At 63.5% G+C, this 48,104-nt stretch carries 44 protein-coding genes, 6 tRNA genes and 1 riboswitch (1 of these 51 only partly in view); of the genes, 30 read left to right on the top strand and 20 right to left on the bottom strand.

Annotation, left to right across the window (positions count from 1 at the left end; translation table 11 throughout):
* On the top strand, positions 1-144 hold a 144-nt coding region (locus AC5RTB_RS15025), incomplete at its 5' end, for an FG-GAP repeat domain-containing protein (RefSeq protein WP_494061860.1).
* 289 nt (positions 145-433) lie between these two features.
* On the opposite strand, the gene AC5RTB_RS15020 is transcribed toward AC5RTB_RS15025, so the two are convergent.
* Positions 434-2,029 (bottom strand): multicopper oxidase family protein, encoded by a 1,596-nt coding sequence (locus AC5RTB_RS15020; RefSeq protein WP_494061852.1) that lies wholly within the window; start codon positions 2,027-2,029, stop codon positions 434-436.
* A gap of 178 nt (positions 2,030-2,207) precedes the next feature.
* Here AC5RTB_RS15020 and AC5RTB_RS15015 point away from each other — a divergent pair, with 178 nt between their 5' ends.
* Together AC5RTB_RS15015 and AC5RTB_RS15010 are read left to right on the top strand one after the other, a co-directional pair.
* On the top strand, positions 2,208-2,681 hold the full coding sequence (locus tag AC5RTB_RS15015; RefSeq protein ID WP_494061851.1) for a ribose-5-phosphate isomerase: 474 nt from the start codon (positions 2,208-2,210) through the stop codon (positions 2,679-2,681).
* Positions 2,681-3,577 carry an Fpg/Nei family DNA glycosylase gene (locus AC5RTB_RS15010; RefSeq protein ID WP_494061850.1) on the top strand — a complete coding sequence of 299 codons (897 nt, stop codon included), beginning with the start codon at positions 2,681-2,683 and terminating at the stop codon, positions 3,575-3,577. Before AC5RTB_RS15015 ends, AC5RTB_RS15010 begins: the two co-directional genes overlap by 1 nt.
* Positions 3,578-3,658: 81 nt before the next feature.
* On the opposite strand, the gene AC5RTB_RS15005 is transcribed toward AC5RTB_RS15010, so the two are convergent.
* Positions 3,659-3,732, bottom strand: a tRNA-Gly gene (locus tag AC5RTB_RS15005).
* 115 nt (positions 3,733-3,847) lie between these two features.
* Between AC5RTB_RS15005 and AC5RTB_RS15000 the strand changes: the two genes are divergently transcribed.
* The 6 genes from AC5RTB_RS15000 to AC5RTB_RS14975 all read left to right on the top strand — a co-directional run bounded on the left by AC5RTB_RS15000 (position 3,848) and on the right by AC5RTB_RS14975 (position 9,184).
* Positions 3,848-3,921, top strand: a tRNA-Pro gene (locus AC5RTB_RS15000).
* Between the two features lie 109 nt (positions 3,922-4,030).
* Complete coding sequence (gene tig, locus AC5RTB_RS14995; protein ID WP_494061849.1) at positions 4,031-5,461, top strand: trigger factor; 1,431 nt, start codon at positions 4,031-4,033, stop codon at positions 5,459-5,461.
* 195 nt (positions 5,462-5,656) lie between these two features.
* A complete protein-coding gene (locus AC5RTB_RS14990; protein WP_494061859.1) occupies positions 5,657-6,253 on the top strand; it encodes an ATP-dependent Clp protease proteolytic subunit in 597 nt (198 codons plus the stop codon).
* Positions 6,254-6,299: 46 nt separating this feature from the next.
* The gene (locus AC5RTB_RS14985) at positions 6,300-6,974 is read left to right on the top strand and encodes an ATP-dependent Clp protease proteolytic subunit (RefSeq protein ID WP_494061848.1); all 675 of its coding nucleotides are present in this window, start codon (positions 6,300-6,302) and stop codon (positions 6,972-6,974) included.
* 184 nt (positions 6,975-7,158) lie between these two features.
* On the top strand, positions 7,159-8,451 hold the full coding sequence (clpX, locus tag AC5RTB_RS14980; RefSeq protein ID WP_490891718.1) for an ATP-dependent Clp protease ATP-binding subunit ClpX: 1,293 nt from the start codon (positions 7,159-7,161) through the stop codon (positions 8,449-8,451).
* Between the two features lie 112 nt (positions 8,452-8,563).
* Positions 8,564-9,184: a mycothiol-dependent nitroreductase Rv2466c family protein gene (locus AC5RTB_RS14975; protein ID WP_494061847.1), complete on the top strand. Its 621-nt coding sequence runs from the start codon at positions 8,564-8,566 to the stop codon at positions 9,182-9,184.
* An 82-nt stretch (positions 9,185-9,266) separates the two neighbouring features.
* On the opposite strand, the gene valS is transcribed toward AC5RTB_RS14975, so the two are convergent.
* Complete coding sequence (gene valS / locus AC5RTB_RS14970) at positions 9,267-11,903, bottom strand: valine--tRNA ligase (protein ID WP_494061846.1); 2,637 nt, start codon at positions 11,901-11,903, stop codon at positions 9,267-9,269.
* A gap of 66 nt (positions 11,904-11,969) precedes the next feature.
* Here valS and AC5RTB_RS14965 point away from each other — a divergent pair, with 66 nt between their 5' ends.
* The 6 genes from AC5RTB_RS14965 to AC5RTB_RS14940 all read left to right on the top strand — a co-directional run bounded on the left by AC5RTB_RS14965 (position 11,970) and on the right by AC5RTB_RS14940 (position 19,737).
* Positions 11,970-12,725 (top strand): SDR family oxidoreductase, encoded by a 756-nt coding sequence (locus AC5RTB_RS14965; protein WP_494061845.1) that lies wholly within the window; start codon positions 11,970-11,972, stop codon positions 12,723-12,725.
* A 338-nt stretch (positions 12,726-13,063) separates the two neighbouring features.
* Complete coding sequence (gene ileS / locus AC5RTB_RS14960) at positions 13,064-16,360, top strand: isoleucine--tRNA ligase (protein ID WP_494061844.1); 3,297 nt, start codon at positions 13,064-13,066, stop codon at positions 16,358-16,360.
* Positions 16,361-16,368: 8 nt separating this feature from the next.
* Entirely contained in the window at positions 16,369-17,769 is a 1,401-nt protein-coding gene (locus AC5RTB_RS14955; RefSeq protein WP_494061858.1) for a bifunctional folylpolyglutamate synthase/dihydrofolate synthase, read from the top strand.
* Positions 17,770-17,779: 10 nt separating this feature from the next.
* A complete protein-coding gene (locus AC5RTB_RS14950; RefSeq protein WP_494061843.1) occupies positions 17,780-18,238 on the top strand; it encodes a DUF4233 domain-containing protein in 459 nt (152 codons plus the stop codon).
* Between the two features lie 63 nt (positions 18,239-18,301).
* Entirely contained in the window at positions 18,302-18,718 is a 417-nt protein-coding gene (ndk, locus tag AC5RTB_RS14945) for a nucleoside-diphosphate kinase (RefSeq protein WP_494061842.1), read from the top strand.
* Positions 18,719-18,774: 56 nt separating this feature from the next.
* Complete coding sequence (locus AC5RTB_RS14940) at positions 18,775-19,737, top strand: aldo/keto reductase (RefSeq protein WP_494061841.1); 963 nt, start codon at positions 18,775-18,777, stop codon at positions 19,735-19,737.
* A gap of 93 nt (positions 19,738-19,830) precedes the next feature.
* Here the strand turns inward: AC5RTB_RS14940 and AC5RTB_RS14935 are convergent, their stop codons facing one another.
* The 9 genes from AC5RTB_RS14935 to AC5RTB_RS14895 all read right to left on the bottom strand — a co-directional run bounded on the left by AC5RTB_RS14935 (position 19,831) and on the right by AC5RTB_RS14895 (position 29,708).
* Positions 19,831-21,942: a 3-hydroxyacyl-CoA dehydrogenase NAD-binding domain-containing protein gene (locus AC5RTB_RS14935; RefSeq protein ID WP_494061840.1), complete on the bottom strand. Its 2,112-nt coding sequence runs from the start codon at positions 21,940-21,942 to the stop codon at positions 19,831-19,833.
* Positions 21,939-23,186, bottom strand: a complete 1,248-nt coding sequence (locus AC5RTB_RS14930) for a thiolase family protein (protein WP_494061839.1) — start codon at positions 23,184-23,186, stop codon at positions 21,939-21,941. The genes AC5RTB_RS14935 and AC5RTB_RS14930 overlap by 4 nt, the downstream gene beginning before the upstream one ends.
* Positions 23,187-23,260: 74 nt before the next feature.
* A complete protein-coding gene (locus tag AC5RTB_RS14925; protein WP_494061838.1) occupies positions 23,261-24,565 on the bottom strand; it encodes an HRDC domain-containing protein in 1,305 nt (434 codons plus the stop codon).
* Between the two features lie 87 nt (positions 24,566-24,652).
* The gene (locus tag AC5RTB_RS14920) at positions 24,653-25,282 is read right to left on the bottom strand and encodes a DUF3000 domain-containing protein (RefSeq protein ID WP_494061857.1); all 630 of its coding nucleotides are present in this window, start codon (positions 25,280-25,282) and stop codon (positions 24,653-24,655) included.
* Between the two features lie 100 nt (positions 25,283-25,382).
* On the bottom strand, positions 25,383-26,456 hold the full coding sequence (locus tag AC5RTB_RS14915; protein WP_494061837.1) for a threonine aldolase family protein: 1,074 nt from the start codon (positions 26,454-26,456) through the stop codon (positions 25,383-25,385).
* A 41-nt stretch (positions 26,457-26,497) separates the two neighbouring features.
* Positions 26,498-27,214 (bottom strand): SDR family NAD(P)-dependent oxidoreductase, encoded by a 717-nt coding sequence (locus AC5RTB_RS14910; protein ID WP_494061836.1) that lies wholly within the window; start codon positions 27,212-27,214, stop codon positions 26,498-26,500.
* Complete coding sequence (locus AC5RTB_RS14905; RefSeq protein WP_494061856.1) at positions 27,211-28,545, bottom strand: DUF6421 family protein; 1,335 nt, start codon at positions 28,543-28,545, stop codon at positions 27,211-27,213. Before AC5RTB_RS14905 ends, AC5RTB_RS14910 begins: the two co-directional genes overlap by 4 nt.
* Before the next feature lie 226 nt (positions 28,546-28,771).
* Complete coding sequence (gene msrB / locus AC5RTB_RS14900; protein WP_494061835.1) at positions 28,772-29,206, bottom strand: peptide-methionine (R)-S-oxide reductase MsrB; 435 nt, start codon at positions 29,204-29,206, stop codon at positions 28,772-28,774.
* 13 nt (positions 29,207-29,219) lie between these two features.
* Entirely contained in the window at positions 29,220-29,708 is a 489-nt protein-coding gene (locus AC5RTB_RS14895; RefSeq protein WP_494061834.1) for a hypothetical protein, read from the bottom strand.
* Positions 29,709-29,808: 100 nt separating this feature from the next.
* Between AC5RTB_RS14895 and AC5RTB_RS14890 the strand changes: the two genes are divergently transcribed.
* Positions 29,809-31,050, top strand: a complete 1,242-nt coding sequence (locus tag AC5RTB_RS14890) for an alpha/beta hydrolase family protein (protein WP_494061833.1) — start codon at positions 29,809-29,811, stop codon at positions 31,048-31,050.
* Here AC5RTB_RS14890 and AC5RTB_RS14885 read toward each other — a convergent pair.
* Positions 31,036-31,482 carry a SufE family protein gene (locus tag AC5RTB_RS14885; RefSeq protein ID WP_494061832.1) on the bottom strand — a complete coding sequence of 149 codons (447 nt, stop codon included), beginning with the start codon at positions 31,480-31,482 and terminating at the stop codon, positions 31,036-31,038. The genes AC5RTB_RS14890 and AC5RTB_RS14885 overlap by 15 nt on opposite strands.
* A gap of 60 nt (positions 31,483-31,542) precedes the next feature.
* Entirely contained in the window at positions 31,543-32,454 is a 912-nt protein-coding gene (locus tag AC5RTB_RS14880) for a sulfurtransferase (RefSeq protein ID WP_494061831.1), read from the bottom strand.
* A gap of 227 nt (positions 32,455-32,681) precedes the next feature.
* Between AC5RTB_RS14880 and zapE the strand changes: the two genes are divergently transcribed.
* Complete coding sequence (zapE, locus tag AC5RTB_RS14875) at positions 32,682-33,716, top strand: cell division protein ZapE (RefSeq protein ID WP_494061830.1); 1,035 nt, start codon at positions 32,682-32,684, stop codon at positions 33,714-33,716.
* An 88-nt stretch (positions 33,717-33,804) separates the two neighbouring features.
* Here the strand turns inward: zapE and AC5RTB_RS14870 are convergent, their stop codons facing one another.
* Positions 33,805-34,110: an antitoxin gene (locus tag AC5RTB_RS14870; protein WP_494061829.1), complete on the bottom strand. Its 306-nt coding sequence runs from the start codon at positions 34,108-34,110 to the stop codon at positions 33,805-33,807.
* A gap of 87 nt (positions 34,111-34,197) precedes the next feature.
* A riboswitch (guanidine-III (ykkC-III) riboswitch) is annotated at positions 34,198-34,260 on the top strand.
* Between the two features lie 15 nt (positions 34,261-34,275).
* Here AC5RTB_RS14870 and AC5RTB_RS14865 point away from each other — a divergent pair.
* Positions 34,276-34,590 carry a DMT family transporter gene (locus AC5RTB_RS14865; RefSeq protein ID WP_494061828.1) on the top strand — a complete coding sequence of 105 codons (315 nt, stop codon included), beginning with the start codon at positions 34,276-34,278 and terminating at the stop codon, positions 34,588-34,590.
* 67 nt (positions 34,591-34,657) lie between these two features.
* Here the strand turns inward: AC5RTB_RS14865 and AC5RTB_RS14860 are convergent.
* From AC5RTB_RS14860 to AC5RTB_RS14845, 4 genes are all read right to left on the bottom strand, one after another.
* Positions 34,658-34,731: transfer RNA gene (locus tag AC5RTB_RS14860), tRNA-Gly, on the bottom strand.
* 31 nt (positions 34,732-34,762) lie between these two features.
* Positions 34,763-34,834: transfer RNA gene (locus tag AC5RTB_RS14855), tRNA-Val, on the bottom strand.
* A gap of 23 nt (positions 34,835-34,857) precedes the next feature.
* Positions 34,858-34,928 (bottom strand) — tRNA-Cys (locus AC5RTB_RS14850).
* A gap of 54 nt (positions 34,929-34,982) precedes the next feature.
* Positions 34,983-35,056: transfer RNA gene (locus tag AC5RTB_RS14845), tRNA-Gly, on the bottom strand.
* Positions 35,057-35,271: 215 nt separating this feature from the next.
* Here AC5RTB_RS14845 and AC5RTB_RS14840 point away from each other — a divergent pair.
* The 5 genes from AC5RTB_RS14840 to rpe all read left to right on the top strand — a co-directional run bounded on the left by AC5RTB_RS14840 (position 35,272) and on the right by rpe (position 40,045).
* Positions 35,272-36,228 (top strand): cytochrome, encoded by a 957-nt coding sequence (locus AC5RTB_RS14840; RefSeq protein WP_494061827.1) that lies wholly within the window; start codon positions 35,272-35,274, stop codon positions 36,226-36,228.
* 123 nt (positions 36,229-36,351) lie between these two features.
* Entirely contained in the window at positions 36,352-36,939 is a 588-nt protein-coding gene (gene def / locus AC5RTB_RS14835; RefSeq protein ID WP_494061826.1) for a peptide deformylase, read from the top strand.
* Complete coding sequence (fmt, locus tag AC5RTB_RS14830; RefSeq protein ID WP_494061825.1) at positions 36,936-37,853, top strand: methionyl-tRNA formyltransferase; 918 nt, start codon at positions 36,936-36,938, stop codon at positions 37,851-37,853. The genes def and fmt overlap by 4 nt, the downstream gene beginning before the upstream one ends.
* Entirely contained in the window at positions 37,850-39,349 is a 1,500-nt protein-coding gene (locus AC5RTB_RS14825; protein ID WP_494061824.1) for an RsmB/NOP family class I SAM-dependent RNA methyltransferase, read from the top strand. The genes fmt and AC5RTB_RS14825 overlap by 4 nt, the downstream gene beginning before the upstream one ends.
* Positions 39,350-39,391: 42 nt before the next feature.
* Positions 39,392-40,045 carry a ribulose-phosphate 3-epimerase gene (gene rpe, locus AC5RTB_RS14820; RefSeq protein WP_494061823.1) on the top strand — a complete coding sequence of 218 codons (654 nt, stop codon included), beginning with the start codon at positions 39,392-39,394 and terminating at the stop codon, positions 40,043-40,045.
* A gap of 37 nt (positions 40,046-40,082) precedes the next feature.
* On the opposite strand, the gene AC5RTB_RS14815 is transcribed toward rpe, so the two are convergent.
* A complete protein-coding gene (locus AC5RTB_RS14815) occupies positions 40,083-40,760 on the bottom strand; it encodes an acVLRF1 family peptidyl-tRNA hydrolase (protein ID WP_494061822.1) in 678 nt (225 codons plus the stop codon).
* A 59-nt stretch (positions 40,761-40,819) separates the two neighbouring features.
* Between AC5RTB_RS14815 and AC5RTB_RS14810 the strand changes: the two genes are divergently transcribed.
* The 7 genes from AC5RTB_RS14810 to mltG form a co-directional block, all read left to right on the top strand.
* Entirely contained in the window at positions 40,820-42,241 is a 1,422-nt protein-coding gene (locus AC5RTB_RS14810; protein WP_494061821.1) for a replication-associated recombination protein A, read from the top strand.
* Positions 42,242-42,484: 243 nt separating this feature from the next.
* On the top strand, positions 42,485-43,111 hold the full coding sequence (rpsD, locus tag AC5RTB_RS14805; protein ID WP_490891658.1) for a 30S ribosomal protein S4: 627 nt from the start codon (positions 42,485-42,487) through the stop codon (positions 43,109-43,111).
* Positions 43,112-43,262: 151 nt separating this feature from the next.
* Complete coding sequence (locus AC5RTB_RS14800; RefSeq protein ID WP_494061820.1) at positions 43,263-43,637, top strand: DUF948 domain-containing protein; 375 nt, start codon at positions 43,263-43,265, stop codon at positions 43,635-43,637.
* 45 nt (positions 43,638-43,682) lie between these two features.
* Positions 43,683-43,910 carry a DUF6167 family protein gene (locus AC5RTB_RS14795; protein ID WP_494061819.1) on the top strand — a complete coding sequence of 76 codons (228 nt, stop codon included), beginning with the start codon at positions 43,683-43,685 and terminating at the stop codon, positions 43,908-43,910.
* Between the two features lie 70 nt (positions 43,911-43,980).
* Positions 43,981-46,659: an alanine--tRNA ligase gene (alaS, locus tag AC5RTB_RS14790; RefSeq protein ID WP_494061818.1), complete on the top strand. Its 2,679-nt coding sequence runs from the start codon at positions 43,981-43,983 to the stop codon at positions 46,657-46,659.
* 14 nt (positions 46,660-46,673) lie between these two features.
* Positions 46,674-47,252, top strand: coding sequence for a Holliday junction resolvase RuvX (gene ruvX / locus AC5RTB_RS14785; RefSeq protein ID WP_494061817.1), 579 nt, complete (start codon positions 46,674-46,676; stop codon positions 47,250-47,252).
* Positions 47,249-48,104 carry the 5' portion of an endolytic transglycosylase MltG gene (gene mltG, locus AC5RTB_RS14780; RefSeq protein WP_494061816.1) on the top strand. Its footprint extends 371 nt past the window's final position, so only the first 856 of its 1,227 coding nucleotides appear in the window; its start codon is at positions 47,249-47,251; the stop codon falls past the right edge of the window. Before ruvX ends, mltG begins: the two co-directional genes overlap by 4 nt.

Here is a 48,104-nt window from a genome sequence, read left to right as displayed (position 1 = left end):
GACTTCAACGGTGACGGCAAGGTCGATGTTCTGGCTCGGGATTCTTCGGGCAGGCTGTGGCTGTATCCGGGTAACGGCGACGGCGGGTGGCTGACCAAGACCCTGATCGGCACCGGCTGGAACGGTATGACCAGCATCTTCTAACCAGGACGGGGTGATCCCTGCCCCGCAGACAGGAAGAGCCTTCCGCACCGTACAGGGTGCGGGAGGCTTTTCCTTTGCCTGCTCACCCGTTCCCGGTGGTCCCAAGCTGGTAACCGGCTCCCTGGAGCGGGTTGCAAACCAGCTCCAGGGAGCCGAGCATGGACGGGCGCTGAAGACCGTCCCTGCGCCCCCGTCCATGCGCCTGCAGCGCGTGTCTCTGCACACAAAAGAGTCCAGGCACCTTCCCGTCGGTGGGAAGATGCCTGGACTTGCCGGTGGATGGTCCGCCCTACGCGCCGTCCCAGAAGGCCGGTGCGGCCTTCATCGGGTCGTTGAGGTCAACGGAGCCGGGTTTCAGGCCCACGCTGAACTGGGTCATCATGTCGTGGTCCTCATGGGGCAGGTTGTGGCAGTGGATCATGTACTTGCCACGGTGCGGTCCGAATTTCATGAGCAGGCGAACGGTTTCGCCCTCGCCGACGTACACCACGTCCTTGGGACCCAGCTCGTAGGAGAACGGGGCGCGACCGTTGCGGCTGAGAATCTGAAAGTCGACGAGATGAATGTGGATCGGATGGAACCACCCACCCGAACTGTTCTCGAACTCCCAGATTTCCGTTGCCCCCAGCTCAGGGTCGGCACATACTCGACGGTATCCGCTGGCGATGATGTCCGCCCAGGAATCCTCCCCGATGACCCAGACGTCGTCGTTACGCTTCACCCGGAACTTGCGCACGCGGGTGTCGCGGGCTGGCTTGAGATTCATCACTTCATGGCCCACCAGCGTCTGTGGGATGGTCTTCCAGGTGCCGTCTGAAGTGTCCACGGGCTGATCCGTCACGTCGAAGGCCATGATCCGGTCTGTGAAGTCGTAGTCGACGTTGTTCTTGTTCGACAGATTTCGCAGCTCTACCCGCTGACCCGGCTGGTATCCGGAGAAGTCGATCAGTATCTCGTACCGCTCGGCGCCTGCATGCCGCCAGGAATCAACCGACTGGGTTTTCGGCATGAGTCCGCCGTCGGTCGCCACGATGTGGACGGCCTCTCCCGTGCTGAGGGTTGGGCGGAACGAACGTGAGATGGACGCGTTGAGGATGCGGAAGCGGTATACGCGGCGCTGCACTTTCATTACCGGCCAGGGCCTGCCGTTCACCAGGATCACGTCACCCCAGAGCCCCGAGTGTGAGTTGTCGTCGTAGGCGAGGCTTCCGTCGGCGGCGAACATGACATCCGACAGCGTCAGCGGAATGTCGAAGTCGTCCTGTGGCAGCAGTTCACGCTCTGCCGGATCGTGCAGACAGAACTGTGCGGACAACCCGGAGTAGGCGTTTTCCGCCGTGGTGTGCACGTTGTGGTCGTGGTACCAGAGCGTTCGTGCCGACTGGAAATTCGGGTACTCGTAATTCTTCGCGAACCCCGGAGGGATAACGTCGCTGGCATACCCATCGAACTGCGGAAGCGACGCTGAACCGTGCAGGTGGGTCGACGTGGACAGCGTGTGGCCGTGCTGGGGGTGCGTCTGCGGCAGTTGGTTGCGGATCTTGAGCACTGCCCGCGTTCCCTGCAGCAGGTCAATTGTGGGTCCGGGAAATATTCCGTTATATCCCAGGATGGGAGTGGTGAGGCGGGGGAGAATCTTCGCGGTCCCGGCCTTCTGGGTCACGCTGTAGTAGTGCACCTTTGCGCCGTCAGGTGCGCGTCCCACTGCGTATGGATCGAGGATCGGCGGAACCGTGAGCGGCACGCGGTATGGCAACGGCATGTCGCTGTCTGCCAGCTTGCTCGCTGACTTGGCGCTGATGGAGCTGAACGGGACGGACAGCGCCCCGGCTCCGATGACTCCTAGTCCCCCGAACGTGAGGACCTGACGCCGAGAAACAGACATCGGTGTTCCTTTCCTAGGATGTATGGAAAGGATGGACCCCGCTACTTGGAGAAAACTAGGACTACCGACCCCGCAAGGGCAGCCTGAGGTCGCGGGATCGTTGCCATATGCGAACCTGTGCCGCGGCAGGCACTAATCTTGAATCGAACCTACCCACACCTCCCCGAACGGACCTTACATGCGCGTTCACATCGCAACCGACCACGCCGGCATGGAGCTCAGTGCACACCTCGTTGCGCACCTCAGTGCCAGGGGACACGAGATGGTGGACCATGGCCCGTCCGTGTACGACGCAGAGGATGACTACCCTTCCTTCTGCATCAACGCAGCACTGGCGGTAGTCGACGACCAGCTTTCGGGACGTGAGGCCCTCGGGATCGTTCTGGGCGGTTCGGGCAACGGCGAGCAGATCGCGGCGAACAAGGTCCGTGGCATACGTGCGGCGTTGGCGTGGAACCTCGACACGGCACGGCTCGCCCGCCAGCATAACGACGCAAACGTTGTAGCGCTGGGCGGACGGCAGCATTCGCCGGAAGAGGCCACAGCCATCGTGGAAGCCTTCCTTGCCGAACCGTTCAGCGGTGCCGAGCGCCATGTACGGCGAATCAGCAAGATTGCCGCCTACGAAGCCACCGGCGAAATCCTCGCGTAGTGCCTGAGGGCCACTCGATCCACCGGCTTGCCCGCCAGTTCACGTCGGTTTTTACCGGTGAGCCGCTGAGAGTAAGCAGCCCGCAGGGGCGCTTCTCGGCCGGTGCGGAGCGTCTTGACGGAGCTGTCCTTACCCGTGCCCGGGCGCATGGAAAGCAGCTCTTCCTGGAATTCGACAATGACCTGGTGATGCGCGTCCACCTCGGTCTGTACGGCGCGTGGAGCTTTGGCGGGGACAGTGAGTTCCGTGGAGCTTCCAGCATCGGTGCACCCAGAAGGGTGGGCGAGAGGGAAACAGCCGACGACGACGCCCCATCCTCCTACACCGGCCCACCGCCGCCAGTGGGAGCGGTCCGTGTCCGGCTGGTTTCCGAACATGGCTGGGCGGACCTTCGCGGTCCAACGGCGTGCGAGCTCATCACGGGCGCGGAACGCGAGGCGGTCATTGGGAAACTTGGACCTGATCCGCTGGACGCGGACTCCGACCCTGCCGAATTCATAAAGCGTGTTCGGCGTACGCGGACTGCCGTAGGTCTCTCGCTGATGAATCAGGCCGTGATCGCCGGTGTCGGCAACGTTTACCGGGCGGAGGTGCTGTTCCGGCGGCGGGTGCATCCGTGGCTTCAGGGAGTGGCGCTCGGCGACAGCGAAGCTCTGGCGCTGTGGGAGGACCTCGTTGTTCTGATGAATGACGGAGTGCGAGTGGGTCGCATTGTTACCACGACACCGAACCACCGTTCAGCGGACGGTTCGAAGAGCGGCCCTGTCCGGGCGGAAGATTCCCACTACGTCTACAAACGGACGGGGCTGGAGTGCCGAATTTGCGCTACACCGGTGGCGATGGCCGAGATGGGGGCCCGAAAGCTCTACTGGTGTCCCTACTGCCAGGCGGCGTGATTCGGGCGGCGCTTTGGCTGATCGCCCGACAGTGGGCTGGGGCTGGCCCAGCTGGAGATTATGGGTGAATCAGCGGGGAAATGGAGGGGATGACGGGAATCGAACCCGCGTAATCAGTTTGGAAGACTGAGGCTTTACCATTAAGCTACATCCCCGGGTTCCGGCGACTCTGGTGGTCGGTTGGAACGCATATAACTACACCACAAGGATATCGAATTCTCAAAATGTGCAACCGTGCGGTTTCTTTCGTAGACTTGCCTCTGCACTAACCGGGGTGTAGCTCAGCTTGGAAGAGCGCCTGCTTTGGGAGCAGGAAGTCGCAGGTTCAAATCCTGTCACCCCGACTCTGTGTTAAACGGTGCAGAAATCTGTATCAACGGTGCAGAACTGATCCCTTGCGGGATCTGATTACCCGGTGCAGAACCGATCCCTATCATTCAGGAGTACTAGGCTGTGAAGAGCGCTGTCGAAAACCTCACTCCCACGCGAGTGAAGCTCAACGTGGAGGTCCCTTTCGAGGAACTCAGGCCGAACATCGAAGCTGCCTACAAGACCATCGCCAGCCAGGTGCAGGTTCCGGGTTTCCGCAAGGGCAAGGTTCCCAACAAGCTCATTGACCAGCGCGTTGGACGCGGCTACGTCATTGAGACGGCGATCAACGATGGACTGAACGGCTTCTACCAGAACGCCGTCCAGGAGACGAAGATCCGTCCGCTGAGCCGGCCCGAGGTGGAAATCACTGAGGTTCCCGACCCCTCAGCGCAGGATGGTCAGCTTCTCTTCACCGTGGAACTCGATATTCGCCCCGAGATCGAGCTTCCCGAATACTCGGGTCTGGAGGTCACCGTTGAGGCCGCCAAGGCGTCCGAGGAGGACGTCGTGAAGGCTCTTGATGAGCTCCGCGGCCGTTTCGGAACGCTCAAGGAAGTGGACCGTCCCTCGACTGACGGTGACTTCCTCACCCTTGACCTGACGGCAAAGATCGACGGCGAGGAAGTCGACTCCGCCGCTGACATCTCCTACCAGGTTGGCTCCGGCACCATGCTTGAAGGCATGGACGAAGCAGTAACCGGTCTCAGCGCCGGCGAGTCCTCCACCTTCGAGACAACCCTCGCCGGGGGCGAGCACACCGGCAAGGCCGCCGAGGTCACGGTCGCCGTAAAGGCAGTCAAGGAGCGTGAGCTCCCCGACGCCAATGATGACTTCGCCCAGCTGGCAAGTGAGTTCGACACCATCGATGAGCTGCGCGCCGATCTGGCCAAGCGGTCAGCCGAGGAGAAGCTTGTCGAGCAGGGTGTGGAAGCCCGCGACAAGGTTCTCGAGAAGCTGCTTGAGCTCGTTGAGGTTCCGGTTCCGGAGTCCGTCATCGAAGAGCAGCTCGAGCAGCACTTCAACTCGGAGAGCAGCCACTCGGCAGGCGAGGACCACGACACCGAAGAGCACCGTGCGGAGGTTCGCAAGAACACCGAGCAGGCCTTCCGCAATGAGATCGTCCTCGATTCCGTCGCCGAAAAGGAAGAAATCGGCGTCAGCCAGAACGAGCTGATCGACTACATCGTCACTTCCGCCAGCCAGTACGGCATGGAGCCGAACCAGTTCGCGCAGATGCTCGACCAGAGCGGTCAGGTTCCGATGATCGTTGGGGAAGTGCGCCGGCGCAAGGCACTGGCCAAGGTGCTCGAGCTTGCGGTCGTCACCGACACCAACGGTGAAACAGTCGACCTCTCCGATTTCGTGCGCCCCGCAGGGGACACAGAGCAGGAGGAGGGTGAGTTGCCCGTCGAGGACGCATCCATCGAGGCAACCGACGAGGCCGCCGTCGTCGAGTCAGATGCTCCCGATGCGGGCACCGAGGACGCGGACGCAGAGTCTACGAAAGCCTAGCTTTCAACCGCTTCAGCAGATGCCGCCAGCCGCGCGCTGGCGGCATCTGCCGTTAAGGCTCCTACTTCCTAACGCCGTCAGCGAACAGTTCAAGGCGCGGGAGCAAAACAACAACCAAACAGGTTAGTGTCCAGTGAGAGAAAAACCTGAGTGAGAGGTCAATCAGCAATGGCATCCGAATCCACCACACCGACCATGGCAACTGTTGATCCTGCCAGCCGCGACGACTACATCTACAACCGACTCCTCCGGGAGCGCATCATCTGGCTCGGCTCCGAGGTACGTGACGAGAACGCGAACGCCATCTGCTCACAGCTGCTCCTGCTGTCGGCCGAGGATCCCGACAAGGACATCTTCCTCTACATCAACTCACCGGGCGGTTCGGTTACCGCGGGCATGGCGATCTACGACACCATGCAGTTCATTCCTAATGACGTCGTGACCGTCGCCACGGGTCTCGCCGCATCAATGGGGCAGTTCCTTCTGTCCTCGGGGACGAAGGGGAAGCGTTACGCCACCCCGCATGCCCGTATCCTTATGCACCAGCCTTCAGGTGGGATCGGCGGCACCGCATCGGACATCAAGATCCAGGCGGAGCTGATCCTGCACATGAAGCGGGTTATGGCCGAGCTCACCGCCGAGCAGACGGGCCAGTCGGTTGAGACCATCCTCAAGGACAATGACCGCGACAAGTGGTTCACGGCGAAGGAAGCCCTTGAATACGGGTTCTTCGATCACATCTCGGCGCACGCGGGGTCCGTCTCCGGCGGCGGCGGCACCAACCGCGACTAATCCGCTTCAAGCCCACTTCCACTGACCTGCCCACACAGGAGGCACAATGAACCACGATTTCCATGCCGCATCCGGCGGCCGGGCCCCCGAGCTGCCGAACAACCGCTATGTCCTCCCGCAGTTCGAGGAGCGCACTCCCTACGGTTTCAAGCGCCAGGATCCTTACACGAAGCTGTTCGAGGACCGCATCATTTTCCTGGGCGTCCAGGTCGACGACGCGTCCGCTGATGACGTTATGGCCCAGCTGCTCGTTCTGGAGTCCACTGACCCCGAGCGGGACATCACGCTTTACATCAACTCGCCCGGCGGATCGTTCACCGCAATGACGGCGATCTACGACACGATGCAGTTCATCCGCCCGGAAATTCAGACGGTGTGCCTCGGCCAGGCGGCCAGCGCTGCGGCGGTGCTGCTCGCAGCCGGTGCGCCCGGCAAGCGTCTCGCGCTTCCGAACGCACGCGTGCTCATCCACCAGCCGGCGCTGGGTGGTGGGCAGGGTGGCCAGGCTTCCGACCTGGAGATCCAGGCCAATGAAGTTATGCGTATGCGCGCCTGGCTTGAGGACACGCTGGCACTGCACAGCGGGAAAACCTCGGAGCAGGTCAACGTTGACATTGAGCGGGACAAGATCCTGACTGCCGAAGACGCCAAGGCTTACGGCCTTGTCGATGAGGTACTTACATCACGGAAGATCAGCCCGCCGAAGATCAACAAGCCGTAGCCGCTGCCATGCGCCCGTGGTCCCTCCCGACAGGGAAAGACCACGGGCGCCATATAGCTGATTCAGGCCGCCGAGTGGCCTAGAGTGGAACTTAGTCGACGCATGGAGACCGTCCCATCACAGCAGTTGGTAGCGGCCGAAGACTTAGGCGGAACACTACAGGACCACGTTAGGGGACTGACACATGGCTCGCATTGGTGAGAGCACCGATCTACTCAAGTGCTCTTTCTGTGGAAAAAGCCAGAAGCAGGTCCGGAAGCTCATTGCGGGCCCGGGCGTCTACATCTGTGACGAATGCATCGAACTGTGCAACGAGATCATTGAGGAAGAGCTCTCCGAAGTTGCCGACCTCGGCACGTTCGAGTTGCCTAAGCCTCGCGAGATCTTCGACTTCCTGCAGGAATACGTCATCGGACAGGAGCCCGCAAAGCGGTCGCTCGCAGTCGCTGTCTACAACCACTACAAGCGAATCCAGTCCGGCCATACCCCCCGGGCGTCGGCGAACCTCTCCGACGCGTCTCCGGCGGAAGACGTCGAGATCGCGAAGTCCAACATTCTTTTGATCGGGCCCACCGGTTGCGGCAAGACCTACCTCGCGCAGACCCTCGCCCGGCGTCTCAACGTTCCCTTTGCGGTTGCGGACGCCACCGCGCTCACCGAGGCCGGGTACGTCGGCGAGGATGTTGAGAACATCCTCCTGAAGCTCATCCAGGCAGCTGACTATGACGTCAAGAAGGCCGAGCAGGGCATTATCTACATCGACGAGATCGACAAGATCTCGCGCAAGAGCGAGAACCCCTCCATCACACGCGATGTTTCAGGTGAGGGCGTCCAGCAGGCGCTCCTGAAAATACTCGAGGGGACCGTGGCCTCGGTGCCGCCACAGGGTGGACGCAAGCACCCGCACCAGGAATTCATCCAGATCGACACCACCAACGTGCTGTTCATTGTCGCGGGCGCCTTCGCCGGCCTGGAGGAGATCATCGGATCGCGGGCCGGCCGGAAGGGCATCGGCTTCGGGGCCCCGCTGAGTTCCCTCAAGAACGAGGAGGCGAGCTACGGCGATGTCATGCCGGAGGATCTCCTCAAGTTCGGTCTGATCCCCGAGTTCATCGGGCGGCTTCCGGTGATCACCACCGTTACTCACCTCGATCGCCCTGCCCTGATGCAGATCCTCACCGAGCCGAAGAACGCACTGATGAAGCAATATCAGAAGATGTTCGCGTTGGACGGAGTGGAGCTCGTTTTCGAGCCGCAGGCGCTCGAGGCTATTGCCGATCAGGCGCTTGAGCGGGGAACAGGCGCCCGCGGCCTCCGGGCCATCATGGAGGAGGTGCTCCTCCCCGTGATGTTTGACCTGCCGAGCCGAGAGGACATCGCGACAGTGGTGATCAGTGCCGCCGTCGTAGACAAAACGGCAGAGCCGACGCTCATATCGCACGACGTCGTGGCCAAGCGCCGCAACAAGTCCGCCTGAGCCGAACGTAACGCTCGGGAATACCCGCGGCCTTGGTCGGGGTTGCACGAAAGAGAAGAGGCTGCTCATGCGGCCCCTATCTAAGTACTTTCCGTGCAACCAAGGAGTTTTCATGACTGCTGCCACCGAGACCGCGAAGAAGGCCGACTTCTGGTTTGACCCGGTCTGCCCGTTTGCCTGGATCACCTCCCGCTGGATGGGTGAGGTCGAAGAGGTCCGTGACGTTGCAGTCGACTGGCACGTGATGAGCCTGTCTGTCCTCAACGAAGGACGGGACCTGTCCGAGGACTATCTGGACATGATGAACCGTGCCTGGGGACCGGTCAGAGTGATTATCGCCGCCTCAGAACTGCATGGGCGGGAAAACATCAAGAAGCTCTACGACGCTATGGGCAGCCGCATCCATAACGGTGGCAACTCCGACTACGAGGCGGTTATCCGTGAGGCACTCGAGGAGACCGGCCTTCCGGCGTCGCTGGCTGAGTACGCGACGAGCACGGAGTACGACGCGCAGCTTCGGGCGTCGCACAAGAAGGGAATCGACCAGGTGGGCGATGAAGTCGGAACGCCGGTAGTCGCGTTCGAGGGCACTGCCTTCTTCGGCCCTGTGCTTACGAGCATTCCCCGCGGAGAAGAAGCCGGACGGGTCTTCGATGGCGCGGTGATGATGGCGGAATTCCCCCAGTTCTTTGAGCTGAAGCGCTCCCGCACCTCAAGCCCGTCCTTCAATTAAGGACAAGTCCGTATAGCTGAGCAAGAAAAGAGAAGGCCCCTCCAGCACAACGCTGGAGGGGCCTCCTCTTTTTCGGCCCGGATCAGGATGGGTTGACGGTTTGCTCCGCTGGAGCCAGGCGAATCTCGCTTACCGACAGATCGCCGTCGTGAACGCGGAGTTCGATGCCGGTTGCGTTGCCTGCCGCACTCAGGTCGGAAAGCGCGGCCTCGAGCTGCCGGACCTGTGTCTCCGAACCGCTGATGACCGCTGAGAGCACCTCGGTGCGCTGCTTGACCTTGGCCTCCGACTTCGCCTTCCGCAGACCGCCCAGCGCAGCACCGACGGTGGCGAGCATGCCGGTATCCGCGTCCAGTGCAGCAGCAGTGAGCGACCCGGCGGAGGGCCACGGCGCACGGTGGACCGATCCATGCCGCCACCAGCTCCATACCTCTTCGGTGGCGAAGGGAAGAACAGGGGCGAAGAGGCGGAGCAACCGGTCGAGGGTTGTCGCCAGAGCCGCCAGTACTGACGCTTTCTGCGCGTCTCCTGCGCTTCCATAGGCCCGGTCCTTGATGAGCTCGACATAGTCGTCGGTGAAGGACCAGAAGAACGTCTCAGTCAGCTGCAGCGCCCGCGCGTAGTCGTACTTCTCGAACGCGGCGGTGGCCTGCTGCACCACCTCGTCAAGGGAAGCCAGCAGGGAACGGTCCAGCGGATTGGTGACCGTCGTTGCATTATCCGCGACGATGTCCGCTTCCGTCGCACCGAGACCAAGCACGAACTTGGAGGCGTTCAGCAGCTTGATGGCGAGCCTGCGGCCGATCTTCATCTGTGCGATTTCGTAGGCGGTATCCGCGCCAAGCTTCGCGGATGCTGCCCAGTAGCGAACGGCGTCGGAACCGAACTGGTCCAGGGCATCTGTGGGAACCACAACGTTGCCCTTGGACTTGGACATCTTCTTGCGGTCGGGGTCCAGGATCCAGCCCGAGATCGCGGCGTGCTTCCACGGCGCGGAATCGAGGATCGAGTCTGCGCGCACCACGGAGGAGAACATCCAGGTCCGGATGATGTCGTGTCCCTGGGGGCGCAGATCGAAGGGGTACACCTTGGCGAACAGGTTCTCATCCCGGGACCAGCCACCGATGATCTGGGGCGAAAGCGACGACGTTGCCCACGTATCCAGGACATCCGGATCTCCCATGAAGCCGCCCGGCTGATCCCGCTGGGCCTCATCGAAGCCCGGCGCCGGTTCCGCTGCCGGGTCCACCGGGAGCATCTCGTCTGAAGGAAGAATCGGGTTCTCGTAGTCGGGCGTCCCGCTGTCATCAAGTGCGTACCAGACCGGGAAAGGCACGCCGAAGAACCGCTGGCGGGAGATCAACCAGTCACCGTTGAGGCCCTCGATCCAGTTCTCGTAGCGGCTGCGCATGAACGATGGATGGAAATCGATCTCGCGACCACGGGCGATCAGTCGTTCGCGGCGGTCAGCATCCCGTCCACCATTGCGGATATACCACTGGCGGCTCGTGACAACCTCCAGAGGCTTGTCACCCTTCTCGAAGAAGTTCACGGGATGGGAAATCTTCTTCGGCTCACCGTCCAGCAGATCAGCCTCCGTGAGCATCTCAGCTACGGCTTCCTTCGCCGAGAACACGGTTTTGCCGGCGATGCGGGCATAGTTGTCCCGGCCCGCCGCCGTCGTAATCCAGTCCGGTGTGTCGGCGATGATGCGGCCGTCGCGGCCGACAATCGCGCGGGTGGGCAGTTCAAGCTCGCGCCACCAGGTGACATCGGTGAGGTCACCAAACGTACAGACCATGGCGATACCGGCGCCCTTGTCAGGCTTGGCGAGCGGATGTGCCTTCACCTCAACCTCAACACCGAACAGGGGAGAGGTCACGGTCTTGCCGAAGAGGGGCTGGTAGCGCTCATCATCCGGGTGCGCCACGAGGGCCACGCAGGCAGCGAGGAGTTCGGGGCGGGTGGTCTCGATGTGGATCTGGGTGCCGTCCGCCGCCTCGAAGGGGTAGCGGTAGTAGGCGCCGGGTACCTCACGGTCCTCAAGCTCTGCCTGCGCGACGGCCGTCCGGAACGTCACGTCCCAGAGCGTGGGTGCCTCAGCGAGATAGGCGTCGCCCTGCTTGAGGTTGGCCAGGAAGGCGCGCTGCGACACCGCTCGGGAGGTTGAGTCGATCGTGCGGTACGTGAGGTTCCAGTCCACTGACAGGCCAAGGGACAGGAAGAGGTTTTCGAAGACTTTCTCGTCCTCGACGGCGAGTTCCTCGCAGAGCTCAATGAAGTTGCGGCGGGAGACGACGTCGAAGTCGCGCTGGTTCTTCGCGGGCTGCGCCGGCGGGCGGTAGTCGGAGTTGTACGGCACGGGTGGATCGCAGCGGACGCCATAGTAGTTCTGCACGCGCCGTTCGGTGGGGAGGCCGTTGTCATCCCAGCCCATCGGGTAGAAAACGTTCTTGCCGGTCATGCGCTGATAACGCGCGATGACGTCCGTCTGCGTGTAGGAGAACACATGGCCCACGTGCAGGGAACCGGAGGCGGTGGGAGGCGGGGTGTCGATCGAGTAGACGCTTTCGCGCGACGTCTCTGTGTTGAAGGTGTACGTTCCTTCGGTGCGCCAGCGCTCGTTCAGAGCGGCTTCGAGGCCCTCAAGCGCGGGCTTGTCGGGAACGTTGATGGGGGCGGGTGTGGGCGTGTCTGTACCCTCGTTGATGTGTGCCATGGACCAATTGTTTCATGCTGGCTGTCTCCACCTGCGTCGGCGCTGCTTGTGGGCTAGTTTGAGTTCATGACTTCCGGACAGGACAGGGCAGCGGTAGTAACCGGAGCGAGCTCCGGCATCGGTGAAGCCACCGTTCGCCGGCTGGCTGCGGACGGCTGGCGTGTGTGGGCGGTTGCCCGTCGCGCAGACAGGCTGGAGCGGCTCGCCGAGGAGACCGGTGCAGTGCCGGTGGCACTGGACATCACAGACGACGACGGCGTTGCCCGCCTGGTGCGGGACGTTACCGAAGCGGGCGGCATCGACACCCTGATCAATATCGCCGGCGGTGCGCGCGGCACGGATTGGGTGGCGAATGCGCGCACCGAGGACTGGGAATGGATGTACGGCGCAAACGTGCTCGGCACCATGAAGCTGATTCGTGCATTCCTGCCGATGCTTCGGAAACACGGGCAGGGCACCGTGGTGAACCTGACGTCGACGGCGGCTCTGGTCGCCTACGAGGGCGGCGGTGGCTATAACGCCGCGAAGGCGGCTCAGCGGGCCATGACCCGGGCCCTGCGGCTCGAGGAGGTCGAGCACAACGTACGGGTGGTGGAGGTCCTTCCCGGCATGGTCCATACGGAAGAGTTCTCGCTTAATCGGCTCGGCGATGAATCCGCGGCGGAGAAGGTTTACGCCGGCGTCGAGAACCCACTCACGGCAGCCGACGTCGCCGACGTCGTCGCCTATGCGGTCTCCGTTCCGCACCACGTCAACCTGGACGAGATTGTTGTCCGGCCGCTGGCGCAGGCGGCTGCGCACAAGGTGATCCGACGGGGTTAACTCGGGCCGGGCCTGGAGAGCATTGTGTGGTTCGCTCAATACAACGCCGCCAGCTAGAATTGACGCAGCAGCTATGACCCGGCCATCACCGGTGAGCTTCCGGAAGAACGCCCGTCGCCTGAGTTGGTAGACATGGATTAGTAGAACCGGACGGGTAAGCCCGTGACAGCAGACATGAAGCGGCTTGCGCCGTTCCTCCCGGATTCGGGAGGGGGGGCGCGGGCAAGCGAGGTGGTACCGCGGATCCGCGGCCGGAGCTTCGGCGCCGGGGTGAGATTCGTCCTTGCAGAATGACCGCCCCTGCCCGCCGAATTCTTGCCAGCTTCAGGACACACCACATGTCACAGATCTATCCCAAGGCCTCCGCCGCGGATCCGGCTGTCTCCGGCTCTGCCTCCCCGCGGTTCCCCGAGCTTGAGGAACGCGTCCTCACGTATTGGGAGAAAGACGCCACCTTCCAGGCGTCCATCGACCAGCGCGACGCCGGCGAAGACGGCTCAAACGAGTTTGTCTTCTACGATGGACCTCCCTTTGCGAACGGACTGCCTCACTACGGGCACCTGCTGACCGGTTACGCCAAGGACCTCGTGGGGCGTTACCAGAGTCAGCGCGGCCGCCGGGTTGAGCGCCGTTTCGGCTGGGACACCCACGGGCTTCCCGCCGAGCTCGAGGCCATGAAGCAGCTCGGAATGAGCGACAAGAAGCAGATCGAAGCCATGGGCATCGACAAGTTCAATGACGCGTGCCGTGCCTCGGTCATGAAGTACGCGGGGGAGTGGCGCGACTACGTCACCCGCCAGGCCCGCTGGGTGGACTTCGAGAACGACTACAAGACCCTGAACGTCGATTACATGGAGTCGGTGCTCTGGGCGTTCAAAACCCTGCACACCAAGGGCCTCACGTACAACGGCTACCGGGTGCTGCCGTACTGCTGGAAGGACGAGACGCCGCTCTCCAACCATGAGCTGCGCATGGATGACGATGTCTACCAGGACCGTCAGGACCAGACCGTCACCGTGACGTTCCCGATCATCGCCGGCGAGTCGGTCCTGTCTCAGGAGCTCGCCGGCGTCGAGGCGCTTGCCTGGACCACGACGCCCTGGACGCTGCCCACCAACGCGGCACTCGCCGTCGGGCCTGATATCCACTACGCGCTCGTATCGGGGGCCGGGGATCTGGAAGGGCGCCGCTTCCTCATCGCCGAGGAGCTGCTGTCCGGTTACGCGAAGGACTTCGGGTATGCCTCCGTCGAGGAGGCGCGTGCCGCCGTCGTCGGTACCCACCGCGGCACCGAGCTTGGCGGCCTGGAGTATCAGCCGCTCTGGGACTACTACACCGATCCCGAGCGGGGCGGCTACCGCAACGCCTTCCGGTTCCTGGTTGCCGACTACGTCACGACGACGGATGGTACCGGCGTCGTGCACCAGTCACCGGCATACGGCGAGGAAGACCAGAAGATCTGTGAGGACGCCGGTATCCAGGTGATCCTTTCGGTCGACGAGGGCGCGCGCTTCCTCCGGACCTTTGGGGAGGGACCACTGGCGGACATCGTCGGGGTCCAGGTCTTCGAAGCGAACAAGACCATCACCCGGGTCCTTCGCGACAGCGGCAGGCTTGTACGGCAGGCGAGCTACGTGCACAGCTACCCGCACTGCTGGCGCTGCCGCAATCCGCTTATCTACCGCGCGGTGTCGTCCTGGTTCGTTGAGGTCACGAAGATCAAGGACCGCATGGTCGAGCTGAACCAGCAGATCAACTGGATCCCGGACAACGTCAAGGACGGCCAGTTCGGCAAGTGGCTGGAGAACGCGCGCGACTGGTCGATCAGCCGCAACCGCTACTGGGGCAGCCCGATCCCTGTCTGGGTATCGGATGATCCGAACTACCCGCGCACCGACGTGTACGGCTCCCTCGCGGAAATGGAGCGCGACTTCGGTCGCCTGCCCCGCAACGCGGCCGACGAGGTGGACCTTCACCGGCCATTCATCGACGAGCTGACCCGCCCTAACCCGGACGACCCACGGAGCCCAGAGGAGGGCCAGTCGACCATGCGCCGGGTCGCGGACGTGCTGGATGTGTGGTTCGACTCAGGGTCCATGCCGTATGCGCAGGTCCATTACCCCATGCAGAATGAGGACTGGTTCGAGTCCCACAACCCTGCGGACTTCATCGTCGAGTACATCGGCCAGACACGCGGCTGGTTCTACACGCTGCACATCCTGGCGACGGCGCTGTTCGACCGGCCGACGTTCAAGAACGTCATCAGCCACGGCATCGTTCTCGGTTCGGACGGCCAGAAGATGTCCAAGAGCCTGCAGAATTACCCCGATGTGTCCGAAGTCCTGGACCGCGACGGCTCGGATGCCATGCGCTGGTTCCTCATGGCCTCACCAATCCTCCGTGGTGGAAACCTCGTCGTGACCGAGCAGGGCATCCGCGACGGCGTCCGGCAGGTCATCCTGCCGCTGTGGAATGTGTGGCACTTCTTCCGCCTGTACACGAATGCTGCAGCGGGGGGAGCAGGATACGAGGCGAAAACCGTTGACGCACAGACTGCAGAAACACTGGCCGAGCCGCTGGACCGCTACATCCTCGCGTACACCGGGAATCTGGTGGCGGACATGACGGCCTCCCTCGACGCTTTCAACATCAGCGATGCGTGTGAAGCGCTGCGCCGCTACCTGGACACGCTCACCAACTGGTACGTCCGCCGCGGCCGGCAGCGGTTCTTCGACGAGGACACCGATGCCTTCGACGTCCTCTTCACCTGTCTTGAGGCGGTCAGCCGGGTCGCAGCGCCGCTGCTTCCGCTGGTTACGGAGGAAATCTGGCGAGGCCTGACCGGCGGCCGTTCGGTTCATCTCACTGACTGGGCTTCGTCGTCGTCGTTCGCTGCTGCGCCGGAACTGGTGGAGCGGATGGAGCGGACCCGGCAGATCTGCTCGACGGGGTCGAGCCTGCGGAAGGCAGCCAATCTCCGCGTTCGCCTGCCCCTTTCCGAGCTCACGGTCGTCGCTCCGCACGCGGCGGAACTGGACGGACAGTACCGGGCAATCATCGCGGACGAACTGAACATCAAGGCAGTCCGCCTGATCGACTCCGCCGATGCGTCCCCGGAGGAATTCGGCATCTCGCAGAAGCTCGTGGTCAACGCCCGCGCCGCTGGTCCGCGGCTGGGCAAGAACGTCCAGACTGCCATCACGGCTGCCAAGGCGGGGGACTGGTTCGTGGACGAGGCCGGTGCTGTCACCGCAGGCGGGCTGGCCCTGGAGCCCAGCGAGTACACCCTGGAGACCGTCGTCGAGAGCGACGATGCCGACGGCGGCAGCACGGCCGTGACCGTGCTGCCGGGTGGTGGCTTCCTCGTGCTCAACACCGAGGTCACGCCCGAACTGGCGGCAGAGGGCACTGCCCGCGACATCATCCGGTCCATCCAGCAGGCGCGCCGCGACGCTGACCTTCACATCAGCGACCGGGTGGTCACCACAGTGGAGGCCGACGCAGAGACGCTCTCCGCCCTTGAGGCGCACGTTGAGCTGGTCAAGCAGGAAACGTTGACGAATGCACTGGAACTTGTCGTTGCGGCGTCACCGCAGGCGGACGGAGTTTCGGTAAGAGTGGAGCGGCAGGCATGAATCACGAAATGAACCAGGACAGCAACCAGGCCGAAACGGGTCAGGGGGGAACTGGCTCCATCGACCAGTTCTCGGTCGAGAGCGTCTATGCCGAACTGCTGAGCCGGGCGCCGGAGAACAAGATGGAGCCCCGCATGGCTCCGCTGTTCCGCGCGATGGAGATTCTGGGCGAGCCGAACAAGGCCGTCCCGATCATCCACATCACCGGCACCAACGGCAAAACCTCAACGGCGCGGATGATCGAGGGCCTCCTGCGGGCGCATGACCTGCGCACCGGCCGGTACACCAGTCCTCATCTCACGCGGGTGACGGAGCGGATCAGCATCGACGGCGAACCTGTCTCGGATGAGACGTTCGTCCGCGTCTGGGATGAGATCCGTCCCTACCTGCAGATCGTTGACTCGGAACTGGATGCGTCGGGTGAACCGCGGTTGACCTACTTCGAATGCGTCACCATCCTTGCGTTTGCCGTCTTCGCCGATGAGCCGGTGGACGTTGCGGTCATCGAGGTGGGGCTCGGGGGCATCACTGATGCCACGAACGTCGGTGACGGCGTCGTGTCGGTTGTGACACCGATCTCCCTCGACCACACTGAGCTTCTGGGCGATACGCCCGGCGAGATCGCCATCGAGAAGGCCGGGATCATCAAGCCGGGCGGATTCCTCATCAGCGCTGCGCAGCCCGCGGACGCGGCTCAGGTTCTGCTGGAGAAAGCACGCGATACCGGTGTCGAGTTCCGGTTCGAGGGAGTGGAATTCGGCGTAGAGGACCGGCGGATCGCCGTCGGTGGGCAGCAGGTGACGGTGGCCGGAATAGCGGGCCGTTACGAAGACCTGCTCATTCCGCTGCACGGCGAGCACCAGGCGCAGAACGCGGCCGTTGCCGTTGCCGCCGTCGAGGCGTTCCTCGGCGGGGGTTCACGGGAACTCGATATCGACGTCGTACGTGACGGACTGAGCGCCGTCACCTCACCGGGCCGCCTGGAACTGGTGCGTACCGCTCCCAGCATCCTCGTGGACGCTGCCCACAACGCAGCCGGCGCCCGCGCATCGGCCAAGGCGATCAGCGAGGCCTTCGAGTTCAGCAAACTGGTTCTCGTGTTCGGCGCCCTCGGCGATAAGGACGCCGGAGCCATCCTCAGCGAACTGCATGAGGAACTCGGCGGGGTGCTCGAGGACATCTGCCTTACCCAGTCGACCTCGCCACGTGCCGTGCCTGCCGAGGAGCTGCGCCGGTTGGCGCTCAGCGCGGGCTTCGCCGACAACCGCATCCACGTCGCCGAGCGTCTCGATGATGCCCTTGAGTGGGCAGTCATGGCCGTCGAGGAGGGCGGCGAGCTCGGGGGCGGGATTCTGGTGACAGGTTCAATCACAGTGGTGGGCGAGGCCCGCACACTGCTGGGCAAGTAGGGGAGGGTACATGGCTCGCCAGACCAGAGCGCAGCGTGAGTGGCGCCCCGGCATGCCGAAGAAACGGCGCTCCATCAAGGTGATGTTCGCGTCCACGGTGCTGCTGCTGGAAGCTTTCGTGGTCTTGTTTGCAACCCTGGTGGTCTTCGGTCTCCGCTCGGACACCATCCCGGTGGGCGTGATCCTCGGCGTCGGACTCGCGTTGAGCGTTGCGCTGATCGCAGCCTGCGCGCTGCTCACAAAGTCGTACGGAATACTGCTTGGCTGGGTGTTGCAGGTCCTGATCATCGCAACGGGCATTGTCGAACCGATGATGTTCCTCGTGGGCATCCTCTTCGCACTGACCTGGCTGTACGGGATCCGAACCGGCGCGCGGCTGGACCGGGAGAACGCGGAGCGGGACCGGGCGCAGGCTGAGTGGGAGCGCGAGAACCGCGCCAACGACGACGGCGGTCCGCAGACCGTTTAGTAGAGTCAACGGTGGACATGGCCGGATCACCGGTCAGAAGCAGACGTAATCGGAGGAGCAAAAGTGAGTGCTGAGCGGACCCTGATACTGGTCAAGCCCGACGGCGTTGCCCGCGGGTTGTCCGGGACCATCCTTTCCCGGGTAGAGGCCAAGGGCTACAAACTCGTGGACCTGAAGCTGGTGAACGCCACCCGCGACATCCTGGAAGCGCACTACGCCGAGCATGTGGGCAAGCCCTTCTACGAGCCGCTGGTCGAGTTCATGCTGAGCGGCCCCGTGGTTGCTGCAGTCTTCGAGGGCGAACGCGTCATTGAAGGCTTCCGCTCCCTGGCCGGAACTACGGAGCCGACGACGGCGGCACCCGGGACCATCCGCGGCGACTTTGGCCGCGACTGGGGACTGAAGGTTCAGCAGAACCTCGTCCACGGGTCCGATTCGGCCGAATCGGCTGAGAAGGAAATTTCCATCTGGTTCAGCTGACCCGCCGCGTTCCGGGCGTCCGTCTGAGCGTCCGTACTCGTTGATAGCGTGGGGTCATGACTGAATACCGCAGACTTGGCACATCAGGCTTGAGTGTTTCGGTGGTCGGCCTGGGGTGCAACAACCTGGGCCGGCCCGGAACCCCCTCTGAATCGCAGCGGGGCGCCGCCGCCGTCGTCACTGCGGCCCTGGAAGCGGGAATCACCTTCTTTGACGTCGCGGATTCCTACGGCCGGTCTCCCGGCGTCAGCGAGGAACTACTTGGCCGAGCGCTGGGCCGGAACCGCGACGACGTGGTACTTGCCACAAAGTTCGGACTGGACCTCAAAGGGGCCAACGGCCCGGACTGGGGCGCGCGCGGATCACGGCGCTACATTCTGAAGGCTGTGGAAGCCTCCCTGAAGCGGCTGAATACTGACTGGATCGATCTTTACCAGTACCATGCCCCGGATCCGGCGACGCCGATGGACGAGACCCTCGGAGCGCTGGATCAGCTCGTCCAGAGCGGAAAGGTGCGTTACATCGGGCACTCGAACTTCGCCGGCTGGCAGGTAGCGGAGGCAGAGTACGTAGCCCGCCAGCTCGGCACGACGCGCTTCATCTCGGCGCAGAACCACTACAACCTGCTCGAGCGCGCGGTCGAGCGTGAGGTTGTTCCGGCTGCGCAGTCCTACGGACTGGGCCTTCTCCCGTACTTCCCGCTGGCGAACGGCCTGCTGACCGGAAAGTACGCCGCGGGGGACGCACCCGCGGGCAGCCGACTTACACACACCCGGACCAACCTGCTCGACCAGGCGGACTGGGAGCAGTTGGCCAACTTCAGCGCGTACGCCCGTGCACGCTCCCTGACCGAGTTGGAAGTCACGTTCTCCTGGCTTGCCAGCCGACCGACCGTGGCAAGTGTCATCGCCGGAGCAACAAAGCCCGAGCAGGTTCGGCAGAATGCCGAGGCCGCCCGATGGGTTCCTTCCGAGGCTGACCTAGACGAACTCGACCACATCTTTCCGTCGGGAGCGTAACCGTACGGCCTGAATACGTCGAGCGGGCAGCAGTGACCTCTATTCCGCGAAGGAATGGTCATCTCTGCCCGCTCGGTGCGTTTGCCCCTAGGGTCAGTGGAAGGTCTTACCGTTGACGCGGGTGGACGCTCCCACCCTGTCGAGGTAGGGCGTGATACCGCCGAGGTGCATGGGCCAGCCGGCACCAAGGATCATGCAGAGGTCGATGTCCTCCGGCGCCGCGACGACACCCTCCCCGAGCATACGGCCGATCTCGTCAGCAAGGGCGTCCTGCGTGCGCCGGAGCACCTCCTCCCTCGACGACGGCGACGAGCCGAAAGTGAGCAGCGCAAGCGTGGATTCAGGAACCACGTCGTTGCCGGCGTCGTCCTGTTCCCATATCCCCTTCTTCCCGGCGTCGATCAGGATCTGTTGGTTGCGCGAGAGGTAGAAACGGTCGCCGAAGGCGGTATGGAGCGACTCCTGCACGTGCTGGCCCACCGGCAGGCCTACAAGCGCGAGCAGCTTGAATGGCGTCATGGGTAGACCCATGGTGCGTAGCGCATTGTCCGCAGTAGCCGCATCGGTGCCTTCATCGAACGCAGCGGTGATCTCTCCGAACATGCGCCCCAGTATCCGGTTCACCACGAAGGCCGGAGCATCCTTCACGAGCACGGCGTTCTTCTTGAGTTCCTTGCCGACGGCGAACGCAGTTGCGAGGACCTCATCGGCGGTGCGCGGCGCTTTCACAATCTCGAGCAGGGGCATCGCGGCGACCGGGTTGAAGAAGTGGAAGCCGACGACCCTTTCCGGGTGCTGGAGGTCTTCCGCCATGGCGGCGACAGAGAGCGACGAAGTGTTGGTCGCCAGGATGCACTCGGGGGAGACCACCTGTTCAACTTCAGCGAAGACCGCCTTCTTGACGCTCAGCTCCTCGAATACTGCCTCGATGACGAAGTCGGCGTCGGCGAAGACGTCCTTCGAGACGGACCCGGAGACGAGTGCCTTGACGCGATTGGCCTTGTCGGGGGAGAGCCGTTTCTTCGCCAGCATTCTGTCGGCTTCCGAGTGGACCCAGCCCACGCCCTTGTCCACTCGAGCCTGATCAATGTCGGTGAGAACAACCGGACCACCCAATTGACGCGCGAACAGCAGCGCGAGCTGGCTGGCCATCAGGCCGGCTCCCACCACGCCGACCTTGGTTACGGGTCGGGCCAGCGATCGGTCCGGTGCCCCAGCGGGGCGCTTTGCCCGTTTCTGTACGAGATCGAGGAAGGCATACACCGTGTCGTGGAACTGCGGCGTGAGCATCAGGTCTGTCAGGGCTTCGCATTCCGCCGCGGCGGACTCCGCCTGGGTCCGATCCCTGGCTGCCTCGAAGAGGTCCAGAACCCTGACGGGCGCAGGAGCAGCGTTGGAAGTCTTGGCCTCAACGAACGCACGGCCGGCCGCGGCCGCCGCTTCCCATTCGCCGTCGTCGTACCGGGAAAGTACGGCGCGACGCTTCGCGACGTCGGAGGAGTCAGCCAGAACGCCGGCGGCCCAACGGATCGACTCCTCAAGGAAATCAGCTGGCTCGAACAATGCATCAGCGATACCGACGTCGTAGGCTGACCGTCCGTCGAGGGTACGGTTGTTGCTCAACGGATTCTCGATCATGATCTTCACCGCGGCACGGGGGCCGGTCAGCCGTGGAAGCCGGTAGACCCCGCCCCATCCCGGCACCAGACCGATGAACGCCTCAGGAAGCCCGATACCGTTTGCGCCGGTTGAGACGGTGCGGAAGTCCGCGGCCAGGGCGATCTCGAGTCCACCGCCCAGAGCCACACCGTTGATGAAGGCGAAGCTGGGGACACCAAGGGAGCCGAGGAGGTTGTACGCAGTATGGCCGAGTTCCGCCATCAGGCGACCGTGCTCCGCAACCTTCAGCGATTTGACCGTGGACAGGTCCGCGCCTGCCGCAAGGAAGTACGGCTTGCCGGTCAGCCCCACCGCTGCGATCTCACCTGCCGACGCACGGTCCCGCAGGCTCTCGAGCGTTCGGCCGAACTCAATGAGCGTGCTGGGTCCCAGTGTTGTGGGCCGATTATGGTCCTGTCCGTTGTCGAGGGTGATGAGTGCCATCGTTCCGGCGGCGTCGGGAAGCGGGACATCCTCCACGAGGGAGTGCGTAATGACTTCGTCCGGTACCAAAGCAGCCAATTCCTCAAAGCGTTCGAAACTCATGCTGCGTCCTCCGTGGTGTTTCCTGAGTAGTCTGCGTGGTGCGGGTTTTCCCAGATGACGGTTCCGCCCATGCCCAGTCCCACGCACATGGTTGTGATGCCGTACCGGACCTGTGGGTCTTCTTCGAACTGTCGCGCCAACTGTGTCATGAGGCGCACTCCCGAGGAAGCAAGTGGATGGCCTACCGCAATTGCTCCGCCGTATCGGTTCACACGGGGATCATCATCGGAAATCCCGAAGTGGTCGAGGAAAGACAGGACCTGCACCGCGAACGCCTCGTTAATCTCGAACAGGCCGATGTCATCGATTGTCAGGCCGGCCTGGCTCAGTGCCTTTTCGGTGGCGGGAACGGGGCCGATGCCCATGACCTCCGGTTCAACGCCGGAAAACGCGTAGGCGACCAGGCGCATCTTCGCGGGAAGCCCCAGTTCGGCTGCGGCATCAGCAGAAGCAAGCAGCGCCGCCGTGGCTCCGTCGTTCAACCCTGCCGCGTTGCCGGCGGTGACCCGCCCGTGAGGTCGGAACGGCGTACGGAGGGTTGCGAGGTCCTCAACCGTTGTGCCCGGCCGCGGCGGCTCGTCATGCTGGCTCAAAGTCCAACCGGAGCCCGGCTTCCTGCCGGCAACGGCAACGAGATCCGGCTGGATCTGATTTCGTTCATATGCTGCCGCGAGTTTGTTCTGACTTGCCACCGCATACGAGTCGGCGCGTTCCTTGGTGATTGCCGGAAACCGGTCGTGCAGGTTTTCTGCGGTGTTGCCCATATTCAGCGCTGCGGGATCCACAAGGCGTTCGGAGAGGAACCGCGGGTTGGGATCTGTACCTGAGCCCATCGGATGGTTACCCATATGTTCAACCCCGCCTGCCACGACGACGTCGTAGGCGCCGAACGCGATTCCCGAGGCGGTGGTTGTCACGGCAGTCATCGCGCCGGCGCACATGCGGTCGATAGCGAAGCCCGGAACGGTTCGCGGCAGACCCGAGAGAAGCGCGGCGGTACGACCGATGGTCAGCCCCTGGTCGCCCGTCTGCGTGGTCGCCGCGATAGCGACATCGTCGATCCGCTGAGGCGGCAGGGAAGGATTGCGCCTCAGGAGCTCACGAATGCACTTGACCACGAGGTCATCCGCCCTGGAGCCGGCGTGGATTCCTTTTTCTCCGGCCTTCCCGAACGGGGTCCGGACGCCGTCAACGAAGACGACATCCCTGATCTGCTGCCGTGCTGCTGTTGCTGGTGTAGGCACAATCGCTCCTCATCGAGTTACTGGGATCCTGCCTTATGTTACTCGCCGGTAACATAACGCTGCAACAAGGGTGCCTAGTGCGTCGGCAGCTTCTGCTGTTTCGGTTGTTTCGGTTGAAGTGGGTCCGGATCGAGGAACGCCACCGTGATCACCGCCGCCACCTGCTCGATTTGCCACGCGCGGGCGCCGAGGTCAGTCAGCGCGGCGGAAATCGAGTCGAGATCGATCGGCATTGGTGGACGCCATGCGAGCCGCCGCAGATAGTCAGGAGTCAGAAGGTTCTCGACCGGCATGTTCAGTTTTTCGGCGACCGCAGTAACACGCGGCTTGGCCGTCTGAAGGCGTGCGGCAGCGGCCGGATCCTTCTCCGGCCACACCCGGGGCGGGGGCGGAGCGTTCGTAGGGAGCTGGAGCTCGGGAAGATCGCGGGTTGTGCGCGCCACCGAGATGCATCGAAGCCACCGTGGTGCTTCCCTTTGGGCAGCCCGCCCGTGGAACCCGTTGACGGCCAGCAGCTGGGGAACTGTTTGAGGCATTGCCCGCGCGGCGGCCACAATCGCGGCGTCGGGAATCAGGCGACCGGGAGCGACGTCGCGCTTCTGCGCCAACATCTCCCTCTCCTGCCATAACTCGCGTACAGCGGCGAGCTGCCGTCGGTCACGGACCTGATGAACGCCGGATGTCCGCCGCCACGGGTCGGTTTTGGGCGCTGCCGGCGGGCTGGAGCGGATGAACTCGAACTCTTCCTCGGCAATCCGTTCCTTGCCGTCCTCGACCAGCACTTCGGTGAGCCGATCACGAAGCTCAACCAGCACCTCCACGTCGAGGGCCGCATAGCGGAGCCAGGGTTCAGGCAGCGGGCGCCGCGACCAGTCGGCGGCGGAATGCTCCTTGGCGAGGGTGCAGCCGAGCAGATGCTCAATGACCGCGGCCAATCCGACCCGGGGGAAGCCTGCGAGCCGGGCTGCAAGCTCAGTGTCGAACAGTTTGTCCGGCCACATTCCGAGCTCTGAAAGGCACGGCAGGTCCTGCGATGCCGCATGCAGGATCCATTCCACGCCCGAAAGTGCTTCATCGATGATGCGCAGGTCCGGGAACGGTTCCGGGTCGATCAGCCATGTTCCCGCGCCTTCCCTGCGAATCTGCACCAGGAAAGCACGCTGCCCGTACCGAAATCCGGACGCGCGTTCCGCGTCGACGCCGGCAGGTCCTGTCCCGGAGGCGAGGGCACGTGCCGCCCGCTCAAGACCTGCCTGCGTGTCGATGACAAAGGGGACACCATCCCGCGGTTCATCAAGGAGCGGCAGGACAGGGGTCGAATCGGGGGTGGATGCGCCGTCGCCTGGGATGCGGCTGTCAGGCTCGGAGTGCACGGTCATGATGATGCCAGTCTAACCGGGCGGTCCGGAAGATTCGGGGGATTTCTGCGCGTGCGCGGTAACGGCGGTGTAGAAGCGATGGGGGTTCTAATTCCGGCGCCGGTTCGGTAGTGCCGCCACGCCATCCGGCAGCGGAGGGAGACCGGCGAAGGTGCACACCATATCTGCCCACGCCTCAAGGTGCTTCCGGACGCTGTCGGAGTCGGGGGTCCAGGATGCGCGCAGCTCGATGTCGATGGTGTCCGTGCGGTCGGCGAGAGACCCGTAACTCTCAGACAGGATGCGCGTCGCTGTGCCGCCGGCGGACCTGTAGGAGGCGTCATGGTTCTGCAATGCCTCGACCAACCAGGTCCACGCTACGGATCCCAGTAGTGCGTCATTGCCCATATCCGGCTCCAGCTGAGCGCGGATGTAGGTGACGATGCGGAAGGTTCCATCCCAGACCTCGGAGCCTTCCGGGTCATACAGCAGGATGAATCGGCCGGTTGCGAGCTCTTCAGCGTGGTCATGCTGGAAGGCTGCCCGAGCCGGTCCATGAACCGGGAGCGGACCGGGCTGGGTATCCTGCAGTACTTCGGCTCCAAGCGCCACTGCGTAGGGCGCGAGGCGGGAGGGGGCCGGGATCTCGTCGAGGCGAAGCTCGTTGCGGCACCTTGCTTGCCGTAAATCGGCCAGGGCTTTAAGGAATTCAGGGGGAACCTGCGAGAGGTCACCAATTGCACTCACTCTCGTAGGTTAAGCCCCAATCGGCCTCCTGTACCGACAGCCACGCCGCGCAGGCGGGCAAGCCGGCGTTGTGCAGACCGAATGACAGGAATCAGGCGCGGCCGGCCTCGCGCCGGATGGCTTCCGCGAAAGCATCGACGTCCTCTGGAGTTGTGTCGAAAGTGCACATCCATCGAACCTCGCCGGTCGCCTGGTTCCAGTCGTAGAAGCGGAACTGTTCCCGGATCCGGTCCGCCGCACCTGGGGGGAGGATGGCGAAGACGGCGTTCGCCGTCGTCGGCTGGGTGAGCTGCACGCCCTTGATTTCGGCGACTGCTTCGGTGAGCCGTGCCGCCATGGCGTTGGCATGTGCGGCTGAGCGCAGCCACAGCCCGTCTTCCAGCAGTGCCACCAACTGCGCGGACACGAACCGCATCTTGGAAGCGAGCTGCATGTTCATCTTCCGGAGGTACTCCAGGCCGCTTGTGGCAGCCGGGTTGAGGACGACCACGCATTCACCGAACATGAGCCCGTTCTTCGTTCCGCCGAAGGACAGGACGTCAACCCCGGCGTCGCGGGTGAAGCTTCGCAGCGGCACATCGAGCGCGGCGGCGGCGTTCGCGATGCGGGCTCCGTCCATGTGGAGGTGCATGCCCCTGGCATGAACGTGGTCGGAGATGGCGCGGATCTCTCCGGGCGTGTACAGCGTGCCAAGTTCGGTTGTCTGGGTGATGGACACGGCGAGCGGCTGTGCACGGTGTTCATCACCCCAGCCCCAGGCTTCTTGATCGATCAGTTCCGGAGTCAGTTTTCCGTCGGGCGTGGGCACGGCCAGAAGCTTGATCCCACCGATACGCTCCGGGGCACCGTTCTCGTCGACATTGATGTGCGCCGTCTTGGCACAAATTACCGCACCCCAGCGCGGGAGGAGGGACTGGAGGCTCAGTACGTTCGCTCCGGTTCCGTTGAATACGGGGTACGCGAGGGTACCCTCTCCGAAATGCTCCTGCATGAGTTCCTGCAGCCGGCTGGTGTAGGCGTCTTCCCCGTAGGCGACCTGGTGGCCCTCATTCGCGGCAGCCAGCGCCGCCAGAACCTCGGGGTGCACGCCGGAATAGTTATCGGAAGCGAAGCCGCGCACGTTGGGATCATGCAGGCGGGCAGGAGCGGAAATGGTGTCAGTCACTAGTCCAGTATCTCGTATCGGGGGAGTCGGGTAGGGGGCCATCAGGTCGTGAGGTCGAGCCGCTGGCCGTTGACGACTGCGGTCGGGAGGTCGAACAGGCCGGTCATCGCTGCGGCCAGATCGGTGACATGGGTGTAGGCAGGGAAGCGGCGTTCGGGGCTCTCGGCGCGCATCTTGTCGTCCAGAAGCGCCTTGACCACCACGATGGATGCGGCACCGCGTGCTTTGCCGTTTGATTCGAACTCCTGCGCTACCGCACGCATCCACGTCTCTGCCGCGGCTTTGACTGCAGCGTACGAGGCACTGCCGGCGGTAGGAGAGTCCACGGCCGTGGCCGAAACAATCGCGAGCCTGCCGCGCGGTGACTCCGCAAGATCCCCGATGAAGGCCCTTGAGGTGTTGCGAAGGGTGGTGAGCACGGAACGGTGGAGAAAGTCGTAATCCTCGTCTGACTGGCCCGCGATACCGGCACCTCCGCGCCAGCCACCCACCAAATGCATCAGCCCGTCAACACTGGTTCCACCCGCGCGCAGATCCTGAGCCAACGCCTGAACCGCAGCGAAATCGGTAAGGTCGCAGGTCCGCAGGTCGACGGACTGAAGATGGCCAAGCGCTCGCTGCAGGCGCGTGGAATCGGATCCGACCGCGACGACGTGAGCGCCGGCCGCGACGAAGGCCTCGGCTGTGGCGATGCCTGCCTGGCTGGTCGCGCCCGCGATGAGTACGGTCAGCCCCGAAAGGTCAGGCGACTTCGTCATGCAGTCGCCCCGGTGATGCCTGCGGTGGATTCGATGACGTCCTTCATCTTCCTGTCCAGCGCCTCAAAGAACATCGACAGCGGGAATTCGTCGTCGAGGACTGCGTCGGTGAGTCCTCGTACAGGTCCGTCCAGGGGCAGCGCGTCGGGGCCCTTCGCCCACACTGAAGCCGGATGCGGTGTGACGGTCTCGGAGACCAGTTCATAGGCTGCGAGCCAGTGCGCGATCTTCGGCCTGTCGATTGACCGCCAGTAAAGCTGTTGGATCTCCTCACCGAGTGCAATGACGACGCCGGGGACTTCCTCCCAGTCGATGGTCAGGGTGGTGTCGGTCCAGTGCAGGACATGGTGCTGGTGCAGCCAGGCGAAGAGTAGCTGGCCGCCGAGACCGTCGTAGTTCCGAACCCGGCTGCCGGTGATTGCGAAGCGGAAGATGCGGTCGAAAATGACCGCGTACTGGACAAGGCGGGCATGGCGGCGGGCCTCGTCGGAGGCGTCGTCGTCGGCCGCTATCCTTACGGACTCGCGGAAGGCGGTGAGATCGCACCGCAGCTCCTCGAGCGAATACAGGAAGTACGGCATGCGCTGCTTGATCATGAACGGATCGAACGGCAAGTCACCGCGCATGTGGGTGCGGTCGTGGATCAGGTCCCACATGACGAAGGTTTCCTCCGCCAGTTGCTGGTCCTCGATGAGCTGTCGGGCTTCTTCGGGGAGTTCGAGACGGGTGATGCCTGCCGCTGCCGTGACCACGCGACGGAAGCGCGCCGCTTCCCGGTCGGCGAAGATGGCGCCCCAGGTGAACTGTGGTGTCTGCCGTACCGCGACGGTTTCAGGGAACAGTACGGCGGAATTTGTGTCATAGCCCGGCGTGAAATCCAGGAAACGGATCGGAACGAAGAGCTTGTTCGAGTACTCGCCGGACTCGAGTTCGGCGATGAAATCGGGCCACAGAACTTCGATGAGGACTGCTTCGACGAACCGGTTGGAGCTGCCGTTCTGTGTGTACATCGGGAAGACGACGAGGTGCCGGCGCCCGTCGACCCGATCAAGCTGCGGTTGGAACTCGATCAGGGAGTCGAGGAAATCGGGCACGCCCATCCCGGAAGCCTTCCACTGCGCGAAGTCGCGGAGCAGTGCCTCGTGATAATCGGCATCGTGCGGGAAGAGGTGAGCCAGCTCGCGGATTGACTCGACGATGGTGTCAACGTGGCCACCCGCAGCCGGGATATCGGCCTGCTCTGCGATCGATCCGTCCTTCGCCTGAAGGGTTTGCAGCGAGCCCGCCGCACGCTTGAGAACCTTCCATGCCGGGAGGTTCTCCGGGTTGATGGATGGCTGGTGCCGGACGTCGGAGTCGAGGGTCTGGGTCACGATTCCTCCTCAAAATGTAGGTGAGCTGTTCTGTTGTCACGAGCGTAGCAACAGAACAGCTCAGCTGATTCTCAGAAGCGAGCAGAGTAAGAAACTCTTATGTATTGTGTCAGTGCATCGTGCAGGAGGGAAAGCGGTCCTTGAGGTACCCGTCAGCGCCCCTGCCATCGGAGCCGGCAGAGCGTCAGCCCTGGGGAACGAGCCTCATCGAAATGGAATTGATGCAGTACCTCTGGTCAGTAGGCGTGCCGTAGCCTTCGCCTTCAAAAACATGCCCCAGGTGCGAATCGCAGCGGGCGCAGCGAACCTCAATCCGCTCCATGCCGAGGGCGCGGTCCTTGATGTACCGGACCCTGTCTTCAGCTAAGGGCGCCCAGAATGAGGGCCATCCACAGTGTGAATCGAACTTCTCATTGCTCGTGAATAGTTCATGTCCGCATGCCCGGCACTGATACACGCCCTTGGCATGGGTGTCATGGTATTCACCGGTGAACGGTCGCTCGGTTCCCGCCTGGCGCAGCACGTAGTACTCCTCAGGCGTCAGTTCCCGCCGCCATTCCGCGTCGGTCTTCTCGATGGGGGAGTTGTCAGTGCGCGGTGCGGATTCTGGTGTGCTCATGGTTGGGTAACGCCTAGGAGTCTCCGATAAATCCCGAGCCAGCATAAAGATGCAGGACGGGAACGCCAAGCTTGTCCTGCGCGCGGGTGGCCCAGTCCCTGTGGAGAGTGTCAGCTACCGCATGGGGCCGGGTGATGACCACGGCCTGGCGCGCTCCCCGCTCCCTGACTGTGTTGACCACCATGTCGACGGCGCTGCCCCGGCCCGTGAGACCATCGGCTTTCAGCCCGGCTGCCCTCAGGGCGTCGAGGGAGCTCTGCAGGGCATGATCGGCTGTGACACGAACCTCGTCGTCGCTCGGGCGGTGGGAGAGGCTCTGGAATGCCTCGCTGAGTTCGAGGAGGCTCAGGTGGTGGAGAAACTCACCGAGCACGTTCGTGTGATGGTCCTCGGGCACCACCACCGTATAGGCAGTGTCACCGCCGTCGACCAGGGCGGACAGATTGGCGGCGTCCGCCTCCGTCAGAGGGACTTCTGCGAGTACAACGATTGTTTCCTCCATGTGCCAACCCTAGACCCCGGCACGGCCGCCTCCTAGGGTGAGCGACACTCCGCGTAGGACTGTTCGCTCCCGCACCGTGCATTTGGGCAAGAATAGGGCTATGCCATTCACCTCTCCTCCGGCCGTTGCGGACCGTCAAGCGTGGCTTCGCTGGGCGGTATTTGGAATCGGAACCGGCGCCGCTGTCAGTTCCGTGATCGCGGGCGCCACTGCCGCTCTCGCCGCCCATTTCGCAAAAGAGGTGGTGAGCCCCCGCAAGCGTGACGAGAACCTCGCGATCCTCGCGGTCGTCCAAACGGGCGATGGCATGGAAGTGATTCTGCCTGCCAACGAGGACACCACGGTCGAAGGCACCTACAGCCTCTACTTCGACGAGGGCCGCGGGCACGCACGGATAGGCGCGATACGGTCCTTCGTCCCGCGGGAGGGAACCGTGCAGCGTGAGGTGGAGATCGTCTACTCAGGCGACATCCGGTCAGCAGTACGCGGGTGGTGGAGCGGCGCCGTGTATCCCACGCCTTCGGCCCTTGGTTTCGCCGACGAACGCGTGGATGTGCCGGTCGCAGGAGGAACCGCCCCGGCCTGGCTTGTGCGTGCAGAAGAACCGGCAGCCACCTGGGCGATCATGGTGCACGGCCGGGGAGTGCAGCGCTGCGAGGGGCTGCGTGGAGTGCGAACAGCACGGGAGCTCGGCATGACCAGTCTGCTGGTGTCCTACCGGAACGACGGTGAAGCGCCACTCGCTGCCGACGGTAGATACGGGCTGGGTATGACCGAGTGGCAGGACATCGAGTCGGCGATGGAGTACGCGTTCAGCCACGGGGCAGAGGACGTTGTGTTGTTCGGCTGGTCGATGGGAGGTGCAATTTGCCTGCAGGCCGCTGATATCTCCAAGTACCGTACGCGGATCCGGGCCCTGGTGCTGGACGGGCCGGTGATCGACTGGATGGATGTGCTCACCCACCAGGCCGAGCTGAACCGCATTCCTGCACCGGCGGGCAGGCTTGGGCAGTGGCTCATCTCGAACAGCCTCGGCCGGGTTGTGACGGGACTGTCCACACCGGTAAACCTCAAAAGCATGGACTGGGTCTCACGAGCCGACCAGGTGACTGTTCCGACCCTGATACTGCACAGTGAAGATGACGAGTTTGTTCCTGTGGGGCCCTCTGCTGAGCTTGCTGAACGCAATCCCACGTTTGTCACTTTCGAGCGTTTTCACCGGGCTCGGCATACCAAGGAATGGAACGTCGACCCGGAACGCTGGCACAGTGTCACCGTCGGCTGGCTGCGCCGTCAGGTGTTCGGTCGTACTGAACCGAAGCGGGCGCTAAGCCGCCCCTGACTCACGGATCTTGCGCTTGATCCGCCCTAGCATCGCGGCCATGCCGCGCATGCGGAGCGGCGTGATGGCACGGGTCAGGCCGAGGCGTTCAGGGACGTCGTCGGGCACCGCGAGAATCTGCGCTGCCGGCAGCCCGTCCAGACCCTCCTGAAGCACGCCGGCAAATCCACGCGTTGTAGGCGCTTCCGGAGGGGCTGAGAAGAACAGCGATACGGACTTCTCGGCGTCGTCGGCGATGTCGAGCGTGAGGAAGAGCGGGCTCTGACACTCGACGACCTGCTCAAGAAGCTCAGGGTGGTCCTTCAAATGCTCCGGCAGCGCAGGCAACCCCCGGGAGAACTCAAGGAGCAACTGAAGTCGGTCCGGTTCAGACAGCGCCTGGAAATCGTCCACGATCTCGGCGAGCTGTTGGGGTAATTCGGTTGTCTCCACTGTCATCCTCACGACTGCCCCGGGCATGTGCCCGGGGCGACTTCATCTTGCTGGACGCGCTTACCGTCGCCCGGCGGGCACGGGCGCTACGCCGGGTTCGGCGCCTTTCACGATCGGTACACGTACTACATTGCCCCACTCGGTCCAGGATCCGTCGTAGTTGCGCACATTCTCAAAACCAAGCAGGTGCTGGAGTACAAACCAGGTGTGGCTGGAACGCTCGCCGATACGGCAGTAGGCAACGACATCATCGCCCTCATCCAATCCTGCCTCACCGCGGTAGATCGTATCCAGTTCGTCGCGCGGGCGGAAGGTTCCATCCTCCGCGGCAGCACGGGCCCAGGGCACTGAAACCGCCGAAGGGATGTGTCCGCCGCGAAGCGCACCTTCCTCCGGATAAGCCGGCATGTGCGTACGGGCACCGGTGTACTCGTCAGTGGACCTGACGTCGATCAGCGGGTTACCGAAGTGATCGAGAACGTCTGAGAGGTACGCCCGGATAGGAGCGTCATTGCGTTCGACCACGGGGTAGTCGGTTGGATCCGGCTGCGGTACGTCAGTGGCAAGAGGACGGCCCTCGGCTATCCACTTGTCGCGTCCGCCGTCGAGCAGACGTACGTCCTCATGCCCGAACAGGGTGAATACCCACAATGCGTAAGCGGCCCACCAGTTCGACTTGTCACCGTAGATCACAACGGTGCTGTCCCGGGAAATGCCCTTGGCCGACATGAGGCGGGCGAAGCCTTCGCCGTCCACGTAATCGCGGGTGACCTCGTCATTGAGGTCGGTGTGCCAGTCGATCTTGACAGCGCCCTCAATATGTCCGGTCTCGTAAAGGAGTACGTCCTCATCGGACTCAACAACAACGAGCCCGGGCGTATCAATATTGTCCGCGAGCCACTGGGTAGAAACGAGGCGCTCGGGGTGGGCGTACTGGGCAAACTTCTCATTGGGATCTGTTGCGACACTCATCCGTTGGGAGCCTTCCTGCATAGACGATTGCTCTTTCCCACCTAGCCTAACCACGGGTTCTGCCGATTGCTTCCGCCCAGGTCACAGGACGCCATATTGATAGTGCCTTACGTGGCGGGATCGCGGCAGCGCCGGTGGGCGGCGTGGAAGGCTGCTGGCGTATCCTTGCCTAGCACGTCATCCGACGGCGTGCTCCTCACGACCCCTGACGAAAGACGCACTCATCTGTGGCCACCATTGAGCACCTGACCCAGCGATCCCCCCGGGTTTCGGTGGATGAACTGCTGGACGGTTTCTTCCCATCGCAGCGATTCGGGGATGTGTCCTTCGAGTCTTACCGGCCGGATCCGCAGCAGCCGTCCCAGGCAGCGGCCGTCAAGGAGCTCCGACACTTTGCCGCGACCGTGAATGCGCCCAAGCCGAGCGGACTGCGGAAGTTCTTCGGTGCGAAGCGTGACGAGAGCCGGGCCGGCATCTACATGGACGGCGGTTTTGGAGTGGGCAAGACCCACCTCCTTGCCTCGCTCTGGCATGCCACTGCGGGAAAGAAGGCCTTCGGTACGTTCGTGGAATACACGAACCTCGTCGGTGCACTCTCCTTCAGGCACACGGTGGATGCCCTGAGCACCTATCAGTTGGTCTGCATCGATGAATTTGAGCTCGATGATCCGGGCGACACCGTTCTGATGTCCCGATTGATGCGCGAATTGGCAGACGCCGGTGTGAAGCTCGCTGCGACGTCCAACACCCTCCCGGGATCTCTGGGGGAGGGCAGGTTCGCAGCCGTGGACTTCCAGCGGGAGATACAGGTCCTTGCGGACCAGTTCGAGGTCATCAGAATCGATGGCGAGGACTACCGTCATCGCGGGCTTCCCGAAGCGCCGGCTCCGCTGACAGAACAGCAGGTGCGTCGTCGTGCGCGACACTTCCCGGACGATGTAACCGTCGCCGAAGACCATTTCGGAGACCTGATCAAGCACCTGGCGGGTGTTCATCCCAGCCGGTACCGCCAACTCATCGACGGGATCGACGCTGTTGCGTGGCATGAGGTGAACACCATTACGGAGCAGGCGGTCGCCCTGCGGTTCGTTGTGCTGGCTGACCGTCTCTACGACCGTGATGTGCCCATCCTCGCCAGCGGCGCCCCTCTGAGTGACCTCTTTACGCCGGAGATGATGACCGGCGGGCACATGAAGAAGTATTATCGCGCGGTTTCGCGTTTGACGGCGCTGGCTCGGCAGGGCGGAGAATCGGGCACCTGAGAGACCCGATACAGAAACGTCGGGCAACACAAAGGCGCCGACACTGCCTCTCGGCAGGGTCGGCGCCTTCTTGTCGTGCTAAAGGCTGTTATCGGGCCGAAGTGTCGGGGAAGCCAGTCGGCCGCCGGCCGTCCTGACCGTCCACCTTGTCGACCATCGAGGAGGCCCTGGACTGAACAGAGGTGATCTTGCCGGAGTACTTGCCACCGGTCTTGCTGTCAATGAACCTGCCAGCGTGTCCGATGCCCTCCTTGATCTTCCCTGAATTCTTGCCCACAAGTCCGGCTGTCTTGCCCTTCAACGCTCCAGCCCTGCCTTTGAGCCCGTCAATTACAGACACAGACACCTCCCTTCTTTCCTGTGGAACCTGTTGTTCCACCGCATCAACCATCATAGGTAGCCGGGTACACGCGGCCAAGGGATCAGGCTTTCGCCCTGAGCGTGATCCGTCTTGCCGCCGGCGGGGCACTATGAGAACCTAGGCGGGCCAAGCCGGCACCCGGACGAGGTGCGTCGTACCCGGAGAGCGAAAAGACGGCGCTTGAGGAGCGGATCGACCATGGCGTGGGTAGTACTGGTTGTGTCGGGAGTGCTCGAGGCAGTGTGGGCTACTGCGCTCGGCAAGTCCGATGGATTCAGCAAGGTGGGCCCGACGGTTATTTTTGCGGTCGGGTTGGTGTTGAGTATGGCTGGGCTCGCCTGGGCTATGCGGACCCTGCCGACCGGCACGGCTTATGCCGTGTGGGTAGGCATCGGCGCAGCCTTGACGGTCAGCTACGCAATGCTTTTCGACGGTGAGGCTGCTTCTCTGCTGAAGGTCCTGCTGGTGCTTGGAATCGTCGGCTGTGTGATTGGACTGAAGGTTCTTCACTGAGACTTCCGAGCCCGGGAAAACAGACAGGCTCCATCCCGGAGGATGGAGCCTGTCTGTCGCTTATCAGAGCGGACGACGGGATTCGAACCCGCGACATCCACCTTGGCAAGGTGGTGCTCTAGCCAGCTGAGCTACGTCCGCGAAAAGGCGCCTCTCATGGAGGCGCCCTGGGTGGGCGATACTGGGATCGAACCAGTGACCTCTTCCGTGTCAGGGAAGCGCGCTACCGCTGCGCCAATCGCCCAAGTCTTGCAATTCACCGTATAGAGGTGGGGACGGGATTCGAACCCGCGTATACGGCTTTGCAGGCCGCTGCCTCGCCTCTCGGCCACCCCACCGTGACCCACCGAAGCAGGATCACCGGCCGAAGCCAGCGAATACAGTGACTTGCGAGCGGACGACGGGATTCGAACCCGCGACATCCACCTTGGCAAGGTGGTGCTCTAGCCAGCTGAGCTACGTCCGCAGAGAAAATCGCCGTGTGCCAGCAGGTTTTCCTTCTGCCTTCGGCGTCTTTCCAACGAGTAAAAACAATATCGGAGGAACACACGTTCGTCCAATTGGGAAGCGCACGGAGCGCCTCACCCAGCTTCCGCTTAAATACGGTATAAGCCGCATGATCGTTTCCGCAATACATGGAGGCAATACAGAACTGTCATACAGGGATGACACACTTGAAGCATGACCGAGCCGCTCCTCGCGCACGCCACAGAACGCGGGCGCATGTATTCCAGATCCGTTTCGGAGCCACCCCTGGTCCCTTCCATCACGACCGTCATCTCGCAAGCGCAGAGTTCTTCGCTCGATGGCTGGTTCGGGTACATGGCCGCCAGTGCCCTCGCACAGGATCCGCGCCTCGCCTCATCGCTGGGAAATCCAAGCGAGATGCGGGCCGTCATCCAGGATGCATCGAAGGCCGCTGAACGCTACCGGAATGACGCAGCCCGCCGGGGCACAAGGGTGCACTACTACTGTGAGCAGGTTGCCTTGCGGGCTCTCGACCGGCCGCATCGCGTCGCGGAAGCGCGCACAGATCTTGCCCAGCACGGGGAGGATGCCTTCGCTGCGCGGTTCGACGAGTGGTGGGATCTCTACCAGGTCAAGCCGATCGCTCCCGAGATCACTGTCTGGAACTCAGAACTGGGCTACGCAGGGACCCTCGACCTCGTGGCCACCATAGCCGGTCGGTTGTGCATCCTCGACTTCAAGACCCGTGCCACGGACAGGGACGGAATGGTCAAACCGCTTGACGAGAAGGTGGTTATGCAACTTGTTGCCGGGATGAAGGCGCAGGAATCGTTGGTAGACCCACAAACCGGCACATGGGAACCGTGGAAATACGGCGACGACCCAATTCTGCTGGGCGTGGCAATCGGCCAGACCGAGGTCCGGGCGCATCGGGCCAACCCGGATGTGCTCAAGGAGCACTGGTTCAAGTTCTGCGCTCTGCGGCGCGCATGGGAAGCCGGTGGCAACGCAGCCGTCGCCGGTCGCCCCCTTCTTTCGGTGCCGCCGCCGTCCCGATCGCCTGGGCAGGTCCCTTCAGAAGAAGCTGCCCGTATGGAACACGAGCCCGAAGCCGGCAGCCCCGGTTACGCTGGCCACAGCAGTGCACCGGTCCACTCGTTGGGCAGCTGAGGATCACGCCTGACCTAGAATTGACCAAGAATTTCGGAAGTGGCGCCGACCCAGCAGCGGACCTGGTAAAGCGCCGCTTCCGAGGCAATTTCCCATGACGAACAGGTGAGGACGCACAACCGAATGGCGGTTCTGAGTATCCGGATGATCGGGGATCCCGTACTGCGGACGCCCGCGGCAGAGGTGACCGAGTACGGTCCTGACCTGACCCGGCTGGTGCAGAGCATGGTTGAGACCATGCACAGCGTCAACGGAGCAGGACTCGCGGCCCCTCAGGTAGGAGTAGGGCTGCGTGTTTTCACGTATGCAATCGACGGGGAGGAGGGGCATGTTGTGAATCCTGTGCTGACACTCTCCGACGGCCTCCAGACCGACGACCAGGAAGGCTGCCTCTCCGTTCCCGGTATCGGTTTTGCACTGCCACGCGCCGAAAAAGTCCAGCTTCGAGGGTTCGATGTCACCGGAGGGCCAGTCTTCCTCGAAGCCACGGGCATGCTTGCCCGGTGTTTCCAGCATGAAACGGATCATCTGAACGGCCGTCTGTACATCGACCGGTTGCAGGGAGAAGATCGCCGTAAGGCGATGCGCGCCCTTCGGCACTCCCAGTACAGCGCGGTCACAGCGGAAACCCTGAACAAACGCTCCACAACAGTCGGGTCGGTGTTCGGTATCGGTGCGTCCTCACCGGGACACAAGGAAGCCGGCGCGTGAGAATACTGTTTGCCGGAACGCCACAGGTGGCCGTCCCGTCATTGAACGAGATCCGCCGGGCCGGTCACGAGGTGGTTGCGGTCCTCACCCGCGAAGACGCCCCTGTAGGCCGGAAGAAGGTCCTCACGCCGAGTCCGGTTGCACGCGCAGCAACCGATGCCGGCCTTGAAATCATCAAGGCCAACCGCATTGACGCGTCGGTCATCTCGCGTCTCGACGCGCTGGACCTGGATGCGGCGGCGATAGTCGCCTACGGCGGTCTGGTCCCGCCGGCTGCCCTCGAAGTGCCCCGGTATGGCTGGATCAACCTGCATTTCTCCCTGCTGCCCGCCTGGCGGGGTGCAGCACCGGTGCAGCACGCCTTGATCAACGGGGATGACATCACGGGTGCCTCAACGTTCCTCCTTGAAGAGGGTTTGGACACCGGGCCCGTGTTCGGAACACTGACTGAAGCCGTCCGCCCTGGAGACACCAGCGGCGCGCTCCTTGAACGCCTGTCGGAGAGCGGCGCTGTCCTTCTGGCCCAGACCCTGTCCGCATTGGAGCAGGGTCGCGCCGTTCCTGTTCCCCAGCAGGGAGAGGTTTCCCTCGCTCCTAAGCTCTCCAGCGCTGAGGGGCGAATCCGGTGGAGTGATCCTGCGCTTGCTATCAAGCGCCGAATCAGTGGCGTGACTCCGGAACCGGGAGCATGGACGCTCCTGGGCGGCCAGCGCTTCAAACTGGGAACCGTGGTCCTTCGTCCCGAGATTCACGAGGTTCCTCCGGGCGTCGTTCTCGAACGGGACGGAGCGGTGCTTGTGGGAACGGGTTCACACGCCGTGGAGCTGACGGAAGTTCAGCCCTCGGGACGTACCATGCTAGCCGCGCCCGATTGGTTCCGCGGAGCACGCCGAGAGGATCTGGAGTTCGAATGACACCCGAACATCGCCCGGGAGGGCCAAGCCGTCGCAACGAGCGGGGGAGGGAGCGGAACCGGTCCGGCGCCCGCCAATTTTCCGCGACGGCGCCGGCCGAACGTACTCGTCGAGCGGACCCTGCGCGTCTGGTCGCCTTCGAGGTCCTTCGTGCTGTTGCATCCGACGACGCCTACGCCAACCTGGTGCTGCCGGCCAGCATCCGCAAGCACCGGCTTGGCCGCCAGGACGCGGGGTTCGCCACCGAGCTGGCGTACGGCGCGCTCAGGGGACAGGGCACCTACGACGCCATTCTTGAGTTGTGCGTTGACCGCCCGCTCGCCCAGCTCGACCCGGCCATTCTTGACGCGCTGCGTCTGGGCGTCCACCAGTTGATGGCCATGCGGGTACCGCCCCACGCTGCTCTCGATCAGACCGTCGGCCTCGCGCGAGCCGTGATCGGAGCCGGACCCTCCTCGCTGACGAACGCGGTGCTCCGAAAGGTTTCCCGCAAATCTTTCGCAGGGTGGCTGGAGGTGCTGACCGAAGGCGTCGAGGATCCGATTCGAGTCAGCTCCCTCCGACACAGCCACCCAGACTGGATCGTCCGCACCATGAGGCAGAGCCTTGTGGGGCACGGGCGCTCCGTTTCCGAGATCGATGACCTGCTTGAGGCAGACAATGCTGCGCCCATCGTTAACCTGGTCGCGCTGCCCGGTATCGGGTCACTCGATGAGGCGATGGAAGCCGGCGCCCGTGCCGGGGAGTTGGTGGAGGGGTCGGCACTCTACGCCGCCGGTGATGTCGGCCGGCTCGAATCCGTCCGGGCCGGCAGGGTCAGGGTGCAGGACGCCGGATCCCAGATGGTTGCACGTGCACTGGCAGCCGTCGAGCTCGATCGTTCCGAGCGGACCAGCGAGGACTGGTTGGATCTGTGCGCGGGTCCCGGCGGTAAATCCGCCCTGCTCGCGGCGATCGCTGCCCAGCACGGGCACGCCCTGGTGGCGAACGAACCTGCCGAACACCGTGCGGCCCTGGTTCGCCAGGCGCTTGCAGCGGTGGATCCAGCCGTCTGGAGCGTCCGGGTGGGGGACGGCCGTACCATCGGGGAGGCATACCCGGATGGCTTCGACCGCATCCTGGTTGATGCACCGTGTACGGGGCTTGGCGCGCTGCGCCGCAGGCCCGAGGCGCGGTGGCGTCGCAAGCCGTCGGATCTGGCGGAACTGGGGCCGCTGCAGCGCGCCCTCCTGTCGGAGGCACTCGACACCGTGCGACCGGGCGGGGTGGTGGCGTATGTCACCTGCTCCCCGCATCCCGCCGAAACAACCGCCGTCGTTCAGGACGGTCTTCGCGGCAGGGAAGGGTTCTCGTTGATCGATGCCGGTGACGTACTCGATGATGTGAGCAAGAGCGGTTCCCTGCAGGCGGGCCACGACATGACGGCACAACTGTGGCCGCATGTTCACGGCACCGACGCCATGTTCCTCGCCCTCATCCGCCGGGCTGCGCTCTAGTTTCAGCGCCCGAAGGACGCCACCCTCAACGAAAGGTCGAGTATGAGAACCTGCTGTATCCACCCGAGCATTCTGTCGGCGGACTTCGTCAATCTTCAGTCCGAGCTGGAACGCATCTCCACGGCGGACGCGGTGCACGTGGATGTCATGGATAACAGCTTCGTTCCAAACCTGACCCTGGGACTTCCGGTGGTAAAGCGGATTCAGGCGGTGAGCCCCGTCCCGCTGGACGTGCACCTCATGATTGACGACGCCGACCGCTGGGCCCCCGAGTACGCCGCCGCCGGGGCAGCGTCGGTGACCTTCCATGCCGAAGCCGCGCAGGCACCCATCCGGCTGGCTCGTGAGTTGCGCTCAGCCGGATCCCGCGCCGGTATGGCGCTGCGTCCGGCCACCCCGGTCGATCCCTATCTGGACATGCTCGGTGAGCTGGACATGCTGCTCATCATGACGGTGGAGCCCGGGTTCGGCGGGCAGTCCTTCCTCGACTCGACCCTTCCGAAGATCCGGCGTGCCGCGGAAGCTATCCGCGGCGCGGACTTGCCCGTTGCCATTCAGGTTGACGGCGGTATCACCGAGGAAACCATAGCCCGCGCGGCAGAGGCCGGCGCCACGATGTTCGTTGCGGGTTCGTCCGTCTATGGTGCCGACAATCCGGCGGCTGCGATCGAGGGGCTTCGGCGCGCTGCCTCCTAACCTCGAGCGGCCTGGCCTTGATCCCTGAGCCGCCGGGCTAGTTGACGGGAATGCCAGTCAGGCTGATGCGGAGGCTACGCGTGTCGGCGGCTGCCTGCCGGAGCACGTCCTGACGTGGGTCGGGAACCGGCAGGAGCGGCAGGCGGGGAAGGTCGCGGTATGCGGCCAGCTTTGCGTGCGCCAGACACTCGGAGATCAGCTTGGCGTCTCCGCCGGGCTGTAGACAGTCCGGCGGGTCCTGGGCGAAGAGGGCCGCCGCGCGCTCAGCTGTGGTTTCGACCAGCGCATCGGCCTGGTTAGCCCTCCTTCGGGCAAACCGTTGCTGGGACCAGCCGCCGGCCGCTGTGCGTGACTGGACGTAGCGCGTACCGTTTTTCGAGGCGATGAGAGCGCCGGCCCTGGCAAGCCCGACGCCGTAACCGCCGCGGCGTATCAGCAGCAGTCCCACGGTCCGTGGAAGGGACGCCTGCCGGATCAGGTCCTCCACCGCGCTCTCCGGCTCGCAATGCACCGTCTCACTGGGAACCTCGTCGTGGCCCGGGGGTGCCAGAGGGGCTGCGATTGCGGCCGTGCAACCGTTGGCAGCGCGCAGGACGACAACTCCGGGTGCGCCGCCGGGACGCTCGGCCTGGAAGTGCCCGTTGCGTTCACCGAAGCGCCTCACCCAGCCTGCAAGGCGGTCGGGCGGGACCAGTACTGTTCGGTTGTCCTGCACTGCGCCTCCTTACGGATTCCGGGCGTTCGGTGTCAGAGGATCACAGTAGCCTTGGCTCTGTGAATGACCTATTCAGCCTCGACTCCGACGCGTATGACGAGCCGGCCACGTTCGCCGGGAATGAGCGGAACCGTCCGCGCAGTCCGCTGCCGGTACGCATGCGTCCGCGAACGGTTGACGAAGTGGTTGGGCAGCAGCACCTGCTCGGCGCGGGATCGCCGCTGCGGACCCTTGCCGGGGGTGAGCCTGCCGCGCGCACAGGCGCTCCGACGTCTGTCATCCTCTGGGGTCCGCCGGGAACAGGGAAGACCACGCTGGCGCACGTCATCGCGCGGGGGCCCGGCCGCAAGTTCGTGGAGCTCTCCGCCATCACCGCCGGCGTCAAGGATGTCCGCCGGGTGATGGACGAGGCGCTGTCCAACCGGGACCTGCACCGCATCACAACGGTCCTCTTCCTTGATGAGATCCACCGGTTCAACAAGGCACAGCAGGATGCCCTCCTCCCGGGCGTGGAGAACGGCTGGGTTGTGCTTATAGCCGCCACCACGGAAAACCCGTCCTTCTCCGTGGTATCCCCGCTGCTGTCGCGATCGCTCCTGCAAACGCTGAAGCCGCTCACCGAAGAGGACATCAGGTCACTGCTTCAACGTGCTGTGGATGACCCGCGCGGCTTCGCGGGGGAGGTCGCAGTCGACGACGACGCCTTGGACCATCTGGTGAGGCTGGCAGCCGGTGACGCGCGGCGTGGGCTGACAGCACTGGAGGCAGCTGCCGGCGTCGCACAGTCAGCGGAAGCGGCGGCCGAACAGCGGGAGCCGGAGGATGACGATGATCATTCCGGCCCGGTCCGCATCACGCTGGACCACGCCGAGAAGGCGGTGGACGTCGCGGCTCTGCGTTACGACCGGGCGGGGGACCAGCACTATGACGTGGCCAGTGCGTTCATCAAGTCGCTGCGCGGGTCCGATGTCGACGCAGCCCTGCACTATCTTGCACGCATGCTCGAATCCGGCGAAGACCCCCGCTTCGTGGCGCGCCGATTGATGATTTCAGCGGCGGAAGATGTCGGGATGGCCGATCCCACCGCGCTGCAGACCGCCGTCGCGGCAGCGCAGGCGGTCCAACTGGTTGGGATGCCGGAGGGGCGGATCATCCTCGCGGAAGCGGTGGTGCATATCGCAACTGCACCGAAGTCGAACGCCGCCTACAACGGAATCAATCGGGCCATCGCAGACGTTCGGGCCGGTAAAGGACAGGGAATACCCGCGCATCTCCGCGATGCCCATTACCCCGGCGCCAGCCAACTGGGCCACGGCAAAGGGTACGTGTACTCCCATGATGAACCGCACGGGATCGCCAGGCAGCAGTATGCGCCTGACGATCTCGTCGGCACCGATTATTATCTTCCCACCGACCGGGGTACAGAACGGGCAGTTGCTACCCGGCTGGAGAAACTCCGCGCCATTATTCGGAACCGCTGAGCACTGCTAGGATTGTTCGTTGACTGGCAAGTCGCGGCTCATCCATGCCCGTCGTTCAACCCGCATCAGGTGATTCCGCCTGGACCAGTGGGGAAGCGCAGGCAAATTGAGAACCCGCGAACTGTAGTACCGGAAAAGCGGCCCCTTCCGGCTCTCCGAACGTGGAGGCCAGCGACACAAGAAAGAGTTCACACGGTGTTTCGCCGTCGTGATCTGCTTCGCCGCAAACAGTGAAAGGTAAACGTGGCTAACAACACACGTGCCCGCCGCAAGGTGCGCATCTCGCGCGCCCTCGGCATTGCTCTGACCCCGAAGGCCGAGAAGTACCTGGAGCGTCGTCCGTACGCACCGGGTCAGCACGGCCGTTCCCGCCGCAAGCAGGACAGCGACTACGCAGTACGTCTGCGCGAGAAGCAGCGTCTGCGCGCCCAGTACGGTATCCGCGAAGCGCAGATGACCCGCGTCTTCGAGGAAGCACGCCGTACTTCCGGCCTGACCGGTGAGAACCTGATCGAACTGCTCGAAATGCGTCTCGACGCACTGGTGCTGCGCGCCGGTTTCGCTCGCACCATCGCCCAGGCACGCCAGCTCGTGGTTCACCGCCACATCATGGTTGACGGCGCACGCGTGGACCGCCCGTCCTTCCGTGTCAAGGAAGGCCAGCTCATCCACGTACACAGCCGCAGCGAAACCATGGTGCCGCTGCAGGTTGCTGCTGCCGGCGCCCACCGCGACGTGCTTCCGGCTGTCCCCGGCTACCTCGACGTCCAGCTCGAGAAGCTTCAGGCACGCCTGGTTCGCCGCCCCAAGCGCTCTGAGGTCCCCGTGACCTGTGAAGAGCAGCTCGTGGTCGAATACTACGCACGCTGATCCAGCGCCGACTTCGGCGTTTCGGCAGTACAACTGAACATCAGTTACTCAAGAGCCCGCGGCGCACGCCGCGGGCTCTTGAGTAGGTAAGGTACATAGGGAATCGCGGGCAGCCGTCCGCCATGCGCGAAGGCTAAGGAGTTGTTCACGAATGTCAGGTGGAGATATCGCCGGACTCATTGCCGCCGGAGTTTTTGCGGTCCTGGTCGCATTGCTCGCCATTCCGGTGTGGAAGCTGGGGAAGGTCTTCGATGAGCTCCGTCAGGCCATCCGCTCGGTGACTGAGGGCACCACGCCCCTCATCGACGAGGTCACCAGCACGGTGTCGACAACGCACCAGCAGCTGAAGCACGTCGACGGGATCACCTCGAACGTGTCGGATGCCTCCGCCAACATCTCGGCCCTTTCATCACTGGTCGCGGCCACGGTCGGATCCCCGCTCATCAAGGTGGCAGCGTTCTCCTACGGCGTGCGAAACGCGCTGGCCTCCAGGCGCAAGCCGACCTCCCGCCGTCGTAGTCGCTGATCACCAACTGCAGCACAAGACGCACGCACAACAAAGGAATTCTTGATGATCAAGAGGGTTTTCTGGCTCGCAGCAGGCGCGGCCATCGGTGTCGTAGCGGTACGCAAAGTATCTGCGATGAAGTCGGCAGTGGGCCCGGAAGGGCTGAACCGCGCCGTCGCACAACTCACGGACAGCGTCGCCGACTTCGCCGACGCGCTCCGGCAGGGAATGCAGGAGCGCGAGACCGATCTGCGCACTGCCCTCGGCATTGACTCAGAGCCCCGCCCCTGATCCCCGATCAGGCCCCGAACACCAGACATCGCCGCTGCGCACCATCCGCGCGCAACACCGAAGGATCCCCATGAAGTCGCAAGAGATTGCCCGTCGCTGGCTTGACTACTTCGAACGCCAGGGGCACACACGCGTGCCGTCAGCCTCCCTGGTGTCCAGCGACCCGTCGCTGCTGTTCACCGTCGCAGGCATGGTCCCGTTCATTCCCTACCTGACGGCACGTGAAGTTCCTCCGTACAACCGCGCAACGAGCATCCAGAAATGCATTCGCACGGCCGATATCGAAGAAGTGGGCAAAACAGCCCGCCACGGCACGTTCTTCCAGATGTGCGGAAACTTCTCCTTCGGCGACTACTTCAAGCAGAATGCCATCCGCATGGCGTGGGACCTGCTGACCAGCAGCGTTGAAGACGGCGGATTCGGTCTCCCTGCCGACCGACTGTGGGTCACGGTTTACCAGGAAGACGACGAAGCCCTCGCAATCTGGCGGGACGAAATAGGATTCCCGGTCGAGCGCATCCAGAAGTTCGGCAAGAAGGACAACTACTGGAACACCGGACAGCCCGGCCCCGGCGGACCCTGCTCGGAAATCTTCTACGACCGCGGCCCGGAGTACGGCAAGGATGGCGGACCGGAGGCCGACGAAGATCGCTACATCGAAATCTGGAACCTCGTATTCATGCAGTACCGGCTCTCCGCCGTGCGCAGCAAAGAGGATTTCGACATCGCCGGTGAATTGCCGCAGAAGAACATTGACACAGGCCTTGGGCTGGAACGACTGGCAATGGTGCTCCAGGGCGTCGAAAACATGTACGAGACCGACCAGGTGCGCCCGGTCCTGGACAAGGCAGCCGATCTGTCGGGTCGCGAATACACCAGTGCAGAGTCCGACGACGATCCCCACCACCAGGACGACGTGCGGATGCGCGTCGTGGCCGACCACATTCGCTCGGCCCTGATGCTCATCACTGACGGCGTCACTCCCTCCAATGAGGGCAGGGGCTACGTTCTGCGCCGGCTCATCCGCCGCGCAGTCCGCGCCATGCGCCTGCTGGGTGTCGAGAAGGCCTGCCTGCCGGATCTCCTGCCCGTCTCACGTGATGCCATGAAGGGCGTTTACCCTGAGGTTGAGCGAGACTTCGAGCGCATCAGCAGGATCGCGTATGCGGAAGAGAAGGCGTTCCTGCGCACCATCGCCTCAGGAACAGCCCGGCTCGAAGAGGCTGTCCGGGAGTCCAAGGGTGCCGGCCGCGCGCTGTCCGGCGAAGACGCGTTCAGCCTCCATGACACCTACGGGTTCCCGATCGACCTGACACTCGAAATGGCCGAAGAGGCCGGTGTGAAGGTCGATGCCGAAGGATTCCGCGCGCTCATGCTCGAGCAGCGGCAACGTGCTCAGGCTGATGCCCGCGGGAAAAAAGCCGGGCACGCCGACATGACGGTGTTCAATGAGTTGCTCGCAACCGGTGAAACAGTGTTCACCGGGTATGACGAACTGACCAGCGAAGCAGTGGTGCGCGGCATTATCAGCAACGGCGCGTCAGTTCCGGTCGCTCGTGCCGGCGAAGAGATTGAACTGATCCTTGACCGCACTCCTTTCTACGCCGAAGCAGGCGGGCAGGCAGCCGACGTCGGTTTGATCACGGGGAACGGCTTCACCGTGGAAGTGACCGACGTCCAGAGGCCCATCAAGGGGCTGAGCGTCCACCGTGGCGTTGTGCGCGAGGGAGAAATCACGCAGGACGCCCTTGTGACCGCGGCCGTCGACCGTCAGCGCCGTCATGCGGGGGAGCAGGCGCACTCCGGTACGCACATCGTTCATGCTGCCCTTCATCAGGTCCTCGGCCCTGAGGCCCTGCAACGCGGTTCCTTCAACAAAGCCGGCTACCTGCGCTTCGACTTCTCGTGGGGCGAGGGCATCAGCTCCTCGGCGCGATCGGAAATTGAGGAAGTCTCGAACCTGGCCATCCGCAGCAACCACACCGTCCAAACGAAGGTGATGGGCCTGGATGATGCCAAGGCACTCGGTGCGACGGCACTGTTCGGAGAGGCGTACGGAGACCGTGTGCGCGTCGTCGAGATCGACGGTGCGTGGTCGCGTGAGCTGTGCGGCGGCACCCACGTTGAATCGACGTCGCTGATCGGGACGCTGACGCTGCTCGGTGAGCAGTCGGTCGGATCCGGCAATCGCCGGGTTGAGGCGCTCGTCGGTATGGATGCCTTCAGGCACGCTGCCGCAGAACGCGCGCTCGTCACCGAGCTGTCCGAAATGCTCAAAGTACCCTCGCCGCAGCTGCCTGAACGCCTGAGCGCAACTCTCAACCGGCTCAAGGCCGCCGAGAAAGAGCTCGAGCGACTCCGGAAGGAACAGCTCTCAAGCACTGCTGCCGCACTGGTCAATACAGCAGAGGACATTGATGGCGTGCGTTTGATCGCGCACGACGCCGGTGCGGTCGGCAGTGCGGATGACCTCCGGAATCTCGCGCTGGATCTGCGGGGACGCCTCGGCGCGGGTGCCTCCGTAGTAGCTGTGGCCGGTGTCAGCAAGGACCGTCCGGTGGTCCTTGTGGTCACCAATGAGGAAGCACGCAACGCGGGGGTCAAGGCGGGCGCACTGGTGCGTACCGCTGCAGGTATCCTCGGCGGCGGAGGCGGCGGCAAGGATGACATGGCACAGGGTGGCGGGTCCGATCCCGTGAAAGTGCCGGCGGCGTTGGAATCAATCCGCGCAGCTGTCGCGGGCCGATAACAGAGCTGCTGACCGTGGCTCCCGGAGAATACCCGCGCGGCGTCAAGATCGGCGTCGACGTCGGCATGGTGCGCGTGGGAGTCGCCGCAAGCGACAGGGACGGCCTCATGGCGACCCCGGTTCGTACCATGCGGCGGGATACCCGAAAGAACAATGACCTCCGCTTGTTGCTCGGGAACATCCGGGAGCTGGGGGCCGTTGAAGTCTTCGTTGGGTTGCCCCGCAACCTGAGCGGAACCGAATCCGCATCCACAGCCATGGCGCGGGACTACGCTGCAGCGCTCGTGGATGTGCTGTTCGACGCCGGACTGGACGTGCCTGTCCGGCTCGTAGATGAACGGCTCACGTCGGTTTCGGCGCATAGATCCCTCCGGCAGGCTGGCTTGAACAGTCGTGAACACCGTAAGGTGGTAGATCAAGTGGCAGCCGTGGAGATACTCCAACACGCCATAGATATGCAACGAAACCTTGAGCGGGACGTGGGGGAGCCGGTCGTTCAGCATCGGCGGCGGAGTAATGACCATCCGACGCCGGCCTCATCCGAGGAGTTAGACATTTCGCAGACCAACAGTGGGAGGAAAGAGGAGCAGTGAGCCATCGTCATCCTCCTTCCCCAGCAGCCGATCACGGATCCGAGCAGCACCCGGACGAATATCTGGACGAATACTACTCGGAGCATCCTGAGCCCGTAGAGCAGTTCTTCGAGGCAGACGACGTCCCGTCCCGCCGCAGACGCGGGCCTTCCAAGGCGCGTCAGCGCCGCCGTAGGCGCCGGACTATCGTCATGCTGATCGTGGTGCTCGGCTTTGTCGGAGTGGTGGTCGCCGTCGCGATGTTCCTCAGGAGTCTCCTTGGGGTTGGCGAAGTCACCGACTACGCCGGGCCAGGCACAGGGTCGGTGACCTTCACCGTCGAGGAAGGCGCAGGCCCACTGATCATCGGCAATGGCCTTGAGCAGCAGGACATCGTCGCCAGTTCAGAAGAATTCCTGAAGGCCCTTGGTGGTGTCGCTGACGGGCGTGTGATCCAGCCCGGCGACTATGAGATGAAGTACCAGATGAGCGCGGAGGAGGCAGCCAGAGCGCTGCTCGCCGAGGGTGACTCGATGGTTCACTATGCCGCCGTCGCCAGGGACCTGAGGCAAAACGAGACCTTCGGCATTCTGGCTGAATCCACCGGGATACCCCGCGAAGAGTTCGAAGCCTTGGCGGAGGATCCAACCCAGTTCGGCATACCGGAGCAGTCGCCAAGTCTGGAGGGTTACCTCTATCCCGGCGAGTACCGCTTCGACCTCGAAATCACCGCCGCCGAGGTTATCCAGCAGATGGTTGATAATACCTACGCGGCCCTCGAAGAGGCCGGTGTCACCGATCCCGCAGAGCAGTACCGCATCCTCACCATCGCGAGTATCGTGCAGGCAGAGGCAGGCCAGGCGGATTACGGCC

The sequence above is a fragment of the Arthrobacter sp. M71 S08 genome, assembly GCF_059089725.1.
The sequence above is the reverse complement of the archived record's forward strand: the minus strand, read 5'-3'. Positions and strand labels throughout refer to the sequence as shown.

What these genes read in the sequence shown, in the direction of transcription:
- AC5RTB_RS14800 (WP_494061820.1), top strand. Translation starts at nt 43,263, where the DNA reads ATGTCAGGTGGAGATATCGCCGGACTCATTGCCGCCGGAGTTTTTGCG.
- AC5RTB_RS14985 (WP_494061848.1), top strand. Translation starts at nt 6,300, where the DNA reads ATGAACCACGATTTCCATGCCGCATCCGGCGGCCGGGCCCCCGAGCTG.
- msrB (WP_494061835.1), bottom strand. Translation starts at nt 29,206, where the DNA reads ATGAGCACACCAGAATCCGCACCGCGCACTGACAACTCCCCCATCGAG.
- AC5RTB_RS14940 (WP_494061841.1), top strand. Translation starts at nt 18,775, where the DNA reads ATGACTGAATACCGCAGACTTGGCACATCAGGCTTGAGTGTTTCGGTG.
- valS (WP_494061846.1), bottom strand. Translation starts at nt 11,903, where the DNA reads ATGGCACACATCAACGAGGGTACAGACACGCCCACACCCGCCCCCATC.
- AC5RTB_RS14895 (WP_494061834.1), bottom strand. Translation starts at nt 29,708, where the DNA reads ATGGAGGAAACAATCGTTGTACTCGCAGAAGTCCCTCTGACGGAGGCG.
- clpX (WP_490891718.1), top strand. Translation starts at nt 7,159, where the DNA reads ATGGCTCGCATTGGTGAGAGCACCGATCTACTCAAGTGCTCTTTCTGT.
- AC5RTB_RS15020 (WP_494061852.1), bottom strand. Translation starts at nt 2,029, where the DNA reads ATGTCTGTTTCTCGGCGTCAGGTCCTCACGTTCGGGGGACTAGGAGTC.
- AC5RTB_RS14965 (WP_494061845.1), top strand. Translation starts at nt 11,970, where the DNA reads ATGACTTCCGGACAGGACAGGGCAGCGGTAGTAACCGGAGCGAGCTCC.
- AC5RTB_RS14990 (WP_494061859.1), top strand. Translation starts at nt 5,657, where the DNA reads ATGGCAACTGTTGATCCTGCCAGCCGCGACGACTACATCTACAACCGA.
- def (WP_494061826.1), top strand. Translation starts at nt 36,352, where the DNA reads ATGGCGGTTCTGAGTATCCGGATGATCGGGGATCCCGTACTGCGGACG.
- rpe (WP_494061823.1), top strand. Translation starts at nt 39,392, where the DNA reads ATGAGAACCTGCTGTATCCACCCGAGCATTCTGTCGGCGGACTTCGTC.
- AC5RTB_RS14825 (WP_494061824.1), top strand. Translation starts at nt 37,850, where the DNA reads ATGACACCCGAACATCGCCCGGGAGGGCCAAGCCGTCGCAACGAGCGG.
- AC5RTB_RS14880 (WP_494061831.1), bottom strand. Translation starts at nt 32,454, where the DNA reads ATGAGTGTCGCAACAGATCCCAATGAGAAGTTTGCCCAGTACGCCCAC.
- AC5RTB_RS14795 (WP_494061819.1), top strand. Translation starts at nt 43,683, where the DNA reads ATGATCAAGAGGGTTTTCTGGCTCGCAGCAGGCGCGGCCATCGGTGTC.
- AC5RTB_RS14865 (WP_494061828.1), top strand. Translation starts at nt 34,276, where the DNA reads ATGGCGTGGGTAGTACTGGTTGTGTCGGGAGTGCTCGAGGCAGTGTGG.
- AC5RTB_RS14870 (WP_494061829.1), bottom strand. Translation starts at nt 34,110, where the DNA reads ATGATGGTTGATGCGGTGGAACAACAGGTTCCACAGGAAAGAAGGGAG.
- AC5RTB_RS14975 (WP_494061847.1), top strand. Translation starts at nt 8,564, where the DNA reads ATGACTGCTGCCACCGAGACCGCGAAGAAGGCCGACTTCTGGTTTGAC.
- AC5RTB_RS14890 (WP_494061833.1), top strand. Translation starts at nt 29,809, where the DNA reads ATGCCATTCACCTCTCCTCCGGCCGTTGCGGACCGTCAAGCGTGGCTT.
- AC5RTB_RS14925 (WP_494061838.1), bottom strand. Translation starts at nt 24,565, where the DNA reads ATGACCGTGCACTCCGAGCCTGACAGCCGCATCCCAGGCGACGGCGCA.
- AC5RTB_RS14935 (WP_494061840.1), bottom strand. Translation starts at nt 21,942, where the DNA reads ATGAGTTTCGAACGCTTTGAGGAATTGGCTGCTTTGGTACCGGACGAA.
- AC5RTB_RS14950 (WP_494061843.1), top strand. Translation starts at nt 17,780, where the DNA reads ATGGCTCGCCAGACCAGAGCGCAGCGTGAGTGGCGCCCCGGCATGCCG.
- AC5RTB_RS15015 (WP_494061851.1), top strand. Translation starts at nt 2,208, where the DNA reads ATGCGCGTTCACATCGCAACCGACCACGCCGGCATGGAGCTCAGTGCA.
- alaS (WP_494061818.1), top strand. Translation starts at nt 43,981, where the DNA reads ATGAAGTCGCAAGAGATTGCCCGTCGCTGGCTTGACTACTTCGAACGC.
- ileS (WP_494061844.1), top strand. Translation starts at nt 13,064, where the DNA reads ATGTCACAGATCTATCCCAAGGCCTCCGCCGCGGATCCGGCTGTCTCC.
- AC5RTB_RS14840 (WP_494061827.1), top strand. Translation starts at nt 35,272, where the DNA reads ATGACCGAGCCGCTCCTCGCGCACGCCACAGAACGCGGGCGCATGTAT.
- AC5RTB_RS14910 (WP_494061836.1), bottom strand. Translation starts at nt 27,214, where the DNA reads ATGACGAAGTCGCCTGACCTTTCGGGGCTGACCGTACTCATCGCGGGC.
- AC5RTB_RS14955 (WP_494061858.1), top strand. Translation starts at nt 16,369, where the DNA reads ATGAACCAGGACAGCAACCAGGCCGAAACGGGTCAGGGGGGAACTGGC.